Annotated in this window: 55 protein-coding genes and 3 pseudogenes (2 of these 58 only partly in view); 13 read left to right on the top strand and 45 right to left on the bottom strand. The window is 73.5% G+C overall.

Annotated features, from left to right (window positions below):
- Positions 1-684, bottom strand: the beginning of a protein-coding gene (locus ACN9M0_RS33550) for a hypothetical protein (protein ID WP_399697486.1). Its footprint begins 906 nt before the window's first position; the window shows 684 of its 1,590 coding nt (coding positions 1-684); its start codon is at positions 682-684; its stop codon lies off the left edge, out of view.
- A 148-nt stretch (positions 685-832) separates the two neighbouring features.
- On the opposite strand from ACN9M0_RS33550, the gene ACN9M0_RS33545 reads away from it, so the two are divergent.
- Positions 833-1,498, top strand: a complete 666-nt coding sequence (locus tag ACN9M0_RS33545; RefSeq protein WP_426404754.1) for a response regulator — start codon at positions 833-835, stop codon at positions 1,496-1,498.
- A 7-nt stretch (positions 1,499-1,505) separates the two neighbouring features.
- Here the strand turns inward: ACN9M0_RS33545 and ACN9M0_RS33540 are convergent, their stop codons facing one another.
- The 10 genes and pseudogenes from ACN9M0_RS33540 to ACN9M0_RS33495 form a co-directional block, all read right to left on the bottom strand.
- The gene (locus tag ACN9M0_RS33540; RefSeq protein WP_366041606.1) at positions 1,506-2,780 is read right to left on the bottom strand and encodes a sensor histidine kinase; all 1,275 of its coding nucleotides are present in this window, start codon (positions 2,778-2,780) and stop codon (positions 1,506-1,508) included.
- A 127-nt stretch (positions 2,781-2,907) separates the two neighbouring features.
- Positions 2,908-4,275 (bottom strand): FtsX-like permease family protein, encoded by a 1,368-nt coding sequence (locus tag ACN9M0_RS33535; RefSeq protein ID WP_426405363.1) that lies wholly within the window; start codon positions 4,273-4,275, stop codon positions 2,908-2,910.
- Between the two features lie 5 nt (positions 4,276-4,280).
- The gene (locus tag ACN9M0_RS33530) at positions 4,281-5,033 is read right to left on the bottom strand and encodes an ABC transporter ATP-binding protein (RefSeq protein ID WP_426404753.1); all 753 of its coding nucleotides are present in this window, start codon (positions 5,031-5,033) and stop codon (positions 4,281-4,283) included.
- 112 nt (positions 5,034-5,145) lie between these two features.
- Complete coding sequence (locus tag ACN9M0_RS33525) at positions 5,146-5,340, bottom strand: hypothetical protein (protein ID WP_030690730.1); 195 nt, start codon at positions 5,338-5,340, stop codon at positions 5,146-5,148.
- 113 nt (positions 5,341-5,453) lie between these two features.
- Positions 5,454-6,119 carry an ABC transporter ATP-binding protein gene (locus ACN9M0_RS33520; RefSeq protein ID WP_426404752.1) on the bottom strand — a complete coding sequence of 222 codons (666 nt, stop codon included), beginning with the start codon at positions 6,117-6,119 and terminating at the stop codon, positions 5,454-5,456.
- Positions 6,112-6,882 (bottom strand): annotated as a pseudogene (locus ACN9M0_RS33515) (oligopeptide/dipeptide ABC transporter ATP-binding protein); the annotation flags it as partial. The gene ACN9M0_RS33520 and the pseudogene ACN9M0_RS33515, both read right to left, overlap by 8 nt.
- Positions 6,883-7,081: 199 nt before the next feature.
- Positions 7,082-8,176 carry an acyl-CoA dehydrogenase family protein gene (locus ACN9M0_RS33510; RefSeq protein ID WP_426404751.1) on the bottom strand — a complete coding sequence of 365 codons (1,095 nt, stop codon included), beginning with the start codon at positions 8,174-8,176 and terminating at the stop codon, positions 7,082-7,084.
- Positions 8,173-9,354, bottom strand: a complete 1,182-nt coding sequence (locus ACN9M0_RS33505) for an acyl-CoA dehydrogenase family protein (protein ID WP_366041610.1) — start codon at positions 9,352-9,354, stop codon at positions 8,173-8,175. Before ACN9M0_RS33505 ends, ACN9M0_RS33510 begins: the two co-directional genes overlap by 4 nt.
- Complete coding sequence (locus ACN9M0_RS33500) at positions 9,351-10,319, bottom strand: NADPH:quinone oxidoreductase family protein (RefSeq protein WP_426404750.1); 969 nt, start codon at positions 10,317-10,319, stop codon at positions 9,351-9,353. The genes ACN9M0_RS33505 and ACN9M0_RS33500 overlap by 4 nt, the downstream gene beginning before the upstream one ends.
- Before the next feature lie 67 nt (positions 10,320-10,386).
- Entirely contained in the window at positions 10,387-10,974 is a 588-nt protein-coding gene (locus tag ACN9M0_RS33495; RefSeq protein WP_366041612.1) for a helix-turn-helix domain-containing protein, read from the bottom strand.
- Positions 10,975-11,041: 67 nt separating this feature from the next.
- Between ACN9M0_RS33495 and ACN9M0_RS33490 the strand changes: the two genes are divergently transcribed.
- Positions 11,042-11,995, top strand: coding sequence for an NAD(P)/FAD-dependent oxidoreductase (locus ACN9M0_RS33490; protein WP_399697498.1), 954 nt, complete (start codon positions 11,042-11,044; stop codon positions 11,993-11,995).
- Between the two features lie 116 nt (positions 11,996-12,111).
- Positions 12,112-12,888 carry a VOC family protein gene (locus ACN9M0_RS33485; RefSeq protein WP_426404749.1) on the top strand — a complete coding sequence of 259 codons (777 nt, stop codon included), beginning with the start codon at positions 12,112-12,114 and terminating at the stop codon, positions 12,886-12,888.
- 131 nt (positions 12,889-13,019) lie between these two features.
- On the opposite strand, the gene ACN9M0_RS33480 is transcribed toward ACN9M0_RS33485, so the two are convergent.
- The 13 genes from ACN9M0_RS33480 to ACN9M0_RS33420 all read right to left on the bottom strand — a co-directional run bounded on the left by ACN9M0_RS33480 (position 13,020) and on the right by ACN9M0_RS33420 (position 26,744).
- Positions 13,020-13,772, bottom strand: coding sequence for a PIG-L deacetylase family protein (locus ACN9M0_RS33480; RefSeq protein ID WP_366041615.1), 753 nt, complete (start codon positions 13,770-13,772; stop codon positions 13,020-13,022).
- A complete protein-coding gene (locus ACN9M0_RS33475) occupies positions 13,769-14,701 on the bottom strand; it encodes an SIS domain-containing protein (RefSeq protein WP_366041616.1) in 933 nt (310 codons plus the stop codon). The genes ACN9M0_RS33480 and ACN9M0_RS33475 overlap by 4 nt, the downstream gene beginning before the upstream one ends.
- A gap of 89 nt (positions 14,702-14,790) precedes the next feature.
- Complete coding sequence (locus ACN9M0_RS33470; protein WP_426404748.1) at positions 14,791-15,969, bottom strand: GntR family transcriptional regulator; 1,179 nt, start codon at positions 15,967-15,969, stop codon at positions 14,791-14,793.
- Between the two features lie 82 nt (positions 15,970-16,051).
- Entirely contained in the window at positions 16,052-17,359 is a 1,308-nt protein-coding gene (locus tag ACN9M0_RS33465) for an alpha/beta fold hydrolase (protein ID WP_366041618.1), read from the bottom strand.
- A gap of 57 nt (positions 17,360-17,416) precedes the next feature.
- Positions 17,417-18,349: an ABC transporter substrate-binding protein gene (locus tag ACN9M0_RS33460; protein WP_399697565.1), complete on the bottom strand. Its 933-nt coding sequence runs from the start codon at positions 18,347-18,349 to the stop codon at positions 17,417-17,419.
- Between the two features lie 26 nt (positions 18,350-18,375).
- The gene (locus ACN9M0_RS33455) at positions 18,376-19,056 is read right to left on the bottom strand and encodes an ABC transporter permease (RefSeq protein ID WP_399697504.1); all 681 of its coding nucleotides are present in this window, start codon (positions 19,054-19,056) and stop codon (positions 18,376-18,378) included.
- Positions 19,053-19,733 (bottom strand): ABC transporter permease, encoded by a 681-nt coding sequence (locus tag ACN9M0_RS33450; RefSeq protein WP_399697506.1) that lies wholly within the window; start codon positions 19,731-19,733, stop codon positions 19,053-19,055. Before ACN9M0_RS33450 ends, ACN9M0_RS33455 begins: the two co-directional genes overlap by 4 nt.
- Positions 19,734-19,843: 110 nt before the next feature.
- A complete protein-coding gene (locus ACN9M0_RS33445; RefSeq protein ID WP_426404747.1) occupies positions 19,844-21,115 on the bottom strand; it encodes an SGNH/GDSL hydrolase family protein in 1,272 nt (423 codons plus the stop codon).
- A gap of 52 nt (positions 21,116-21,167) precedes the next feature.
- Positions 21,168-21,587 (bottom strand): RDD family protein, encoded by a 420-nt coding sequence (locus ACN9M0_RS33440; protein WP_426405362.1) that lies wholly within the window; start codon positions 21,585-21,587, stop codon positions 21,168-21,170.
- 297 nt (positions 21,588-21,884) lie between these two features.
- The gene (locus ACN9M0_RS33435) at positions 21,885-22,271 is read right to left on the bottom strand and encodes a VOC family protein (protein ID WP_426404746.1); all 387 of its coding nucleotides are present in this window, start codon (positions 22,269-22,271) and stop codon (positions 21,885-21,887) included.
- Between the two features lie 73 nt (positions 22,272-22,344).
- Positions 22,345-23,175 carry an ammonia-dependent NAD(+) synthetase gene (gene nadE, locus ACN9M0_RS33430; protein WP_366041624.1) on the bottom strand — a complete coding sequence of 277 codons (831 nt, stop codon included), beginning with the start codon at positions 23,173-23,175 and terminating at the stop codon, positions 22,345-22,347.
- Positions 23,176-23,323: 148 nt separating this feature from the next.
- Positions 23,324-24,466: a sulfite oxidase gene (locus tag ACN9M0_RS33425; RefSeq protein ID WP_366041625.1), complete on the bottom strand. Its 1,143-nt coding sequence runs from the start codon at positions 24,464-24,466 to the stop codon at positions 23,324-23,326.
- 58 nt (positions 24,467-24,524) lie between these two features.
- Positions 24,525-26,744, bottom strand: coding sequence for an ATP-binding protein (locus tag ACN9M0_RS33420; protein ID WP_426404745.1), 2,220 nt, complete (start codon positions 26,742-26,744; stop codon positions 24,525-24,527).
- A gap of 256 nt (positions 26,745-27,000) precedes the next feature.
- Between ACN9M0_RS33420 and ACN9M0_RS33415 the strand changes: the two genes are divergently transcribed.
- Positions 27,001-28,224 carry a GNAT family N-acetyltransferase gene (locus ACN9M0_RS33415; protein WP_426404744.1) on the top strand — a complete coding sequence of 408 codons (1,224 nt, stop codon included), beginning with the start codon at positions 27,001-27,003 and terminating at the stop codon, positions 28,222-28,224.
- 18 nt (positions 28,225-28,242) lie between these two features.
- Here the strand turns inward: ACN9M0_RS33415 and ACN9M0_RS33410 are convergent, their stop codons facing one another.
- From ACN9M0_RS33410 to ACN9M0_RS33390, 5 genes are read right to left on the bottom strand one after another with little or no spacing between them, the layout of a single operon-like run.
- Positions 28,243-29,832: a molybdopterin-dependent oxidoreductase gene (locus ACN9M0_RS33410; RefSeq protein ID WP_426404743.1), complete on the bottom strand. Its 1,590-nt coding sequence runs from the start codon at positions 29,830-29,832 to the stop codon at positions 28,243-28,245.
- A gap of 56 nt (positions 29,833-29,888) precedes the next feature.
- Positions 29,889-30,791: an amino acid ABC transporter permease gene (locus ACN9M0_RS33405; protein WP_366041629.1), complete on the bottom strand. Its 903-nt coding sequence runs from the start codon at positions 30,789-30,791 to the stop codon at positions 29,889-29,891.
- Positions 30,788-31,453: an amino acid ABC transporter permease gene (locus ACN9M0_RS33400; protein ID WP_426404742.1), complete on the bottom strand. Its 666-nt coding sequence runs from the start codon at positions 31,451-31,453 to the stop codon at positions 30,788-30,790. Before ACN9M0_RS33400 ends, ACN9M0_RS33405 begins: the two co-directional genes overlap by 4 nt.
- Positions 31,454-31,463: 10 nt before the next feature.
- The gene (locus tag ACN9M0_RS33395; protein ID WP_426404741.1) at positions 31,464-32,318 is read right to left on the bottom strand and encodes a glutamate ABC transporter substrate-binding protein; all 855 of its coding nucleotides are present in this window, start codon (positions 32,316-32,318) and stop codon (positions 31,464-31,466) included.
- A 16-nt stretch (positions 32,319-32,334) separates the two neighbouring features.
- Positions 32,335-33,090 (bottom strand): amino acid ABC transporter ATP-binding protein, encoded by a 756-nt coding sequence (locus ACN9M0_RS33390; protein WP_366041632.1) that lies wholly within the window; start codon positions 33,088-33,090, stop codon positions 32,335-32,337.
- Between the two features lie 215 nt (positions 33,091-33,305).
- On the opposite strand from ACN9M0_RS33390, the gene ACN9M0_RS33385 reads away from it, so the two are divergent.
- Entirely contained in the window at positions 33,306-33,764 is a 459-nt protein-coding gene (locus ACN9M0_RS33385) for a Crp/Fnr family transcriptional regulator (RefSeq protein WP_366041633.1), read from the top strand.
- A 129-nt stretch (positions 33,765-33,893) separates the two neighbouring features.
- Positions 33,894-35,249 (top strand): carboxyl transferase domain-containing protein, encoded by a 1,356-nt coding sequence (locus ACN9M0_RS33380; RefSeq protein WP_426404740.1) that lies wholly within the window; start codon positions 33,894-33,896, stop codon positions 35,247-35,249.
- Here ACN9M0_RS33380 and ACN9M0_RS33375 read toward each other — a convergent pair.
- The 3 genes from ACN9M0_RS33375 to ACN9M0_RS33365 form a co-directional block, all read right to left on the bottom strand.
- Positions 35,243-35,566 (bottom strand): plasmid stabilization protein, encoded by a 324-nt coding sequence (locus tag ACN9M0_RS33375; protein ID WP_366041635.1) that lies wholly within the window; start codon positions 35,564-35,566, stop codon positions 35,243-35,245. The genes ACN9M0_RS33380 and ACN9M0_RS33375 overlap by 7 nt on opposite strands.
- Positions 35,567-35,630: 64 nt before the next feature.
- Positions 35,631-36,119, bottom strand: coding sequence for an ATP-binding protein (locus ACN9M0_RS33370; RefSeq protein WP_366041636.1), 489 nt, complete (start codon positions 36,117-36,119; stop codon positions 35,631-35,633).
- A 72-nt stretch (positions 36,120-36,191) separates the two neighbouring features.
- Positions 36,192-36,611 (bottom strand): STAS domain-containing protein, encoded by a 420-nt coding sequence (locus ACN9M0_RS33365; RefSeq protein WP_366041637.1) that lies wholly within the window; start codon positions 36,609-36,611, stop codon positions 36,192-36,194.
- A 214-nt stretch (positions 36,612-36,825) separates the two neighbouring features.
- Here ACN9M0_RS33365 and ACN9M0_RS33360 point away from each other — a divergent pair.
- Positions 36,826-37,164, top strand: a pseudogene (locus ACN9M0_RS33360) (isochorismatase family protein); the annotation flags it as partial.
- A gap of 287 nt (positions 37,165-37,451) precedes the next feature.
- Here ACN9M0_RS33360 and ACN9M0_RS33355 read toward each other — a convergent pair.
- Entirely contained in the window at positions 37,452-38,687 is a 1,236-nt protein-coding gene (locus tag ACN9M0_RS33355) for a serine hydrolase domain-containing protein (protein ID WP_366041638.1), read from the bottom strand.
- 197 nt (positions 38,688-38,884) lie between these two features.
- Between ACN9M0_RS33355 and ACN9M0_RS33350 the strand changes: the two genes are divergently transcribed.
- The 4 genes and pseudogenes from ACN9M0_RS33350 (at position 38,885) to ACN9M0_RS33335 (ending at position 42,644) form a co-directional block, all read left to right on the top strand.
- Positions 38,885-39,277 (top strand): hypothetical protein, encoded by a 393-nt coding sequence (locus ACN9M0_RS33350; RefSeq protein ID WP_366041639.1) that lies wholly within the window; start codon positions 38,885-38,887, stop codon positions 39,275-39,277.
- 126 nt (positions 39,278-39,403) lie between these two features.
- Entirely contained in the window at positions 39,404-40,792 is a 1,389-nt protein-coding gene (locus ACN9M0_RS33345; RefSeq protein ID WP_366041640.1) for an MFS transporter, read from the top strand.
- A 131-nt stretch (positions 40,793-40,923) separates the two neighbouring features.
- Positions 40,924-41,433 (top strand): SgcJ/EcaC family oxidoreductase, encoded by a 510-nt coding sequence (locus ACN9M0_RS33340; protein ID WP_366041641.1) that lies wholly within the window; start codon positions 40,924-40,926, stop codon positions 41,431-41,433.
- 68 nt (positions 41,434-41,501) lie between these two features.
- Positions 41,502-42,644: pseudogene (locus ACN9M0_RS33335) on the top strand (IS630 family transposase).
- A gap of 71 nt (positions 42,645-42,715) precedes the next feature.
- Here the strand turns inward: ACN9M0_RS33335 and ACN9M0_RS33330 are convergent.
- The 7 genes from ACN9M0_RS33330 to ACN9M0_RS33300 form a co-directional block, all read right to left on the bottom strand.
- Positions 42,716-43,093 carry a nuclear transport factor 2 family protein gene (locus ACN9M0_RS33330; protein WP_366042115.1) on the bottom strand — a complete coding sequence of 126 codons (378 nt, stop codon included), beginning with the start codon at positions 43,091-43,093 and terminating at the stop codon, positions 42,716-42,718.
- Between the two features lie 194 nt (positions 43,094-43,287).
- Positions 43,288-43,644 (bottom strand): DUF805 domain-containing protein, encoded by a 357-nt coding sequence (locus tag ACN9M0_RS33325; RefSeq protein ID WP_366042116.1) that lies wholly within the window; start codon positions 43,642-43,644, stop codon positions 43,288-43,290.
- Between the two features lie 115 nt (positions 43,645-43,759).
- Positions 43,760-45,208: a sensor histidine kinase gene (locus ACN9M0_RS33320; RefSeq protein ID WP_399697524.1), complete on the bottom strand. Its 1,449-nt coding sequence runs from the start codon at positions 45,206-45,208 to the stop codon at positions 43,760-43,762.
- Positions 45,205-45,882: a response regulator transcription factor gene (locus ACN9M0_RS33315; RefSeq protein WP_366042118.1), complete on the bottom strand. Its 678-nt coding sequence runs from the start codon at positions 45,880-45,882 to the stop codon at positions 45,205-45,207. Before ACN9M0_RS33315 ends, ACN9M0_RS33320 begins: the two co-directional genes overlap by 4 nt.
- 59 nt (positions 45,883-45,941) lie before the next feature.
- Positions 45,942-46,433, bottom strand: coding sequence for an SAM-dependent methyltransferase (locus ACN9M0_RS33310; RefSeq protein ID WP_399697526.1), 492 nt, complete (start codon positions 46,431-46,433; stop codon positions 45,942-45,944).
- Between the two features lie 80 nt (positions 46,434-46,513).
- On the bottom strand, positions 46,514-46,873 hold the full coding sequence (locus ACN9M0_RS33305) for a hypothetical protein (protein ID WP_426404739.1): 360 nt from the start codon (positions 46,871-46,873) through the stop codon (positions 46,514-46,516).
- A gap of 176 nt (positions 46,874-47,049) precedes the next feature.
- Positions 47,050-47,754 carry a 4'-phosphopantetheinyl transferase family protein gene (locus ACN9M0_RS33300; protein ID WP_426404738.1) on the bottom strand — a complete coding sequence of 235 codons (705 nt, stop codon included), beginning with the start codon at positions 47,752-47,754 and terminating at the stop codon, positions 47,050-47,052.
- A 277-nt stretch (positions 47,755-48,031) separates the two neighbouring features.
- Here ACN9M0_RS33300 and ACN9M0_RS33295 point away from each other — a divergent pair, with 277 nt between their 5' ends.
- Entirely contained in the window at positions 48,032-49,768 is a 1,737-nt protein-coding gene (locus tag ACN9M0_RS33295) for an FAD-dependent monooxygenase (RefSeq protein WP_426404737.1), read from the top strand.
- Here the strand turns inward: ACN9M0_RS33295 and ACN9M0_RS33290 are convergent.
- Together ACN9M0_RS33290 and ACN9M0_RS33285 are read right to left on the bottom strand one after the other, a co-directional pair.
- The gene (locus tag ACN9M0_RS33290; RefSeq protein ID WP_426404736.1) at positions 49,745-51,394 is read right to left on the bottom strand and encodes a glycosyl hydrolase family 8; all 1,650 of its coding nucleotides are present in this window, start codon (positions 51,392-51,394) and stop codon (positions 49,745-49,747) included. The two genes, ACN9M0_RS33295 and ACN9M0_RS33290, sit on opposite strands and share 24 nt — an antisense overlap.
- A 108-nt stretch (positions 51,395-51,502) precedes the next feature.
- Positions 51,503-52,555, bottom strand: a complete 1,053-nt coding sequence (locus tag ACN9M0_RS33285; RefSeq protein WP_366042137.1) for an AI-2E family transporter — start codon at positions 52,553-52,555, stop codon at positions 51,503-51,505.
- Between the two features lie 227 nt (positions 52,556-52,782).
- Between ACN9M0_RS33285 and ACN9M0_RS33280 the strand changes: the two genes are divergently transcribed.
- A complete protein-coding gene (locus tag ACN9M0_RS33280; protein WP_426404735.1) occupies positions 52,783-53,481 on the top strand; it encodes a hypothetical protein in 699 nt (232 codons plus the stop codon).
- Here the strand turns inward: ACN9M0_RS33280 and ACN9M0_RS33275 are convergent.
- The 3 genes in view from ACN9M0_RS33275 to ACN9M0_RS33265 are tightly spaced (at most 31 nt apart) and all read right to left on the bottom strand, a layout consistent with a single transcriptional unit that may run on beyond the window.
- Complete coding sequence (locus ACN9M0_RS33275) at positions 53,441-54,070, bottom strand: 4'-phosphopantetheinyl transferase family protein (protein WP_426405361.1); 630 nt, start codon at positions 54,068-54,070, stop codon at positions 53,441-53,443. The genes ACN9M0_RS33280 and ACN9M0_RS33275 overlap by 41 nt on opposite strands.
- A 31-nt stretch (positions 54,071-54,101) precedes the next feature.
- Positions 54,102-54,332, bottom strand: coding sequence for an acyl carrier protein (locus ACN9M0_RS33270; RefSeq protein WP_366042125.1), 231 nt, complete (start codon positions 54,330-54,332; stop codon positions 54,102-54,104).
- Between the two features lie 30 nt (positions 54,333-54,362).
- On the bottom strand, positions 54,363-54,862 hold the 3' portion of the coding sequence (locus tag ACN9M0_RS33265) for a hypothetical protein (protein ID WP_366042126.1). Its footprint extends 373 nt past the window's final position; only the last 500 of its 873 coding nucleotides appear in the window; its start codon lies beyond the right edge, outside the window; its stop codon occupies positions 54,363-54,365.

The following is a 54,862-nucleotide window of genomic DNA, read 5'->3' as shown; positions in this document are numbered from 1 at the left end:
GCTGACGCAGTCGTGCGGGACGAGGGAGGTGAGGTCCCAGTCGTTCTCTACGACGAACTCCCAGGCACCGTCGGGCTTCTGGCGGTGGACGATGCGCAGGACGTGCTGGCGGGAGTCGGCGAGGACGACCCGGTCCCGGTCGTCGAGGTAGAAGTAGGCGCCTCCGGAGGTGTCCTTGAAGATCTTCTCGAAGTCGAGGCGGGTGACGGCCTCCACGGTGGAGGAGCGCTGCGGCAGCTTGTACTCGGCGAGGGTGCCGAGGGTGCGCGGGTCGAGCAGCTTCAGGAGGAAGCCGCTGAAGGTGCCGCAGACGGTGACGAGGCGGCCGGCGGCGTCGAAGGTGACGGTGGCGCACTCGCCGCCGACGGCCGCGATCTTCTCACTGTGGACCCCGGGGTCGTGCCCGAGCGGCCCGGAGTAGGGGTGGGTGCCGCTGCCGGCGCCGTCGGCGTGCATGCCGCTCCGGCCGTTGGGCGCGAGGTACGGGTGCTGGGCCGGGCCCGCGCCGGGCACGGGCCGCGCGGTGGCGGGCGCGCCCTCGTAGTGGTCGACGAGGCGGTGGCCGGGCGCGAGGGGTATCTCCTCGGCCTGGGCGACGGGCGCGGAGCCCGCCAGAAGGACCGCGGCGAGAGCGGTGACCAGCGCGAACGCGCGTGCTCGGCTGCGGGGCGGTGGGGTGGTCAAGGCGGCTCCTCGGGTCCGTGCGTGCGTCGCGCCGGCGCCCGACGCTAGGCCGGAGCTCTTGAGATGTACATGGAACTCGCCCTGGTTTCATGGTCCGTTCACGAGCGGCGCCCGCGGCCCCCCGGGCGCGGGGGCCGATAATGGCGTGGTGATCGACAGAAGTCTGCGCGTGGTGCTGGCCGAGGACTCCGTCATCCTGCGGGACGGGATGGTCGAACTGCTCGGCGCCCGCGGCTGCCAGGTGGTGGCCACCGCGGGGACGGCGGCCGAGCTGCTCGCCGCGGTGGCCGGGCACCGCCCCGACGTCGCCGTGGTGGACATCCGGATGCCGCCCACCCACACCGACGAGGGCATCCGCGCCGCCGTGGAGATCCGGGCGACCGCGCCGGAGGTCGGCGTCCTCGTCTTCTCCCAGCACATCGAGACGGCCTGGGCCTCCCGGCTCCTCGCGGGCGGGGCGACGGGCGTCGGGTATCTGCTGAAGGAACGCGTCGCCCGCACCGCCGAGTTCGTGGACGCGCTGCGCCGGGTCGCGGCCGGAGGGACGGCGCTGGACCCGGAGGTGGTCGACCGGCTGGTGCACGGCGACCGCACCGGCCGGGTGGACACCCTGACACCGCGCGAGCGGGAGGTCCTGGAGCTGATGGCGCAGGGGCACTCCAACCGTTCCATCGCCGGACGGCTCGTGGTGTCGGAGCGGGCCGTGGAGAAGCACGTCGCCGCCGTCTTCACGAAGTTCGGCCTGCCGGCCACGGAGGCGGACAACCGGCGGGTGAAGGCCGTGCTCGCCTATCTGTCCGAGACCGGCGGGTGACCTGCCCTCACAGCCTCGCGGGCAGGTCGGCGGTGATCTCCGTCGGGCCGCCCGGCGGGCTGTCCACCCGCAGGGTGCCGTCCACCGACGCCAGCCGCTCGGCCAGACCGGCGAGACCCGTGCCGCCTCCGGGTGCCGCGCCGCCACGGCCGTCGTCACGGACCGTCAGGCGCACCCGACCGTCGCGCACGGTGGCCGCGACCGAGGCCGTCCGCGCTCCACTGTGCCGGGCGATGTTGGTGAGCAGCTCCGCCGCGCAGAAGTAGACGGCCCGCTCGATCGCCTCGTGCGGGCGTTCGGCGAGGTCGAGGCGGAGGGTGACGGGAACGGGCGAGGTGGCGGCGAGTCCCGGCAGGGCCTCGCCGAGACCACCGTCGAGGGCGACGGGGTGGATGCCCCGGGTGAGCAGCCGCAGCTCGGAGACGGTCTCCTCGGTCTGGCCGCGGGCCCGGTCCAGCAGGCTCCGCAGCCGGGCGAGGTCCGGGCCGGAGGCCGGATCGAGCGCGTCCTCGGTCAGCGAGAGGGTGATGGCCAGGGCCACGAGGCGGGCCTGGGTGCCGTCGTGCAGGTCACGTTCGAGGCGGCGGAGCCGGTCGCTGTTGTCCGCGAGCAGCACGGATCGGGCCGCCTCGAGCTCGCGAACGCGGCGCTGGGCGCGGGCGGGCCCGAGGAGCAGTCCCGCGAGCCGCCGGTTCGCTCCGCTCACCGCGCGCAGCGCGCCGGGCACCCCGGCCGCCAGGGCGAGGCCCAGCAGCACGGAGAGCACGTTCAGCCGGGCGGCCGGAGGGGAGTCGGGCTCCATCAGGCGGCCCCAGAGCGGAAAGCCGACCAGCCAGCCGCACCCGAGGGGCAGGACCACCGCCGCGACGAAGCCGAGCACGCCGAGCGGCAGCCGCAGGACCAGGTACAGCAGCGTCCGCCAGGCGACCGGGTCGGTCAGGACGGCACGGCCGCGGGCGGGGAGGCGATCGGGGCGGGGCAGTGCGGGCGGCGTCTCGACGTGCTCGCCGAGCAGTCGGCCGACGAGGTGTCGGTGAGGCGTGCCGAGTCCGCGCGCGCCGAGCAGCGCGAGAACCACGAACGGCAGGCCGAGCACGGTGAGCGAGAGCAGCGTCCCGGCATACAGGACGGCCAGTGCGTACGCGCCGCCGACCACGGCGACCGGCAGCCCCACCACGGCGAACGCCCATTCGCCGCCCCGTACGGAGAAGTACCGGCGGCGCACGGCACCGTCCGCCCCGGACGGGGTCCGGGCACCCGCCACGACCGTGCCACGCGTCACCTGTCGGCCCCCCGCAGCGGGCGGAGTCCGGCCACCCCCGGCGACCGTGCCACCCGTCACGCGCGGACCGACCCTCGCGGGCGGACCGTCCGTGGGCCCGGCCGCGGCCGGGCGGTCGTCGTCGGTGTCAGTCACGGCCGCCGCCCGCCAGTTCCGCCGCCGGCCCCTGGATCGCCCGCAGGCCCGCGCCGAGGGTTCCCGGGACGGTCAGTGCCGCCGCGCCCGCCACGATCCATCCGCAGGCCGCCGCCGGGACGTACGGCATCGCCGAGCCGGTCGCCGCCGTGCTGAACGCGACCGTGGCGAGGGCGGCGACCACGGCGCCGAGGAGGACGCCGACCGCGGTGGTCAGCGCGGCCTCGGCGGTCAGCATGCGCAGCAGTTGGCGCCGGGTCGCCCCGACGAGCCGCAGCAGGGCGAACTCGCGGCGCCGCTCCGCGGTGACGGCGACGACCGTGTTGATCGTGGAGACGGCGGCGAAGCAGGTCAGCAGCGCCAGTTCGGCCTGGCGGAGCCAGACGTCGGTGGCGGAGGTGGCGCCGGTCGGACCGGCCGCGTGCTCGGCGGTACGTGTCATGATCATCATGGTCGCCGACAGGCCCACGAGCAGCGCGACCGGCACCACGGCGGACGTCAGGCGCCGGGCGTATCCGCGCAGGTTGGCCTCGGCGAGCCAGCCCGTGCCGGGCACCAGCGCCCGCACCGGCGCGCCGAGGGCGGCCACCAGGGCGCGTGCCGCGAGCGGTCCCGTCAGGCCGACCGCGACCAGCAGCACCAGCGATCCGAACAGCGCCGCCTGCCCGGCCTTGTCCAGCTCGTCCGCCGGCCGTGTCGCGGCCAGCCGCAGCAGCAGGCCGCCGCCCACGAGGGCGCAGACGCCGGCGAGCAGGCGCGGCAGGCCGGTCCGCCCCTGCTCGGTGGCGGTCGCGGTGAGCGCGGCGGCGGGCGCCATCCGGGAGAGCCGGCGGACCGCCACGGCCGATGCGGCGAGCCCGACGGCGAGGGTGACCGCGAGGGCGACGAGGGCGGGCAGCGGTGTCTCCGGCACCCGCATGTCCGGGGCCGCCATCCCCCGCCGTCGCAGTGCGGCGAGGAAGTGGTGGGCGGCGTGCGTCCCGGCGAGCGAGCCGGGCGCGGCCACGAGGAGGGCGGTGACGAGGACCTGGGCGCGGACCAGCCGCCGTACCTGACGGGGCGTGGCCGCGATGGTGCGCAGGAGCGCCAGTTCGCGGTGCTGGCGGCGGAGCGCGAAGCCGATCGCGTTGACGACGACGAAGAAGGCGACCAGGACGGCGATCTCGCCGAAGGCTCCCGCGATCACCATGGGTCCGGGTCCCTCCACCGCCGTACGGCGGGCGGTGTCGGGGGCGGTGGCCTCGGCGGCGAACAGCGAGCCGAAGAGGGTCGTGGTGGCGACGAGGAGGAAGAGCGCGACCGCAAGTCCGGTGAAGGCGGCCGGACGCCGGCGCAGCTGTCCGAGGGCGAGGGAGGGCACGGCGGTCACCCGCCGAGCCGGCCGAGGCGTGCCGAGACCTCGGTGGCGGTGGGGCGGCTCAGCTCGTCCCGTACGAGTCCGTCGGCGAGAAGGAGCACCCGGTCCGCGTATGCGGCGGCGACGGGGTCGTGGGTGACCATCACGCACGTCCGGCCGTCCTGGTCGACGCCGGTGCGCAGCAGGGCGAGGATCTCGTGGCCGGTGGCCCGGTCGAGCGCGCCCGTCGGTTCGTCGGCGAAGAGCAGCTGCGGTCGGGAGACGAGCGCCCGGGCGATGGCCACGCGTTGCTGCTGGCCGCCGGAGAGCTGTCCGGGGCGGTGCCGCTCGCGTCCCGCCAGGCCGACCCGGGCGAGCGCGTCGAGGACGCAGGCGCGGTCCGGCCGGGTGCCGGCCAGGCGGCCGGGCAGCTCGACGTTCTGGGCGACGGTCATCGCGGGCATCAGGTTGAAGGCCTGGAAGACGAAGCCGATCCGGGTGCGCCGCAGTTCCGCGAGCTTCCGTTCCGGCAGTCGGGTCACCTCGGTGTCGCCCCACCGGACGGTGCCGCGGGTGGGGCGGTCCATTCCGGCGAGGCAGTGCAGCAGGGTGGTCTTCCCGGATCCGGACGGGCCCATCACCGCGGTGAAGGTGCCGGGCGCGAGGGCCACCGACACTCCGCGCAGCGCGTGTACGGTGGCGGCGCCGCGTCCGTAGGAGCGGTGCAGGTCCTCGGCGCGGGCGGCGGTCGCAGCCCTCGTGTCCGTCGTCGTCTCAGCCATGCCCTCATCCTCGGCGGGCACGGCGGGGCGGGTCGATCGTGCCCGCCCCCGGATCCGGGGTTCGGGTATCCGCACCCCGGTGGGGCGGGTATCCGCACCCCGGTGGGGCGGATCAGGGTCTGAGGCTGGAGACCACGTTGGCGGTGGCGGCCACGCCGTTGTGGATGGTGGGCGCCATGCTGGTGCCGGCGAGGAAGAAGCCGAGCAGGGCGCAGACGAGGGCGTGCGTGACCTTCAGGCCGCCGTTCCTCAGGAAGATCACGGCCAGCACCAGCAGGAGCACCACCACGGAAATGGAAACGGCCATCGCTCTCACGTCCCTCCGTCGCCGCACGGGAATTGCGGCGTTCGGCGGACAGTGTGGCGGAATGCGCGGTCCGTCCGGGCGTATGGCGGGGCGGCCATACGGGTGAGATTCGGTCAGGGCGCGGCGGGCAGGCAGTCCTTCCACTCGACCGTGCGGTCGCACCAGCGGTTCAGCAGGACGCGGTCGTGGCCCACGGCGAGGAGGCCGGCGCCGGTCTCGGTGCGGTAGGTCTCGACGGCGGCGACGAGGGCCGCGGTGGTGGAGGCGTCGAGCATGGCGGTCATCTCGTCGCAGATCAGCCAGCGGGGGCGGAGGGTCAGGTCGCGGGCCAGGCAGGCGCGTTGGAGCTGACCGTCGCTGACCTCGTGGGGGCGGCGGCCGAGGAGGTCGGGGGTGAGGCCGACGGCCGGGGCGAGGGCGGCGACCCGCTCCGCGGCCTCGGCGCGGCGGCCGGCGGCGAGCAGGGGTTCGGCGATCAGTTCGGTGAGGGTGAGCCGGGGGTCGGCGGCGGTGCGGGGCTGCTGGAAGACGACGCCGACGGAGGTGCGCCGGTCGCGCGGGGCGCGGTGGCGCCCGGCCCGGACCTCGGTGCCGTCGAGGACGAGGCGGCCCGCGTCGGGGCGGTGGAGGAGGGCCGCGACCCGGGCGAGGGTGGACTTGCCGCAGCCGCTGGGGCCGAGCAGCCCGACGGACTCGCCGGGGGCGATCGTGAGGGAGGCGCCCCGGAAGACGGGGGCGCGGCGCTCGTATCCGGCGGTGACGGAGTCGAGTTCAAGCACGGGGCTGCTCCGGGTGGTGGCAGGCCACGCCGGCCGTCGGTTCGGGGCGGGTGGCGCAGCGGGCGGTGGCGCGCGGGCAGCGCGGGGCGAAGGCGCAGCCGTCGGGCAGCGCGGAGAGCTCCGGGGGCATGCCGGGGATCGGGGTGAACGCCCGGTCGGGCAGCGCGTCGAGGAGTCCGCGGGCGTAGGGGTGGCGGGGGCCGGTGGGGCCGAAGAAGCGGTGGGCGGGGGCGACTTCGACGATCCGCCCCGCGTACATGACGGCGACGCGGTCGGCGATGCGTGCGGCGGCTGCCAGGTCGTGGGTGATGAGGAGCAGGGCGCGGCCCTCGTCGGTGTGGCGGCGCAGTTCGTCGACCGTGCGGTCGACGAGGTCGCGGTCGAGGCCGGTGGTGGGTTCGTCGGCGAGCAGCAGGCGGGCGTCGCCGATGAGGGCGAGGGCGGTGGCGGCGCGCTGGGCGAGGCCGCCGGAGAGTTCGTGGGGATACCGGTCGAGGTGCCCGGCCGGGAAGGCGGCCCGGTCGGCGGCTGCCTCGGCGGCCCCGCGCCGTGCCTTCCTGGTGCTCCCGGTGAGGGCGCGGACGGTCCCCTCCAGGTGGGACCGTACGGTGCGGACGGGGGTGAGGTGGGCGGCGGGGCTCTGCGGTACGAGGCCGACGCGCCGGCCTCGTACGGTGCGGGCAAGCGTCTTCTCGTCGGCGGCGAGCAGGTCGGTGGAGCCCTCCGGGCCCGCGAGCATCGCCGTACCGGAGGTCTCGGCGTTGTGATGGGTTGAGTTAGCTCGATCGCGTGGTCCGGTAGCGGGCTTGCGGCGTCCTGGGCTGATCGCGGCGGACGGATCGGGCAGCCATCGCGTCCACACCCCTCTTGCAGACCAACTGTTATTGCGAATAGGTCGCAATCAAACAGTACATAAAGGGGTGTGGACCGAGGGGGCCCCTTACTCGGAGGCCCAGGCTCCGTTACGCGGGCGCCGGGAGGTCCATCAGGGCGGCGATCGCGTCCTGGTGCCGACCCGCCGAACCGAGCGCGATCTGGTCGGACTTGGCCCGCTTCAGCGCCAGGTGCGCGGGGTGCTCCCAGGTCATGCCGATGCCGCCGTGCAGCTGCACGCACTCCTCGGCGGCGCGGACGGCGACCTTGGAGCAGTACGCCTGAGCGACGGCCACGGTGAGCGGGGCGTCCGGGCTGCCGGTGGCGAGGGCGTCGGCGGCGGCGCGGGCCGCGGCCCTGGCTCCGACGACGTCCAGCCAGAGCTGGGCCATCCGGTGCTTCAGGGCCTGGAAGGAGCCGACGGGCCGGTTGAACTGGTGGCGCTCACGGGTGTACCGGACGGTCTCCTCCAGGCACCGTTCGGCGAGGCCGAGCTGCTCGGAGGCGAGCAGCCCCGCCCCCGCGAGCAGTCCGCGCCGGACGGCCGCGCGGGCCGCGTCGCCGTCGGCGAGCCGGACGCCCTCGGCGCCGCCCGCGTCGACGACGGCCAGCGGTCGGGTCAGGTCGAGCGGCGTCAGTGGGGTGACGACGGCGTCGGCGGCCGGGACCGCGTACAGCCCGTCGGGGCGCGGGACGAGGAACACGTCGGCGGCGGCCGCGTCGGCGACCCCGCGCACCGGTCCATCCTGGATGCCCTCGGTTCCGGCGGGGTGGGGCGCGGTCGAGAACGGCACCGCAAGGATCGCGACGCGGTCGCCGGAAGCGAGCGAGGCGAGCAGCTCGGCCGCCGGGCCGGCCTCCCCCGCGAGGCCGAGCAGCGTCTCCGTGGCCACCACCGCACTCGTGAGGTACGGCAGCGGGGTCACCGCGCGGCCCAGCTCCTCCAGGACCACGGCGGTCTCGCGGTGGCTCGCGCCCTGACCGCCGAGTTCCTCGGGGACGAGGAGCCCGGCGGCACCGATGTCGGCCGCGAGGGACTTCCAGAGGCCGGGGACGTACGGGCTGTCCGTCTCGATCCGGTCGAGCAGGGTCTGATGACCGGCCCGGTCGGCGAGCAGGGCCCGGACGGCCGCCCGCAGGTCGTCTTCGGTGTCGGAGTACAGCAGATCGGTCTGTGCTGTCATCGGGCCAGGTCCTTCCAGGCGACGTCCTTGTCGTTGCGGGGCTCAGGGGGCAGGCCGAGGACCCGCTCGGCGACGATGTTCAGGAGCACCTCGCTGGTCCCGCCCTCGATCGAGTTGCCCTTGGAGCGCAGATAGCGGTAGCCGGCGTCCCGTCCGGTGAAGTCGACGAGCTCGGGGCGGCGCATCTCCCACTCGCCGTACAACAGGCCCTCGTCACCGAGGAGTTCGACCTCCAGGCCGCTGATGGCCTGGTTGAGCCGGGCGAAGGCGAGCTTCATCGCGCTGCCCTCGGGGCCGGGCTGTCCGGCGACGAGCTGCTGGCGGAGGCGCTCGCCGGTGAGCCGGGCGACCTCGGCGTCGACCCACAGGTCGAGGACGCGCCGGTGCAGCTCGTGGGTGCGCAGCTCGGGGCGCTCGCGCCAGGTCGTGGCGAGCTTCCCGATCATGCCGCCCTCACGGGGGATGCGGGCGCCGCCGATGGAGACCCGCTCGTTCATGAGGGTGGTCTGGGCGACCCGCCAGCCGTCGCCGACCTCGCCGAGGCGGTGGGCGTCGGGGATGCGGACGCCGGTGAGGAAGACCTCGTTGAACTCGGCCTCGCCGGTGATCTGGCGCAGCGGCCGGACCTCCACCCCGGGGTCGGTCATGTCGCAGACGAAGTAGGTGATGCCCCGGTGCTTGGGCGCGTCCGGGTCGGTGCGGGCGATGAGGATGGCCCAGCGGGCGAGGTGGGCGCTGGACGTCCACACCTTCTGCCCGTCGATCACCCAGTCGTCCCCGTCCCTCACGGCGCGGGTGCCGAGCGCGGCGAGGTCCGAGCCGGCGCCGGGCTCGCTGAAGAGCTGGCACCAGACCTCCTCGCCGACCCAGAGGGGCCGCAGGAAGCGCTTCTTGACCTCTTCGGAGCCGTACGCGAGGAGGGTGGGGGCGGCCATGCCGAGGCCGATGCCGATCCGGCGCGGGTCGTTGTCGGGGGCGTTCGCGGCGGCGAGTTCGGCGTCGACGACGGCCTGGAGCGCGCGGGGTGCGTCGAGTCCGCCGAGGCCCACGGGGTAGTGCACCCAGGCGAGTCCGGCGTCGAACCGGGCCTTCAGGAAGTCGGTGCGGTCGGTGCTCGCGGGCGGGTGCTCCGCGAGCAACTTCCGCGTACGGGAGTGGAGTTCCTCGGCGTCGATCACGCGTCGACTCCTTCCGGGAGGACGACCAGGCGGCCGGTGGTGGTGCCGTCGGCGACGCGCTGGACGGCGTCGGCCGCGCCGGAGAAGGGGACGCGTTCGCCGATGAGGGGCTTGATCAGGCCCTTGGCGGCGTAGGCCGTGAGGGTCTCGTGGCAGCGGCCGATCGAGGCGGGGTCCTTCGCCGCGTACAGGCCCCAGTGGAGGCCGAGGACCGAGTAGTTCTTCACGAGGGCGTGGTTGAGCGCGGGCGCCGGGACGGTGCCGCTCGCGAAGCCGACGATCACGATCCGACCCTCGAAGGCGACGCACTTGGCGGACTGCTGGTAGGCCTCGCCGCCGACGGGGTCGTAGATCACGTCGGCGCCGCGTCCGCCGGTCGCGGCCTTGACGGCGGCGACGACGTCCTCGGAGCGGCGGTCGATCACCACGTCGCAGCCGAGGGCGCGGGCGACGGCCGCCTTCTCCTGGCCGCCGACGACGCCGATGACGGTGGCGCCGGCCGCCTTGCCGAGCTGGACTGCGGCGCTGCCGACGCCACCGGCCGCCGCGTGGACGAGGAGGGTCTCGCCTTCCTGCAGGGCGGCGCGGCGGTGCAGGCCGAACCAGCCGGTCTGGTAGCCGATGTGCAGCGCGGCGGCCTCGGCGTCGTCGAGCGACTCCGGGGCGGGCAGGAGCCCGGCGGCGTCGGCGAGGGCGTACTCGGCGAAGCCTCCGTGCGGGAGGGCGGCGGTGGTGATGACCCGGCGCCCGTCCTCGGTCTCGGCGCAGACCTCGACGCCGGGGGTGAAGGGCAGCGGGGGCCGCACCTGGTAGTGGCCGCGGCAGAGCAGCGCGTCGGGGAAGTTGACGTTCGCGGCGCGGACCTTCAGGAGGACCTGGCCGTCGCCTGGCGTGGGTGGTTCCACCTCCTCGCGGCGCATCACCGCGCCCGGTTCGCCGTTCTCGTACACACGCCATGCCTGCATCCGGAAGCCTCCTCCGTACCGAGCGGTCGGTGCATACTAAGCGGTCGCTTGCCCCGGTGGGAACGGCTCAGCCGGACTTCTTGGGGCGCGCCCTGACGTGCATGCGCTCCCCCTGCGGCCCGTACAGGCTCAGGAACTCCACCGGGCCGTCGGCCGCCGGCCCGAACCAGTGCGGGACGCGCGTGTCGAACTCGGCCGCCTCACCGGCGGCCAGGACGACATCGTGCTCGCCCAGGACGAGCCGGAGCCTTCCGGAGAGCACGTACAGCCACTCGTACCCCTCGTGCACCCGGGGCTCGGGGGCCTCGTGCGCCGTCTCCTGGATCACCTTGTACGCCTGGAGCCCGCCGGGCTGCCGGGTCAGCGGGTACATCGTCCGGCCGTTGCGCACGATGGGCTTCGCCTTGACCCGGGGGTCGCCCACCGGCGGGGCGCCGACCAGCTCGTCCAGCGCGACCTGATGGGCGCGGGCGAGCGGCAGGAGCAGTTCGAGACTGGGCTTGCGCTGCCCGGACTCCAGCCGGGACAGGGTGCTCACGGAGATGCCGGTGGCGGCGGAGAGCTCGGCCAGGGTCACCCCGCGGTCGCGGCGGACGCGGCGGAGCCGGGGGCCGACCTCGGTCAGGACGGCGTCGATGCGGTCGTCTTCGGTCATGCGTCCAGTCTTGCAGAATCGGCAAGATTCTTTGCACCCACGGCTGGGTCCGGCCGACGCTCGGGGCATGAACGCACAGATGGACAACACATACGACGCGGCGGTCGTGGGCGGTGGCGCGGCCGGGCTCAGCGCGGCGCTGATCATGGGCCGCTCGCGGCTGCGCACCCTGGTCGTCGACGCGGGCGAGCCCCGCAACGCGCCGGCGGCCCACATGCACGGGGTCCTCTCCCGGGACGGCATGAGCCCGGCCGCGTACCTGGCGGCCGGCCGGCGCGAGCTCGCCGCGTACGGCGTGGAGCTGCGGGACGGCCGGGTGACCGGCGCGGCGCCCGACGGAGACGGCTTCCTCCTCTCCCTGGCGGACGGCACGCGCGCGCGTGCGCGACGACTCGTGGTGACGACCGGACTCGTCGACGAGCTCCCGGAGCTCGACGGGGTCGCCGAGCGCTGGGGCCGGGACGTGCTGCACTGCCCGTACTGCCACGGCTGGGAGGTCCGCGACCAGCCCTTCGGGGTGATCGCCCACCCCACGATGCCCGCGCACCAGGCCCTGATGGTCTCGCGCTGGTCGAAGGACGTGACGCTCTTCCTGCACACGGCCGGCGAGCTCTCCGCCAGGGACGCGGCACTGCTCGACGCGGCCGGGGTCGAGGTCGTGGCCGGCGAGGTCGCCGGGCTCGCCGTCGAGGACGACCGGCTGACCGGGGTCCGGCTCGCCGACGGGCGGTTCGTCCCGCGCGCGGTGGTCTTCGTCGGGGCGCGGCGCCTCGCGGCACGGGACGGGGTGCTGAGGGAGCTGGGCGCCGAGCTGCGCGAGACCCCGTTCGGGGAGTTCGTCGCGGTCGACGAGACGGGCCGGACGAGCGTCCCCGGCGTCTGGGCGGCCGGGAACGTGACGGGCCCGCAGGAACAGGTGGTCAACGCGGTGAGCCGGGGATACCGGGCGGGCGTGGCCATCAGCAACGAGCTGCTGCTCGCGGACCTGGAGGCGAGGGCGGCCGGTCGGCCGGTCGGATGAACCCGGCCGACTGGGGCTGCGTCGCCCGGACGGAGGGGTGAGGATCGGCCATGGTGGCCGGAAGGACGACGGTCACGCACGGCGTTCACGGATCGTGGAAGGACGGAACAGCACCCATGCTCGGTACGCAGTTCACCACCGGTTCCCCCAGTTGGATCGACCTCGGCAGTCCCGACACCAAAGCCGCCGCGGCGTTCTACGGCTCCGTCTTCGGCTGGGATTTCCAGTCGCTGGGCCCCGAGGCCGGCGGCTACGGCTTCTTCCAGCAGGACGGCCGCACGGTCGGAGCGGTCGGCCCGCTCACCGAGGAGGGCGCGCAGAGCGCCTGGACGGTCTACTTCCAGACCCCGGACGCCGACAACACCCAACAGGCCGCCGAGGCCGCGGGCGGCACCGTGCGCAGCCCGGCCTTCGACGTCATGGACGCCGGCCGGATGGCCAACCTCACGGACCCGGGCGGCGCGCGGTTCGCCGTGTGGCAGCCGGCCGCGGTGCGGGGCCTGGAACGGACCTCGGAAACCAACACCCTGCTCTGGGTGGAGCTGCACGTCGCGGACCCCGAGGCCGTCCTCGGCTTCTACCAGCAGCTCTTCGGCTGGCGCTGGTCGGAGATGAAGGCCCCCGGCATGACCTACCGGGTGATCTCCACCGCCGAGGGCGACCAGCAGGACGCCTCGTTCGGCGGCGCCGCCGAGGTCCAGGAAGGGATGAAGCCGAGCTGGGTCCCGTACTTCGCGGTCGAGGACGCCGACGCGATCGCCCGGTCGACACAGGGCAACGGCGGCTCGGTCCTGATGCCCGCCGCCGACGTCCCGGACGTCGGCCGCATCGCCTGGCTCGCCGACCCCGCGGGCGCGGTCTTCGCGGTCCTGAAGCCCGCGCCCATGCCGTGAGGCCGAGGGCAGAGGGCTGAGGGGCTGAGGAGTCCCGCAATCGGTAGACGCCCTCGGCTGCGTCCAGACGGTCGAAGACCCTCTGCCGCAGTCCCGCCGCGAGGTTCGCGGGCACGCCCCCCAGGCCCGTGTCAGCGGGCGAAGAGTTCGAACGTCACCGCCGGCCGGTCGGCGAAGCGGGAGGAGGCTCGGGTCGTCGCCGTGGTCAGGAAGGTACGGACGTACTCCTCCGGGTTCTCGTCCGTCAGCGCCTCGATGTAGGCGCGGTGGCAGAGCAGGGAGCGGATCGCGCGGTCCAGGCCCGGGGTCGCGTCGACCGCGTGCGTGGGGGTGCTGGAGGCGGCGACCGCGACCCAGCGGACGCCGTTCCAGGGCTCCAGGCCCTGCTCGGTCAGTTCGGGGAAGATCCAGCGGTTCCCCGCGTCGGCCGCCGCGTCGAGCGTGGCGCGGCCGACGGCCAGGTGGTCGGGGGTGTTCCAGGGGGCGCCGGGGCCCCCGCCCCAGGTGTCGCGGTGGTTGAGGGTGATCACGAGTTCCGGGCGGTGGCGGCGGATCGCGGCGGCGATGTCGCGGCGCAGCCCGAGTCCGTACTCGATCACGCCGTCGCGGTGGTCGAGGAACTCGACCGTGTCCACGCCGACGACGGCGGCGCTGTCCCGCTGCTCCCGCTCGCGCAGCGGGCCGCAGACGTCGGGGGCGAGGGAGTCGATCCCGGCCTCGCCGCGCGTGGCGAGGACGTACGTGACCTCCTTCCCCTGGTCCGTCCAGGCGGCGACCGCCGCCGCGCAGCCGTACTCCAGGTCGTCGGGGTGGGCGACGACGCACAGCGCGCGCGTCCAGTCGCCGGGCATCTCCAGAAGGTCCGTGGCATCCGTGTCGATCATGACCGCAGGATACGGGTCGCCTCCGACACGGTCGGGCGGAACGCTCCGGCGAGGATCACCGAGCGTGAAATGTGGCGCGGGCGGTCGGGGTTGAGGCCGCGCCGGTCCGCGAGCGCGACGGCGAGCCGCTGGGCGCGGACGAGGGCCGCGACCGGGTCGATCGCGTCGGCGGCGAACAGGGCGCCCGTGGACTCCACTTCCTCCCGGAGGCCGGACGGTGCCGGGCCGAGGCAGCACACCAGGCTCGTCCGGTCGCTGATGCTGATGGGGCCGTGGCGGTACTCCATCGCCGCGTACGACTCCGTCCAGGCGCGGGCCACTTCGCGGAGTTTGAGCGCCGCCTCGTCGGCGAGCCCGACGGTCCATCCGGTGCCGAGGAAGGTGAACTGGCCGCTCCGCTCCCAGGCGGCGGGCAGCTGCTCGTACAGGACGAGTTCGGCGTCCGCGATCGCGGGCCCGAGGTCCACCCCGAGTCCGGCGCGCAGGAGTTGGAGGGCGGTGGTGGCGAACCGGGTCTGGACGACGGAGCGTTCGTCGGCGAAACCGAGGTCGACGACCCGGTCGGCGAGCCGTCCGGCGGGGCTGCCGGGGACCCCGGTGACGACGAGCGTCGGGACACGGCCGGCGGCGTGGGCGAGCAGGTCCACGACCTCGGTGGTGGTGCCGGAGCGGGTGAGGGCGACGATCCGGTCGTAGCCCCGGCCGAGCGGGGTCGTGTCGGAGGCGGGGAACGCGTCGGTCTCGCCCGCGCCGAGGGACTCCCGCAGGGCCGCGTAGGCGCGGGCGATGAAGTACGAGGTGCCGCAGCCGACGACCGCGACGCGCTCGCCGCGCGCCGGCAGCAGGCCGGTGTCGCGGCCCGCGATCTCGGCGGCGCGGCGCCAGCAGTCGGGCTGGCCGGCGATCTCCGCGCTGACGTGGGTGCTCATGGTCCGGGTCCTCTCCTCACAGGGTCCCTCGCGGGTCCGGACCGAGTTGTATCCGTGCGCGACCAGAGCACACCATGAGCAATTCGTACTCACTGCTTGGACTTTTGCGCTCCTGGCCCTCCGGCGTCTTCCCCCGTCGCGTCTCCCCCCGTCGCGTCTCCCCGCGCCCGTCCCCCGCAGGAGGCGCGGATCACCAGGCGCGGCCTCAGCTGCACCTGGTGGAGCGGGGCGGCGTCCCCCTCGGCGAGCCGTCGGAGCAGGAGCTGCGCGGCGAGTCGGCCGAGCTGGTACTTGGGGGGCGAGACGGCCGTCAGCGGGGTCTCCGCGACGTCGGCGAACTCGTTGTCGTAGCTGATCAGGGCGAGGTCCTCGGGCACCCGCAGCCCGGCGCGGCGGACCGCTCCGAGCATCAGGGCGGCCTCGCGGTCGCCGAAGCAGAGCGCGGCCGTGACACCGGCGGCGCGCAGCGCGGCGAGGGCCCGGTCGGCACGGTCCGGGTCCCAGCGGGCCATCACGTCCCGCTCGTAGGGCGGGGCCTCGGGCAGTCCGAGGTCGGCGAGGGCACGGGCGAAGCCGGACTCGATGGGCGCGGTGGTGGGCGCGTCGGTGCGGGCGACGAGGCCGAGCCGCTCGTGACCGAGGGCCCGCAGGTGGCGCACGGCGTCGTAGGCACCGCCCTCGTGGTCGGTGCAGACGTGTTCGGTGGGGTCGCCGGGGCCGTGGGCGGCCAGCCGGCGTTCGACGAGGACGGCGGGGACGGGCAGGGCGAGGAGCTCCTCGGCGCGCCGGCCCGGGTCGGTCGCGGTGTGCAGGCTGGGGACGAGGAGGAGGCCGTGGACGCCGTCGGAGAGGAGCCGCTCGACGGCGGCGTCCTCCTCTGCGGGGTCGTAGTGCGAGCAGGCGAGGACGAGCCGGGCGCCGGCCGCCGCGAGTTCCTTCTCGATGCCCTGGAGGACGCGCGGGTAGTAGAAGGCGGTGTCGGGGACGAGGACGCCGATGATGCGACGGTCGGCCCGGTCCCGCTCGGGGCGGTGGGCGGAGAAGGTGCCCGCGCCCTGGCGCCGTTCGACGAGGCCGAGGGCGACGAGGTCCTCGTAGGCGCGGCGGACGGTGGTGACGGACAGGCCCGTCTCGGTGGCGAGGGCGCGTTCGGTGGGGAGCTTGCTGCCGGGAGGCCAGGTGCCGTCGAGGATGCCGCGCCGCAGCTCCGCCATGAGGGCCCGGAACTTCAGCTCCCGGCCGGAAGCCGGTGTCTCGCGTGCCGCCATCCGGGCCCCCTCGTGCGCGCGCCGGGGCTCACGCACCGGTGTCATTGCTGGTCGATTGCGCGCCGAATCCTATGCCGTGCCGTCAGACCTCGTCCCGGGCGAGGGCGAGGAGCCGGTCGAGGACGCGCGGCCCGCCGGCCCGCACCCCGTCGTGCTCGAACTCGTCGGTCACCCAGGTCCGCAGGCCGCGCACGGCACGGGCGGTCTCCAGGGAGTGGTCGGTGTCGACGTACATGTCGTCGTGGTAGACGGCGGCGGCCACCGGGACCTGGTTGGCGGCGAGGCGCTCGGGGTCGTACAGCGGGGCCCAGTCGGTGCGCGCGGCGAGCAGGTCGGCGGTCTCTCGGAGCGGGCGCAGGGCGGGGTCGGTGATGAAGTGCCAGGGGTGGACGGTCTCGCCGGTGAAGAGCAGCGGCGCGCCCTCGGCGAGCGCCGTGCGCGCGTCGAACTCGGGGTACTCGGCGCGGACGCGCTCGGCGGCCCAGTCGGTGGGGCCCTCCCCCTGGGCGTAGATGGCCTCGTGGAGTACGGCGTACAGCGGGTGTCCGGCGTACGAGAGGTGCGTCTGGACCTGCTCCAGGAAGGCGTCGGAGAGCGCGGGCCCGCCCGGGGTGGGCACGAAGGCGCCTTCCAGGAGGAGGTGGAGCTGGTGGGTGCCGTCGCCGGAACCGAGAAGGATGCCGAGGGACTGGAAGGCCTCGACGGTCAGGAGGCCGCCGCCGGGGAGGACGACCTCGCGGTCGAGGAGGTGGGCGGCGATCGCCCGGGCCCGTTCGGCGTCCTGGGGGTGGCGGGCGAAATGGGCCTCGTTCTTCCGCCGGATGCGGGGGTACGCGGCGCGGTAGACCTCGTCGGCGGTGGCGTCCAGGGAGGGCAGGCCGCCGGTGACCAGGACGGTGTCCAGGCCTTCGGGTGCGGTGGAGAGGTAGTGGGTGGCGCAGAAGCCGCCGAAGCTCTGGCCGAGGACGGTCCAGGGCGCGCCGCCGGTGAGCCGGCGCCGGATCAGCTCGCAGTCCTCGACGATGGAGTCGGCGCGGAAGTGGGCCAGGTAGTCGGCCTGCTCGGCCGGACCGCCGCGCAGCGGCAGGGTCTGCCGGTTGGCGGGGGTGGAGCGGCCGGTGCCGCGCTGGTCGAGGAGGAGGACGCGGAACTCCCGCACGGCGCGGCCGAGCCAGGCCTGCGGGCCGATGAAGCGGCGGGCGCCGAAACCGGGCCCGCCCTCCAGGTAGACCAGCCAGGGAAGCTTCTCGCGGCCCTGTCCGGCGTTCCCGCTCGCGACGACCTCACGGCCGAAGACCTCGATGCGCTCGCCGTCGGGGCAGGCGTGGTCGAGGGGGACGGGGAAACGGTGGTCGGTGAGGACGAGGCCCGGCTGGCGGTAGGTGGTCAACGCTGCTCCTGCTCCTGTTCGGTACGGCCCTAGGACAGTGGATCACAGCACCGGAGGTCAGGGCGGGACCAGTCCCTTCTGTGTGAGGTAGTTCCGCGCCACGTCCTCCGGAAGCCGCCGCCAGCTGTCCACCTGTTCGTTGAGATGCGCCAGATCGGACGTGGTCAGGACCGTGTTCAGACGGGCGAGCGCGCGCGTGACGCCCTCGTTCCCGGCGCGGGCGCGGTTGACGACGGGGACGATGAAGTCGGCGTGCTGCAGGTGCTTGTCGTCGGCGAGCAGGACGAGGCCGAACTCGTCGAGGGTGGCGTCGGTGGTCGTGGTGAGCACCAGCTGGTCCTGGCCGCTCTGCACCGCCTGTTTGGCCTGGGTGGTGCCGACGCCCTTGGGGTCGACGGCCGTCACGTCGATGCCGTACACCTCCTTCAGGCCGGGGGCGCAGTACGGCCGCCGGACGCACTCGTCACCGGCCGCGAGGCGGACGGGGAGACGGGCGGCGCCGAGGTCGCTCAGGGACTTCAGGCGGTGTTCGGCGGCGTAGGCGGCGGTGACGGCGAAGGCGTTCTGGTCGACGGCACGGCCGGCGTCGAGGACCGTGAGCCCGCGCGGTCCCGCGAGCGCGCGGAGGGCCGTCATGGTCGCGGTCAGGTCGGGCGAGCCGACGGTCGGCGCGTCCGCCCCGTGGACCTTGGCGTTCAGCCAGTCGGCGAAGGTCGCCGCGTACTCCGGAACGACGTCGATCTGACCGCTCTCCAGGGCGGGCTCGTACAGCTCGCGGTTGGTGACGGAGAGGATCTTGATGCGGTAGCCGGCCTCCTGGAGCAGCAGCGCGTACATCTGGGCCAGGAGGTCGCTCTCGGTGAACCCGGCCGAGCCGACGACCAGCCGGTGACTGCCGCCGGGCTGCCCCGTGACCGCGCGCTGGTCCTCCAGGGCCGGACCGGCGGCGCAGCCGGCGAGACCGCCGCAGGCCAGCAGCGCGATGCTCAGGGCGACGGCGCCCGCTCCCGGCCCTCTCACCCGCCGCTCCCCCGCGCCCGTGTCCGCGCCGGGCCGACGCGCAGAGCGCCCTCGAAGGCCGCCTCGACCAGGAGGGCGAGCACGGCGACGAGGAAGGCTCCGGCGACGACCTGCGGGGTGGAGGCGAGGTTGAAGCCGGCGGTGATGATCCGGCCGAGGCCGCCGCCGCCGGCGAGCGCGGCCACGGTCGCGGTCGCGACGAGCTGGACGGCGGCGATCCGTACGCCGGTGAGGATCATCGGGAGGGCCAGCGGCAGTTCGACCCGGGCCAGGGTCTGGCGGCCGGTCATGCCCATGCCCCGGGCGGCCCGTACGACGTCGGCGTCGACGCCCCGCATCCCGACGTACGCGTTGGTGAGGAGCGGGGGCACGGCGAACAGCACCAGGGCGATGATCGTCGGCCACTGCCCGTACGGGCCGAGCGGACTGAGCAGGAGCAGCACGAGGACGGCGAAGGTGGGCACGGCCCGCCCGGCGTTGGCGAGGTTCACGGCGAGCGCGCCGCCCTTGCCGAGGTGCCCGAGGACGAGCGCGACGGGCAGGGTGAGCAGACAGCTGAGGGCGAGGCAGACGCCGGTGAGGAAGAGGTGCTCGCCGAGCCGGTGCCAGACGCCGTTCTCGCCGGACCAGTTGGCGGCGGTGGTGAGCCAGGACCAGGCGTCGGCGAGGGTGGTCACGCGGCCTGGCCCCGGGTCCAGGGGGTGAGGAGCCGCTGCACTCCGAGGAGCAGGAGGTCGGCGGCGACGGCGATGACGACGCAGAGCACGGAGGCGGTGAGGACCTGGGCCTTGAAGTACGTGTTCATGCCCGCGTAGATGAGGTTGCCGAGGCCGCCGTGGCCGACGATCGCACCGATGGTGACGAGGGAGACGGCGGACACGGTGGCGATGCGGAGGCCGGCCATGGCGGCGGGCAGGGCGAGGGGCAGTTCGACGGTGAGGAGCAGCCGGATCGGCCCGTAACCGAGGCCGCGCGCGGCCTGCCGGGTCTCCTCGGGGACGGCTCGCAGCCCGGCGAGGACGTTCCGTACGAGGAGGGTGAGGGAGTACAGGACGAGTCCGGCCACGACGAGGGCGGCGGAGAGCCCGTACAGGGGCAGGAGCAGCGAGAACATCGCGAGCGCCGGGATCGTGTACAGGAGCGTGGTGACCCCGAGGACGGGTCCGGCCGCCCAGCGCCACCGGCGGGCGGCGACGGCGAGGGGCAGGGCGAGCAGCAGCGCGAGCGCGAGGGACGCGCCGGTCAGCTGGAGGTGCTGGACGACGGCGTCGCCGAGGATCTCGCGCCGGGTGGAGAGGTAGTCGCCGCAGATCCACTCGTTGCGGGCGAGGCAGTCGTCGGGCGGCGCGGTCACCCTCCCATTCGAGGCGGTAGGTGGCCCCCGCGCACGCCGGCCGGGCCGTTCGGGGGCCAGGGGGGCGGCTTGTCGATCAGCCCGGCCTGATCGACAAGCCGCCCCCCTGGCTAGAGGGAGTTCAGGTCGACCGCGTCGGCCATCGCCTTGTAGCCGGCGTCCTTCATGTGGATCAGATCGGTGGAGACGTACTCCGCCGCGATCCGCTCGGGGTGCACCGGGTCGGCCACCACGCGGTCGAAGTCCACGACGCCGTCGTACGCGCCGCTGGTGCGGATCCAGTGGTTGACCTCGTTGCGAACACGGTCGCCGCGCTCGGTCCAGTACGCGTACCCCTGGTACGGCGGGAGGGTGGCACCGACGACCTTCACGCCGCGGGCGTGGGCCTCGCGGATGAGCTGCTGGTGACCGGCGACGATCTCGGCGGACGTGACGAAGGGGCTGGGGACGGTGCAGCGGTCCTGGGGGTTGTCGGGCAGGACGATGTCGTTGGTGCCCTGCAGGACGATGACCGTGCGCACGTCGGGGCGGCCGAGTACGTCGCGCCGGAATCGGGAGAGGGCGCTCTCGCCGAAGCACGGGGAGTCGTTGAGGACCTTGTTGCCGCCGATGCCCAGGTTGAGCACCGGCCGCGTACGGCCGTCGGCGACGAGTCGGTCGGCCAGCGCGTCGGGGTAGCGGCGGTCGGCGCCGAAGGTCGAGCCGACGCCGTCGGTGAGGGAGTCACCGAAGGCGACGACCGCGTCACGGCCGCGGCCGGGCGACTCCGGCGGCTTCACGTCCACCCCGGCCAGGTAGTACCAGGACAGGCTCGGCGGCTCCGCGAACGCCTCGCCCGCCGCGTCACGCAGGTGGTCCCCCGACGCCCGGTACGTAAGGGTGTCGGCGAAGTTGTGGAAGGTCGCCGAGCCGGTACGCCCCCGGAAGTGCAGGGTCACGGTGAGCTGTTCCAGGGCCCGTACGGGCAGGGCCACCGCGTCGCTCGACAGCTGCCCGCCCGCCGGGACGGTCGCCCCGTCCGCCCCGCCGAACCGCACCGTCCGCACCGAGTCGGCCCGCACGGCCGCGCCGCCGGCACTGCGGGCGACGGTCGCGCCGGTCAGGCGGAGCGGGGCCGTCCCGTACACATTGGAGAGCCGGATGCGCAGCTCGGAGCCCTCCGCGCCGACGCGGATCACCTGCCGCACGGACTGGTTGTCGAACCCCACCTCGGACCAGTTGGGGTACCAGTCGGTGTGGGTGGGGGCCTGCGGGGCGGTGGCCCAGGCACTGCGCCAGGGGGTGAACGCGGACGAGTCGGTGGCCGTGGCGCCGGCGGGCGCGGCGGCGGTCATGAGGACGGCGGCCAGCGGGACGGAGACGAAAAGCTTCTTTGCAGTCATGCCGCTATGACGCCCCGCGTCGCGTGCATGTGACACGACGTCGGCCGAACCCTCACCTGCGGTGGATCACCTGACTGCCGACCCTCTTGTCATGGACACCCTGACGGTTCGGGCTGAGGGTGATCGAGGACACGTTGGCGACGAGGAGCACGGGCACGGCGTTGGCCACCAGATTCGTGACATGTCTGACCACTGCGGCGCCGTAGCCGAGCCGTGCGCCGTCACTCGCGCGGATGACTTCCATCCCCATGACGCGCTTGCCCGGAGTGCCGCCCCAGCGTGAGACGCACACCGGTGAATAGCTCAGAACGAAGACGAGGAGCCACGCGAAGGCCGCAGCACGCCAGGCGGTTCGCGCCGGGTCTCCCGTGACAGCGAGGGCCTCGAGTATCGGGTCCAGCGTGAGAAGTGGGCCCAGAACGACGGCCACGGCGATGGGAAGGTCAACGGCGACCGCGGCACAGCGACGCATGAGGCCGGCCGGAGCACCCGGAGTCGGACGGAGTTCTGGGGCTGCCCCCAGCGACGGCAGAGGGCCCAGGTCACTCCCTGAGGTCATCGTCACCCGGTTCTCCTGGCTGTGGGTCCGATCGGATCGGCGAGCACTGTAACCCGAAGGTCGGTACAGCGGTGCGAGCGAGTCGACCTCTGCGGATGAGCCCCTGTCCAGCACGAACCGCCGCCGTCACCCTCGCCGGCACGCTCATCCGGCTCGACACATGATCGACAGGACACCTCCAGGGGCGGCGGGTCTCCCGCAGCGGGGCGGTCAGCCGTTCGAGAGGACGGCCAGGACGTTGCGGGCCGGGTCCGTGAACCAGGCGATCGCGGGCCCGTGCCCGGAGCGCACGACGCCCTTCTCGTCCGCCTCGAAGCCGGGGTAGCGCTCGAACGTCACCCCGCGCCCCACCAGATCGTCCACGGCCCGGTCGATGTCGTCGACCTCGAAGTTGAGGATCGTGAAGGTCGCCGGGGTGTGGTTCTCCTTGGGGTAGACGAAGACGCGCGCCCCGCCCGGCAGGGTGAGGTTCAGCATCCGCATCCCCTCCATGCCGGTCTCCTCCACCGTCAGGCCGAGGACATCGCCGTAGAAGCCGCGTGCGGCGTCGAGGTCGTCGACCGAGAAGCCGCTGTACGCCGTGGTCTCGCCGAACATGTCGTGCTCCCTTCCGGGGGCCTGGCGCCCAGGCACCCCTTCCAGGATCCTCCGACTCCGCCCCGCCGTCCGCTCAGGGAGCGATCGGCAGCTGTCGCTTGTGCTCGGTGAGCTCGTAGCGGCGGACGATCGTGGCGAAGGCGGCCTCCGCGACCGGCTTGCCCTCCAGGAAGTCGTCGATGTCGTCGTACGTGACGCCGAGCGCGTCCTCGTCGGCCTTGCCCGGGTCCAGGGTCTCCAGGTCGGCGGTGGGGGTCTTCCACACGAGCTCGGCCGGGGCGCCCAGCTCGTCGGCGATCGCGCGGACGCGTCGCTTGGTCAGGCCGGTCAGCGGGACGACGTCGGCGGCGCCGTCGCCGAACTTGGTGAAGAAGCCGGAGACGGCCTCGGCGGCGTGGTCGGTGCCGACGACGAGACCGTCGTGGGCGCCGGCGACGGCGTACTGGGCGATCATCCGCTGCCGGGCCTTGATGTTGCCCTGGACGAAGTCCTGGTGGTGGGCGTCGCGGAAGGTGACCCCGCCGGCGAGGCAGGCGTCCAGGGCCGCGTCGCTGGCCGCCTTGACGTCCACGGTGAGGACCCGGTCGGCGCGGATGAAGCCGAGGGCGGTCTGCGCGTCGTGCTCGTCGGCCTGGACGCCGTACGGCAGGCGCATCGCGTAGAAGGTGGCGTCGTGACCGGCGGCGCGGGCCCGCTCCACGGCCAGCTGGCAGAGCCGTCCGGCGGTCGTGGAGTCGACGCCGCCGCTGATGCCGAGGACCAGGGAGCGAAGACCGGTGGAGGTCAGCCGCTCGGTGAGGAAGGCCACCCGGCGCTCGATCTCCGTCTTCGGGTCGAAGGCCTCGGCGACCAGGAGGTCCCGGGCGATCTGCTGCTGGAGGGCGGTGGACGCCGGGTCGGTCACGAAAGTCTCCTCGTCAGGGTCGGTCGACGGTGTACCCGCTGGTACGGGGTGCACAGGGGTCGACTCTACGCGCCGCCCCCGGGGGCGACCGACGCGTCCGGGGCCGACCGGGCCTGGGCGGGGCCGACGCGTCCGGGGCGGACCGGGCCTAGGGAGACGGGGCCGACGCGTCCGGGGTGCAGAGCACCTCGACCCGCTGGACGAGGTTGTTGGCGAAGCCGCCGCGGTTCCACGGTTCGGTGAGCGGCTGGACGTTCCCCTCGGCGTCGGTGGCCCGCACGGTCAGGTGGCGCAGTCCCGGCGTCGCGGTCCAGGTGGTGTGCCAGGCGGACCAGGCCCAGGGGTGTGCGGGGTCCCGGTCGAGTGCGGCGTCGGTCCAGGCCGCCCCGCCGTCCTCGCTGACCTCGACGCGGGTGACCGGACCGTGCCCCGACCAGGCGCGTCCGGTGAGCGGCACGGGGCCGGGGCGTACGACGCGGGTGCGGGACATGAAGTCGGGGAAGCCCGGGGGCACCATCAGGGCCCGGGGCGCGATCAGGGTGACGGGCTCCCCCGGGTCGGTCGCCTCGCGGCGCAGGCGGTAGGCGACGCTCTGCTGGAAGCCGGTGTACGGGCTGTCGCTGAGCGTGATGTCGTGGAGCCACTTCACGTGCGCCATGCCGTACCAGCCGGGGACGACGAGCCGGAGCGGGCTGCCGTGCTGCGGCGGCAGGGGCGCCCCGTTCATCGCGTACGCGACGAGGACGTCCCGGGCGGGGTCGGCGGCCGTGGCCAGGGGCAGGCTGCGGCGGTAGTCCTGTTCGACGCCGCGCTCCACCCCGTGGTCGGCGCCGGTGAACACCGCCTCGGCTGCGTCCTCGGCGATGCCCGCCTCCGCGAGGAGGGCGGCCAGCGGGACGCCGGTCCAGTCGGCGGTCCCGACGGCCTCGACCAGCCAGGGCTGGCTGACGGGGCGGGGTGTGAGCAGCGCCCGGCCGTTCCCTGCGCATTCCAGGGTGACGCGGCGGGTGACGGCGGGCCGGGCGCGGAGCTCCGCGAGGTCCAGGGCGAGGGGCCGGAGGACCCGGCCGCCGACGGTGAGCCGCCAGCCGTCCGCGTCGGTGGCGGGGATGTCGTAGTGCACGAGGACGTAGTGGAGTCCGGGCGGGGTGACGTCGTACCGCAGGGCCTCCAGGGGCAGTCCGTGGTTGCGGGCGGCGAGGGCGAGCTCGTGCGCGGTGACGCCCTCCTCGGAGCCGGCCACGCGTCCTGGTGTGCTGATGTCGCTCAGACCACTCAGGGATCCGTCCATGCCCTCATGGTGCGCCGGAGCGGGGGGCCCGGCACGTCGGAAGGCCCGGGTGGTCCCCTCAGTCCCGCCGGGGTCCGCGCAGGGCCCGGTCGAGGCCGTCCTGGGGAGGGCCGGTGAGGGCGCGGACGAAGATCTCCTCGTAGGCGGGTTCGCCGATCGTCGCGCGGGCGGTGTCGGTGTACTTCTCGCGCAGGGCCCGCAGGCCGGGCAGGCCGCGGCGGGGCTGGCCGGTGGAGCGCCAGTACGCCTCGCCCGTGCCGGACACGTCGGCCGCGCGCTCGCCGTCCCCGGCCGCCGCGAGGGCGGTGGCGAGGACGTCGAGGCCGAGGGCGACGCCGAGGCTCGCGCCGAGGCTGCGGGTGCCTTCGAGCATGGCGCGGGCGTGGCCGGAGGCGGCCGCCGGGTCGCCCTCCAGGAGGCCGGTGAGGGCGAGCTGGTACTCGAGGGCGGTGCGGGTCCAGTGTTCGTCGAGCTCCTCGCACAGGGCGCGGAGGTGGAGCGCCCGCTCGCGGGCCTCGGCGAGCCGGCCGAGGCCCGTGAGGGCGAAGACCCGCACGAGGTGGCAGCGGAGCCGGGCCGCGGAGTCGGCGGGGCCGCCCCGGGCGGCGTCGAGGACGTGGCCCACGACGACGTACGCGGCCATCGGGCGGCCGGTGGTCAGGGCGAGGAGCCCGGCGAGGGCGGCGGCGTCGAGGGTGAGGTCGCCGGGCCGGGCGCGGTGACCGCCGGGCGCCGGGCCTCCTCCGTCGTGCTCCGTGAGGTCGCCGGGCCGGCCGGGCGCCGGGCCCCCTCTGCCGTGCTCCGTGAGGTCGCCGGGCCGGCCGGGCGCCGGGCCTCCTCCGTCGTGCTCCGTGAGGTCGCCGGGCCGGCCGGGCGTCGCGACTCCCCCACCGTGCTCCGTGAGGTCGCCGGGCCGGTCGCGGTCGTCGCGAGGAGCCTCCTCGTACGGCGAGGGCTCGGTGTGCTCCGTGTACCTGGCCTCGCGGGCGCAGCGCTCGCTCACCTCCTGGGCGGGGCCGGACTCGCCCTGGAGGACCAGGGTGACGCCGAGGGCCCACAGGGCGCGGGCCCGGGTGCGGCCGCGGGCCTCGCTGAGGAGCAGGGCCTGTTCGAGGCCGTCGCGGGCCTCGCGGAGGCGGCCGCGGCAGGACCAGGCGAAGGCGACGGAGCCGACGAGGTCGAGGGCGGCGTCGGGATCGGTGCGCAGCAGCCGGTCGAGGGCGGTGCGCAGGTCGGTGTGGTGCGCGTCGGCGGTCCGGTACCAGTGGAGCTGGCGGGCGCCGTGCCATTCGGTCTCGGCCCGGCGGGCCAGACCGCGGAAGTGGGCGGCGTGCCGGTCGGCGACCGTTCCGGTCTCGCCGGTCCGGTCGAGCCAGGTCGCGCCGTACTCGCGGATGGTGTCGAGCATGCGGAATCGGCCGGCGCCGTCCGGCGGGCGGACCACGGAGGAGCGGACGAGTCCGTCGAGCGCGCCGGGCAGGGTCGCGCGGTTCAGGGGGCCGCCGGCGCACACGGCGGTCGCGGACGCGAGGTCGAAGGGGCCGCGGAAGACGGAGAGCCGGGCCCAGAGGAGCCGTTCGAGGGGGGTGCTCAGCTCGTGGCTCCAGCCGATGGCGGCGCGCAGGGTCTGGTGGCGCGTCGGCCACACCCGTTCGGTGTGCGCGAGGAGGTCGAAGCGGGCGCCCGGCGGGGCGTCGAGGCGGGTGCCGAGCTGGTCGCGTACGGCTTCGGCGCCCTGGAGGCGGATCTGGGCGGCCGCCAGTTCCAGGGCGAGCGGGATGCCCTCCAGGCGTACGCAGATCTCCCCGGCGGGCCCGGCGGCGGGAAAGTCCTCCCCGGCGGCCCGGCGGAGCAGCTCCAGGGCATCGCGTCCGGCGGGCGGCAGCGGGTCGAGGCCGACGACCCGCTCCCCCGCGACGCCGAGGGGGCGGCGGCTGGTGGCGAGGACGGTGAGTCCGGGGGCGGCGGCGAGGAGTTCGGTCACGAGCCGGGCGCAGGGCTCGGCGAGGTGCTCGCAGGAGTCGAGGACCAGCAGCAGCCGGTCGTCGGCGAGCCGGCGGCAGAGCCCGGTGGTGGCCGTGCCGGGGGTGTGGTCGGCGAGGTCGACGGAGTCGGCGACGAGCGCGACGAGGAGCCGCTCGCCGTCGAGCTGGGCGAGGTCGGTCCACCAGGCGCCGTCCGGACAGCCGGCGGCGGCGCGGTGCGCGGCGCGCAGCGCGAGCCGGGTCTTCCCCACGCCGCCGACGCCGGTCACGGTGACGAGGCGGTGCTCCGCCAACGCGGCGGAGACCCGCTCGAGTTACGTGCGGCGTCCCACGAAACCGGGGTTCTCGTCCGGCAGATGTCCACGCACGGGAGCAGTGTCCCTCATGCGCGCCCCGAACGGACCTGTGGAACCGGTTCGTTACGTGCGCCGTGGAGCCGTGCTGTGTCGCGGCCGACCGTAATTCGTTTGACCTGGTCACGGGGCGAGGCTGCACTGTGCGGGGCACCGCGCGTGGTGGTGCCGGTGTTCCCGGGAGGCTGCAGTACCGATGAAGATCCGTCCCACGACCGACCAGGACCACGAGGTCTTCGTCGACACGATGCACACCGCGTTCGGGCTCTTCCCCGAGACGCCGGCCGAGGACGGTGGAGGGGTCTGGTGGTCGGCGTTGGAGATGGACCGTGGTCTGCTCGCCCTGGGGCAGGACGGGCGGCCTGTCGGCACCGCCGCTTCGTACTCCTTCGAGCTCACCCTGCCCGGTGGGGCCCTCGTCCCGGTCGGCGGGGTGACCGCCGTCGGCGTGCTGCCCTCGCACCGGCGCCGTGGCGTCCTCAGCGCGATGATGCGGCATCAGCTCACCGAGCTGCGGGCCCGGGGGGATCTCCTCTCTGTGCTCCTGGCCTCCGAGGCCACGATCTACGGCAGGTTCGGCTACGCTCCCGCGACCTACACGGGGCGGCTGACCGTGCCGCGCCGGCAGGCCGCGCTCGCCGTTCCCCGGGTCTCCGGGAAGGCGGCCGACGCGGGCGCCGGCTCGGTCGAGGTGCTGCGGCGTGCCGAATGCGCGGAGATCCTCGAAGAGGTCTACGACCGGTACCGCCGCGCGCAGCCCGGCGCGCTGTCCCGGCCGCCCCGCTGGTGGGCCCGGCGGGCGGGGCAGCCCCCGATCGCTCCGGCGCCGCGTTACGTCGCCGTCCACCGGGACGCCGACGGGAACCCGGACGGATACGCCAGTTACACCGTCGGCGACGACCGCACTCTGACCGTCGACGAGACGATCGCCGTCGACGACGCCGTCTTCACGGCCCTGGCCCGGTTCGTGCTCGAACACGACCTGGTCGGTTCGGTCGTGTTCAAGCACGTCCCGCCCGAGCATCCGCTGCGCTGGCAGCTGGCGGACTTCCGTGCCGGCGAGGTGGGCAACCCCACCGACTGGCTCTGGGTGCGGCTCCTCGACGTCCCGGGGGCGCTGACCGCGCGCGGCTGGTTCACGGACGGCGAGCTGGTCCTCGACGTGGACGACCCGTTCCTCGGCGAGCACGGCCGCTTCCTGCTGGCTGTCCGGGACGGCAAGGCCGTGTGCGAGCAGACGGACCGGGAGCCGGACCTGTCCCTGGACGTGCGGGACCTGGGAGCGGTCTATCTCGGCGGCACCGCGCCGAGCACCCTCGTGCGCGCCGGGCACATCCGGGCCCACCGCCCGGGCGCGGCCGCGCTCGCCGACGCGCTGTTCCGCGGCGAGCGCTCCCCGCACTGCCTCCACTGGTTCTGACCGTGGACGGAAAGGGGGTCATCCTCCCTTGACCGTCACCTCGACCGAGTGCCACCCCTGGGCCCCGTCCGGCATGGTGCCGGTGCGGTGTTCCGGCTGGGTGGTGCCGGTGCCGTCGGTCGCGCGGACGGTGAGGGTGTGGTGGCCGGGGGTGGCGGCCCAGGGGTGGACCCACTGGCGCCAGGTGTCGGTGGTGTCCTGCGCCGCGAGCCGGGCGTCCTGCCAGGGGCCGTCGTCGATCCGTACCTCGACGCGCCGGATGCCGCGGTGCTGGGCCCAGGCGACCCCGGCGACCATGACGGTGCCGGCGGCGGTGCGGGCGGAGGGGCGTGGGGTGTCGATGCGGGACTGGGTCTTGACGGGGGCCTGCGCCGCCCAGCCGCGCGGGACCCAGTAGGCGTCGTACGCGTCGAAGGTGGTGAGTTCGATCGACTCGATCCACTTGCAGGCGGAGACGTAGCCGTACAGGCCGGGGACGACCATGCGGACGGGGAAGCCGTGGGTGAAGGGCAGGGGTTCGCCGTTCATCCCGAAGGCGAGGAGGGCGTCGCGGCCGTCCATGACGGCTTCGACGGGGGTGCCGATGGTCATGCCGTCGACGGACCGGGCGACGAGCTGGTCGGCGGGGCCGCCCTCGGAGGGCGGGCGGACGCCGGCCTCGCGGAGCAGGGGGGCGAGGGGGACGCCGAGCCAGCGGGCGTTGCCGACGAGCGTGCCGCCGACCTCGTTGGAGACGCAGCACAGGGTGATGTCCCGTTCGACCGTCGGCCGTGCCATGAGCTGCCGCAGGGTGAGGGTGCGTTCCTCGCGGACGCCGCTGCCGTGGATGCGCAGCCGCCAGTCGTCGGCGTTGACCTTGGGGACGACGAGCGCCGTGTCGACGCGGTAGAAGTCGCGGTTCGGGGTGACGAAGGGGCCGAGGCCGGGGACGTCCAGCCGCGCTCCGACGGGCACGCCCGGCGCGGGGGAATCGGGTCGGGGCAGGACGAGGGCCGCGCGGGAGGAGGCGGCGTTCTCCTGTACGGGGCTGCCGGCGGCGCGGGCGATGGCGGCGGCGGCGGTCGCGGCGAGGCCGGTGGATGCGGCGACGATCAGGAAGCCGCGCCGGTCGGGGTTCGCGGTGCCGGGCCTCGGGGTGAGGAGGCGGCTGATCAGGACGTACAGCAGGAGCGCGCCGGCGGCGGCTCCGACCAGGGAGGGCACGGCGTCCAGGGCGGAGTCGGAGTCGGGGCGGGTGACGGCGGCGACGGCCCCGAGGACGCCGAAGGCGGCGACGGCCGCCGAGCCGAGCAGGGGGTGGCCGAGCGCGAGCAGCCCGACGCCGAGGGCGAGAACGGTGAGGAGGAGCAGGATCCCGAGCTGGAGGACGGTCTTGTCGTTCTCGCCGAAGGAGCGGATCGCCCACTCCTTGAGGGCTGCCGGGGTCCGGTCGACGACGGTGCCGCCGACAGCCACGACGGGGCCTGCCTCGGGCCGTACCCAGAAGGAGGCGAGGTCCGCGACCGCCAGGGAGACGTACGCCGAGACCACGCCGCCGAGCGCGGCGAGGAGACGGTCGGTGCGGGTGGGTTCGAGGCGCGGCTCGGACGCGGTCCTGGTGGCGTTCATGGTGGGTATTACGGCACGTCCGGCGGCGCGGCGGGGCCTCCTCACCCGAATGGGTCTCAGCGCGTGTCCGGGTGCTCACCCGGCGCCGCAAGTTCCTCCACCGCCCCGACACCGACGACCGCGCCGGTGGACTTCTTGCCGCGGCGGAGCCGGCCTTCGAGCCAGGAGGCGAAGGTGGTGAGCGCGAAGTTGAGGGCGACGAAGATCACGGCGACGACGGTGAAGCAGGCGATGGTGTTGGCGCCGTAGTTGGCGCTCATCGGGCGTACGGAGGCGAGGAGTTCGGAGAAGCCGAGCATCGCGCCGCCGAGGGCGGTGTCCTTGACGATGACGACGAGCTGGCTGACGAGGGCGGGCAGCATGGCGGTGACGGACTGCGGCAGGAGGACGTACGTCATGGTCTGGCCCTTGCGCATGCCGATGGCCTTGGCCGCGTCGGTCTGGCCTGCGGGGAGGGCGAGGATGCCGGCGCGGACGATCTCGGCGAGGACGGAGGCGTTGTAGAGGACGAGGCCGGTGACGACGGCGTACAGGGGGCGGGTGTCCGGGCTGATGTCGGTGAACTCGGAGTAGGTGGCGTTCGCGAAGAGCATCAGGATCAGGACGGGGATGGCCCGGAAGAACTCGACGACGGTGCCGGCGGCGGCGCGTACGGCGCGGTGGTCGGAGAGCCGGAGGATGCCGAGGAGCGCGCCGAGGGGCAGGGCGATGACCATGGCGAGCGCGGCGGCGATCACGGTGTTCTTGAGGGCGGGCAGGATGTACGTCTCCCAGACGCGGGCGTCGGTGAAGAAGGGCGCCCACTTGGCCCATTCGAGCTGGTTCTTGTCGGCGAGGCTCGCCACGACCCACCACACCACGGCGGCGAGACCGATCAGGAACAGCAGGCTCCACAGGAGGTTGCGCCGCCGGGCGCGCGGGCCGGGGACGTCGTAGAGGACGGTGGGCTGGTCCTTCACCGCTTCACCGCCACCTTCTTGGCCACCCAGCCGAGGAACAGGCCGGTGGGGAGTGTGAGGCAGAGGAATCCGAAGGCGAAGATCGCGGAGATGAGGATGAGCTGGGCCTCGTTCTCGATCATCTCGCGCATCAGCAGGGCCGCTTCGGCGACGCCGATGGCGGCGGCCACGGTGGTGTTCTTGGTGAGGGCGATGAGGACGTTGGCGAGCGGGCCGACGACGGAGCGGAAGGCCTGCGGGAGCACGATCAGGCGCAGGACCTGGGGGAAGTTGAGGCCGATGGCGCGGGCGGCCTCGACCTGTCCGAGGGGGACGGTGTTGATGCCGGAGCGGAGGGCCTCGCAGACGAAGGCGCTGGTGTAGGCGGTGAGGCCGAGGACGGCGAGCCGGAAGTTGATGGTGGTGAAGCGTTCGGCGCCGAGGCTGACTCCGAGGGTCTGGAAGAGGCCGAGCGAGGTGAAGACGATGATGACGGTCAGGGGGATGTTGCGGACGATGTTGATGTAGACGGTGCCGAAGCCCCGCATGAGGGGGACGGGGCTGACGCGCATCGCGGCCAGCAGCGTCCCCCAGACGAGGGAGCCGATCGCGGAGTAGATGGTGAGCTGCACCGTCACCCAGAAGGCTCCGAGCAGGTCGTACCCCTGAAGGAAGTCGAACACGACGGCCTGCTCACTTGACGATGACGCCGATCTTCGGGGCGGGCTCGTTCTGGTAGCCGGCGGGGCCGAAGTTCTTCTTGACCGCCGCGTCCCAGGAACCGTCGGCGACCATCTTCTCCAGGGCCTTGTTGATCTTGCCCTTGAGCTCGCTGCCCTTCTGGACGCCGATGCCGTAGTTCTCGTTGCTCATCTTGAAGCCGCCGAGCTTGAACTTGCCCTTGAACTCGGGCTGCGCGGCGTAGCCGGCGAGGATCGAGTCGTCGGTGGTGACGGCGTCGATGACCCCGTTCTCCAGACCGGTCAGGCACTCGGAGTAGCCGCCGTACTCCTGGAGTTGGGCGTTGGGCGCGATCTTGTCCTTGACGTTCTGCGCGGAGGTCGAGCCGGTGACCGAGCAGAGCTTCTTGTTGTTCAGGTCGGACGGCTTCTTGATCGAGTCGTCGTCGGCCCGGATCAGGACGTCCTGGTGGGCGAGGAGGTAGGGGCCCGCGAAGTCGACCTTCTCGGCCCGCTTGTCGTTGATCGAGTACGAGGCCGCGATGAAGTCCACGTCGCCGCGCTGGAGCAGGGTCTCCCGGTCGGCGCTCTTGGCCTCCTTCCACACGATGTCCTTCGGGTCGTGGCCGAGCTGCTTGGCGACGTACGTCGCCACGTCGACGTCGAAGCCGGTGTAGGTGCCGTCGGGGGTCTTCAGGCCGATGCCGGGCTGGTCGAACTTGATGCCGACGGTGATCTTGTCGCCGTTGTCGCGGAGCGCACCGCCGGCCGCGCCGTTCGCGAATCCGGCGGAGGTGAAGGAGAGGACGACGGCCGCGGCGGCTGCGACGGTGGCCCTGCTGGTCCTGAGCGGGTTCATGAGGATCACCTCTGGGCTGAACAGGTCAGTGGTGGAGGATCTTGGACAGGAAGTCCTTGGCGCGCTCGCTGCGCGGGTTGCTGAAGAACTCGTCGGGGGAGGTCTCCTCGACGATCCGGCCGTCGGCCATGAAGACCACGCGGTTGGCGGCGGATCGGGCGAAGCCCATCTCGTGGGTGACGACCACCATCGTCATGCCGTCCCGGGCCAGCTGCTGCATGACCTCCAGGACCTCGTTGATCATCTCGGGGTCGAGCGCGGAGGTCGGCTCGTCGAAGAGCATCACCTTCGGATCCATGGCGAGGGCGCGGGCGATCGCCACGCGCTGCTGCTGGCCCCCGGAGAGCTGGGCCGGGTACTTGTCGGCCTGGGAGGCGACGCCGACCCGGTCGAGGAGGGCGCGGGCCCTTTCCTCGGCCTTCTTCCGCTCCTTCTTTCGGACCTTGATCTGCCCGAGCGTCACGTTGTCGAGGACGGTCTTGTGCGCGAAGAGGTTGAAGGACTGGAAGACCATCCCCACATCGGCCCGCAGGGCCGCCAGTTCACGTCCTTCGGCAGGCAGCGGCCGCCCGTCGACGACGATCTCGCCCGCGTCGATGGTCTCCAGGCGGTTGATCGCCCGGCACAGTGTCGACTTCCCCGAGCCGGAGGGCCCGATGACGACGACGACCTCGCCGCGGTGGATCGTGAGGTCGATGGACTGGAGGACGTGCAGGGGCCCGAAGTGCTTGTCGACCCCACGCAACACGACGAGCTCGTCGCCGCCGTCCGGGACGGGCATGGCACCCTCCTGGGTCACGCCCCCGCTTGCCGCTCCCTCCTCAGGTTCATGCTCCGCCCTCGGCCCGGCGCGCGCACTCCGGACGAAGGGTGTACGGAGGGTGGCCGCGGGACCACCCTGCGCGTCGGCACCCGGTCGGCCGGTCCGAACCCTGCGTACGGGGGCGGGCGGGCCCACACTGGGGGTGGGAGCCGAGTGTGCGAGGAGGGTCCGCCATGAGCAGTGCCGCGCCCAAGGTCAGCACGTTGCCGCCGGAGCACCGGGAGCGCCTGATGGCCTTCGCCGAGGACGTGTACTTCGATTCCGGCCACCGCCTGTTCGAGGAGCAGCAGCACGCCGACCGCTTCTGGATCGTGAAGACGGGCGCGGTGACGCTCGACGCGAAGGTGCCGGGCCGCGGGGCGCCCGTGATCGAGACCCTGCGCCACGGCGAGCTGGTCGGTCTCTCCTGGCTGTTCCCGCCGTATCTGTGCCAGTCGGGGGCCGAGGCGATGACGCCGGTACGGGCGTACGAGTTCGATGCCCCGGCCGTCCGGTCGATGTGCCGCTCGGACACGGAGTTCGGCGCCTCGGTCATGTTCTGGGTCGGGGCGATCCTCGCCCACCGCCTCCATGTGACCCGGGTCCGGCTCCTCGACCTGTACGCCCCGCACGGGAGCGGCATCCTGGCCTGACGGCAGCGGAAGGGGGCACGGTGCCGGGCGGAACCCCGGCGGTACGGTGGCCGTACGGCGCCGCACGACTCCGTGCGCACCCGAGCACCATCCCGTACGCACCTTCCGGCGACGAGCGGCGAGGCCCGCATGAGCGACCCGACGACGGCACGCGAGGCGATCGCCCTCGTCACCGACGACTTCAGCGACCTCCCCTTCGCGGAAGGGCCCTTGACCGGTGACGGGCCGATCGCCTGGCCCGGGTACTCCGCCGCGCACGCCCGCGCCGCCGACCGCACCGGCGAGACCGAGTCGGTGGTCTGCGGCACGGGTGTGGTGGGCGGGGTGACGGCGGTACTGATCTCCTTCGAGTTCCGGTTCCTCGGCGGGTCCCTCGGGGAGCGGACGGGCGCGCGGGCCGCCGCCGCCCACGCCCTGGCGCGGGCGCGCCGGCTGCCCGTGGTCGTTCTGCCCGCCACCGGCGGCAGCCGGATGCACGAGGGCATGCGGGCCCTCCTCCAACTCCAGTACCTGGCCCGCGAGTCGGAGCTCACCCGCGCCGCGGGGCTGCCGCAGATCGCCGTCCTGCGGGATCCGACGACGGGCGGCGGCTGGGCCACGCTCGGCGCCGGCTCCGATGTCGTCCTCGCCCTGCCCGGCGCCCAGGTCGGCTTCGCGGGGTCCCGCGTCCGGCCGCCGGACGCGGACCCGGCCGCGTACACCGCCGAGGCGCAGCTCGCCCACGGTCACATCGACGCGATCGTGCGGCCGGACGCGCTGCGCGAGACCCTCGGGCGCTGGCTCTCCCTGCTCGTCCGCCCCGCCGAGGGCCCGGTCTCGCCGCCCCTCGCACTCGGCGCCCCCGACACGCCGCCCGCCGCGAGCGGCCGGGAGGCCGTGGCGCGCGCCCGGCACCCGGACCGGCCCCGGGCCGCCGCGTACCTCGACGCCCACTTCACCCTGCGCGAGGAGATCTCCGGAGACCGCTGCGGGGGCGTCGATCCGGGCATGCGGTGCGGCTTCGGGCGGCTCCGCGACGGCCGTACCGCGGCCTACGCCGCGCAGTGCGGCACCGCGACCCGCCCGGCCGGCTTCCGCACGGCGGCCCGGCTCGTGCGCCTGGCCGACCGGCTGGGGATCCCGGTGCTCACCCTCGTCGACACACCGGGCGCCGCGAACGACGCCGCGGCGGAGCGCGCGGGCGCGGGGACCGCGATCGCCGATCTGTTCGCCGCCGTCGCCTCCGCCCGCACCCCACTGACCTCGCTGCTCATCGGCGAGGGAGGTTCGGGCGGCGCCCTCGCCCTCGCCGCCCCGGGCAACACCTGGGCCACGCCGGACAGTTACTTCTCCGTCATCGCGCCCGAGTCGGCCGCCGCCATCCTCAAGCGCGCCCCGGACGAGGCCGCGACCACCGCCGACCAGCTCCGCCTGCGTCCCCGGGACCTGGTGGACCTCGGCGTCGTCCGGGGTGTCGTGGAGGGCGCGGTCCCGGGTTCTCAGTGACCCAGGGCCCGTTTCAGTTCGGCCTTGTCCATCGAGGAACGGCCGTGGATGTTGCGGCGCTGGGCCTCGGCGTAGAGCTGGTCGTACGTCGGACCCTGCGAGCCGCTGTGCGAGCGCTTGCCGCCACGGCGCGAGGACGACATGTCCTGCGTCGAGCTCTTGCTCGCGGTCTTCGACTCACCGGACCGCGCCCGCTCCTTGTTCACCGTGCGGGCGGCGATCTCCTCCGCGCGCTTCCTGCTCTCGCCCCGCTCCAGGGCGCTCTCCTTGATGTGCTCGTACTGCCGCTCCCTCTTGGCGTTCGATCCGCGCGGCATGATCCGCTCCTCTCCTTCCGGAGGTGACTGTCCCCCGTGCGGCGCCTGCCCGTCCCCGACCGGTCTAATCCGGTTCGCCCGGCTTCCTCCGGGGCGGGCGGCTGACCTCCAGCCACACCACCTTGCCCACGGCTCCCGGCCCCTTGTCCCGGCTGCCCCAGGCCCCGGCCAGCCGGTCCAGGACCATCAGGCCGTGCCCGCCGGGCAGCGCTGCGGACCGGGGCACCCGCATCCGCGGATGCTCCGGTCCGGCATCGGACACCTCCACGCGCAGCCGCCCCTCCCCGTACCGCAGGACGAACTCCTCGGGGCCGCCGGCGTGCAGACAGGCGTTGGTGACGACCTCCGACACGAGCAGCAGGACGTCCTCGGCCCGCTCCGCCGCCTCCTCGCTGTCCGCCGGGATCCACCCCCAGTCGGCCAGCGCCTCCGCCGTGAAGTCCCGGCAGCGCGAGACGACCCCGCGCGTCCCGTGCAGCACCAGCCGGCGGACCTGGTGCGGGGGGCCGCCGCCGGCTCCGCCCTCTCCGGCTCCGCCTTCGCCCTCAGCCATGCGCTTCTCCACCGTCTCCCGGCCGAGCGTCGTCAGCCATCGGCCTCTCCACCGCCTCCCGGCCCGACACCGTCAGCCATCTGCCCCTCCACCCTCTCCCGGCCGCTCCGCGTCATCGGCCAGTGCCTCGGCCACGTCCCCGTACACCCGGAAGACCGTCCGCGCCCCGGTGATCGCGAACATCCGGTCCACCGGCGGGCGCAGTCCCGCGAGATCCAGGCATCCGCCCGTCTCCCGCAGCCTCAGGCGCGCCCGCAACAGCTCGTTCAGGCCGGTCGAGTCGCAGAACGACAGGCCGGCGCAGTCGACGACGACCCGACGTGCCCCGGCGTGCTCGTCCAGTGCCCGGCGCAGCGGGGCGACCGTGTCGTGGTCGAGCTCACCGCCCAGACCGAGGACCGCCACCGCCTCGGACGTCCCGGGCCGGACCCGGACGACGAACCGTGCGTCGCTGAGCGGCGGCCGTCCGCCCGTACCGCCTTCGGCATCCATGGGCACCCGCCCACCTCCTCTCCCACCCAGTTTCGGACAGGTGGCCGCGATTGACCTCCGCTGGGCCGTGACCAGGGCGGACACCGTCCCGATCGGGTGAACGGCGGGCGCGTGCCCTGCCCGGCGAGCGCCCGGGACGGGCATATGGAGGACATTCTCCCCCGAGGAAAGGCCGCTGCCGTGCGCCGTGCCCTGATCGTCGTCGACGTGCAGAACGGAAGGAGGCGAGTTCCACCCGGAGTTCGCGCCCGTCGTCGACTCCGGCGAGGTCCACGAGGTGTTCTGCAAGGGCGCCCACTCGGCCTCGAAGAGCGGCTTCGAAGGAGCCACGGACGGCGGTACGGCGCTCGGCGACTGGCTGCGGGAGCGCGAGGTCGGCGGGGTCGACGTCGTCGGGATCGCGACGGACCACTGCGTGAAGGCGACCGTGCTGGACGGGGTGCGGGCGGGGTTCGACGTGCACGTCCTGCTCGACTACACGGCGGGGGTGGCCGCCGCGACGACGGCGGACGCCCTCACCGAACTCCGCACGGCGGGCGTCCACCTCCACGGGCACGCCGGTAGTCCTCCCCCTGACCGCCCCGGTCGGGACCGCTTGACCGCGCCGCCGGGCCCGCCGAGCGGCACCCCAGCCCACCCGCGTGGCCCGGCGGCGCGCGGGACGGCGCCCCTTGCCGGGCCCAGGCTTCCGGGCCTGGACCCGCGCCCGGCGTGCGGCGCCGTCGTGCGTTGTGCCCACCCTCCCCCAAGCTCTCGGCTTCGCTTGAGCAGGGGGAACCCCCATCGCCCCTTGCGGAACGCCTGCCCACAACCCGGTGCGGGGTGGGTGTGGGTCCGCCGCTACTTCGGTTCGACCGCGCCCGCGTACACGTGGTCCGGCGTCACGATCTCCGTGATCGCGCGGGCCACCAACGTCGACGGCTCCTGGCCGTCGCTCGAGACGTCCGTGTTGAGCATGAGGACGAGTGTCGCGTCGTGCTCGGGCAGGTAGACCGTCACCGTCTCGTACCCCGGCAGCGAGCCGTTGTGTCCGATCCAGCCGTTGGTCTCCAGGATGCCGAGGCCGTAGGTGGTGCCGGGGAAGCCCGTCGGGAGCGTCATGAGCCGCTGCTCCTGGGTCTCGGGGCTGAGCAGTTCGCCGGTGGCGACGACCTTCGCCCAGCGCCGCAGGTCGTGCATGTCGGAGATCATCGCTCCGGCCGCCCAGGCCCAGCTGGGGTTCCAGTCCGTGGCGTCCACGATCGTGCCGTCGAGCGCCTGGAGGGTGTAGCCGTGGGGGTGCGGCTCGGGGAACTCGGGCCCGGTCGGGAGGAGCGTGTGCCGCAGGTGGGCCGGGCGGAGCACCCGGTTGCGGATGAACTCGGGGAGGGGCTGGCGACTGACCTTCTCGACGACCAGGCCCAGCAGGATGAGGTTGGTGTTCGAGTACTCGAACTTCGCGCCCGGCTGGAAGGTGTTCTTGTGCTTGAAGCCGTACGCGAGCAGTTCCTCCGGGGTGAAGGGGCGCTGCGGGTCGCTGAACAGGTCGTGGATGAAGCCCTCGTCGGAGGTGTACGGGAAGAGGCCGCTGCGCATCTCGGCGAGGTGGCGCAGGGTGATCCGGTGCCCGTTCGGCACTCCGTGGATGTAGCGGGAGATGGGGTCGTCCAGACCGATCCGGTGGTCGTCGACGAGCTTCAGGAGCGCGGTGACGGTGAAGGTCTTGGTCTCGCTGCCGATGCGAATGTAGCCGTCGGTGCTCATCGGTTCGCGGGTGGCCTTGTCGGCGACGCCGGTCGCGCGGACGTAGCTGCCCTTGCCCGGCATCCACAGGCCGACGGCGAGGCCGGGGATGCCGGCCCGCTTGCGGACGTCCTCGATGGTCTTGTCGAGCCGGGCGGTCAGTTCGGGGCCGAGTCCGCCGGGCGGGCAGTCGTCCTCGCCGTGCCGGCCGGCGGCGACCGCACCGACGGCGCCGGCGGTGCCGACGGCGGTCTCGGCGTGGACGGCGGTGGCGGGCACCGCCGTCATCGGGGCCAGCACAGACGCCACGAGCAGTGCGGTGGCGAACAGCCGTCGGGAGGGGGTACGTCGCATGTGGGGGGCGCCTCTTCCGGGTCACGGGCTTCGGGTCACGGGCTTCGGGAGGGCATCATCACCACCGGGAGCCGAGGCGGAGGCGTTCCCGTCCCGCGCGTGCGCGGCGAGTCCACCCGTACGGGGCCACGCGGGTAACCGGGACGGCCGCAGCGACCGGATAATGGCACCCCCGACAACCTGGAGACGAAGGACCGATGACGCTGAAAGAGGGCCGGCGGGTGAAGCTGGCGGTGGACCTCAGGCTGTCCGGGCAGGTCGTCCCGGCCGGTGAACCCCCCGCGGAGGAGGGTGCCGGGGCCGGGTTCCTGGCTCTGGCAGCGGGTATCGAGGGAACCGTCGAGCGGCTGGACGAGGACCGGCCGCAGAGCCAGGAGGTCCGTGAGTACGAGCGGCTCAAGTCCCTGCTCGACGACTTCGGTCACCAGATGCCCCCGGGCAGCAGGGGGCAGTTGGAGGAGCAGGTCGGCTCGCTCGAGCCCGCGTGGACCGCGTACCAGGAACGGAAGCTCCGCCTGACGGTCCGCGTCCGCTTCGACAACGGTTTCGTCCTCGACGACGCCCCCGGAGACCTCTTCCTCGCCCTTTGACGGGCGACCGCCCTTTGACGGGCGCCCCCCGACGGCCGATTTGCGGTCTCGGCAACATTCTTTGCGGCATCCCCTCCCCCGGTCCGAGTCTGGACGTCGTCCGGTCTCGTCGAAGGGGGAACTCACGTGCACACGACATCCCTGGCCGCTCCACCCGCCCCGCTCAGCTCGCGCCGCCGCTGGACGGTGCTCGCGGTCTGCGCGCTGAGCATGTTCCTGGTCGGCGTCGACGCCACCATCGTCAACGTGGGGCTGCCCGAGATCGGGCGTGGGCTCGGCGTCGGCACCCGCGGTCTCGAATGGGTCGTCGACGCCTACACCGTGGTCATGGCCAGTCTGCTCATCGTCTCCGGCGCCCTCGCCGACCGCCTCGGGCGCCGCCGGGTCTTCCGGATCGGACTGCTCGTCTTCGGCCTGGCGTCCCTCGCGTGCGCCCTCGCCCCGTCCCTCGGGGTACTGGTCGCGGCCCGGGCCGTCCAGGGGATCGGGGCCTCGATGCTGAGTCCGGTGGCCCTGGCGATCGTGGTGAACGCGATGCCCGATCCCCGTGAACGGGCCCGCGCGATCGGGGTGTGGGCCTCGGTCTTCGGGCTGAGCATGGCGACGGGTCCGGTCACGGGCGGGGCGCTCATCGCCGCGTTCGGCTGGCGTTCGGTGTTCTGGATCAACGCGCCGGTGGTGGTGGTCGCCCTCCTCCTGGTCACCGTGTTCGTGCCCGAGTCCCGTGGCGAGCGCGCCCGTCGCCTCGATCTGCCGGGTCAGGTGCTCCTCACCGTGGTGCTCTGCCTCACGGTCGGCCTCCTCATCGAAGGTCCCCGCATCGGCTGGACGTCAGCCGCGGCCCTCTCCGGTTACGTGCTGACCGCGGCGGCCGCGGCCGGTTTCGTCCGGGTCGAACTGCGGCGCGACGAGCCCCTGATGGACCTCGGTCTGTTCCGCCGGCCGCCGTTCGTCACGGCGGTGCTCGGCGCGACGGCGGTCTTCGTCGCCCTCAACGTGACCCTGCTGCTCAGCACCCTCTACCTCCAGCAGGCCCGTGGCTGGACGCCGCTGGCGGCCGGCGCCGCGACGCTGCCCATGGCGCTGGGGGCCACGCTGTGCGCGCCCTGGTCCGGCGCTCTGGTGGGCCGTGTCGGGCCCAGGCGTCCGCTGGTCCTGGCGGGCGGGTTCACCGCCGCCGGCGGCCTGTGCCTGGTGGGCCTGGACGGGGACACGAGCGTGTCGCTGATCCTCCTCGCCTTCCTGCTCGTCGGCATCGGGTTCGGCTTCGCCAACGCCCCCCTGACGAACACCGCGGTCGGCGGCCTGCCGCCGTCGCGGGCCGGAGTGGCGGGCGCGATCACCTCCACCTCGCGCCAGGTGGGCGTGGCGGTCGGCATCGCCGTCGCCGGCGGTCTGGTCGCGGGCGCAGCCCCGGCCGGCCTCGCCGCCGCGACCCGCCCGGGCTGGCTGATCGTGTCGGCGTGCGGACTGTTCCTCCTGGTGGTGGCGCGCGCCGCGCGGCCGAAGCGGTAGGGGGGTCTTTCCCGAGACTTGGACGGGCGCTGCACGTCCGCTGTACGGGGGCTGCATCACGCGCGGCGAGAGTGGCAGCACCCGAACGCAGCGGCGTTCGGGGCCCGTTCACTCGACGCAGGAGTCCGAAGATGAAGCGCATGTCCCGTACCCGTGCCGTCCTCACCGGCGGTGTCGCCGTGGCCGCCGTCGGCACGCTCGTCGCCGGGGTCGGTGTGGCACAGGCCGGCGAGAAGGGCGACCGGCGCGGCAAGGTCGGTGAGCGGGAGATCGCCGCCCTGTTCGACCGGTGGAACGCGGCGCTGCGCTCCGGCGACCCGGAGCGGGTCACCGACCTGTACGCCGAGGACGCGGTCCTGCTGCCGACCGCCTCCCCGCGGATCCGTACCGACCACGCGGAGATAGCCGACTACTTCGCGCACTTCCTGCAGAAGAAGCCGAGGGGCGAGAAGATCCGCTCGGAGATCAACGTCCTCGACGCGGACTCGGCGATCGACGCCGGCCTCTACCGCTTCCACCTCACCGACCCGAAGACCGGTGTCACCGAGCCGGTCGACGCCCGCTACACCTACGTGTACGAGAAGCGCGACGGCCGGTGGCTGATCGTCAACCACCACTCCTCGGTGCTCCCGGCTGCCTAGTGCTCTGCCCGGGAGGGTTCGCCGGGTTGGTGGTCGCGACGGCTGGATGTGCGGTGACGTCCGATCCGATCGCTGGAGGCGCGGAGGCTGAGCCTGTCCGTGTACGCGGACTGACCGACCAGGAGGGGCAGAAGCTGCAGCAGATCGTGCGCCGGGGCAGCACGAGTTCGGTGCGCTACCGGCGCGCGATGATGCTGCTCGCCTCGGCAGGCGGGAACCGGATGCCGGTGATCGCCCAGCTGGTCCAGGCCGACGAGGACACCGTGCGCGATTGATCCACCGGTTCAACGAGATCGGCCCGACCTGCCTGGACCCTCAGTGGGCGGGAGGCCGTCCCCGCCTACTCAGTCGTGACGGCGAGGACTTCGTCATCCGGACGGCCACCGCCCGCCCCAGCAAGCTCGGCCAGCCCTTCACCCGCTGGTCGATCCGCAAACTCGCCGCCTACCTGCGGAGAGTGCACGGACGTGTCATCCGCATCGGCCGTGAAGCCTTACGGTGCCCGCTCCGGCGCCGCGGCATCACCTTCCAGCGCACCAAGACCTGGAAGGAGTCACCCGACCCTGATCGCGACGCCGAGCTCGACCGGATCGAGCCGGTGCTGGAACGCTTCCCGGACCGGGTCTTCGCCTTCGACGAGTTCGGGCCCCTGGGGATCCGGCCCACCGCAGGCTCCTGCTGGGCGAAGCAAGGCAAGCCCGACCGGCTGCCGGCGACCTACCGCCGCACCCACGGCGTCACCTACTTCCACGGCTACTACTCCGTGGGCGACGACCGCTTGTGGGGGGTCAACCGCCGCCGCAAGGGCACCGCCAGCACCCTGGCCGCGCTCAGGTCGATCCGCGCCGCCCGACCCGACGGCGCCCCGACCTCCATCGTCCTGGACAGCCTCTCCGCCACACCGGCGCGGACATCCGCCGCTGGGCGAAGAAGAACAAGGTCGAGTCGAGCTGTGCTTCACCCCGACCCACGCTTCCTGGGCCAACCCGATCGAGGCCCGCTTCGGCCTGCTGCGGCAGTTGACCCTGGCCAACTCCCACCACCGCAGCCACCCCGCGGGCAAACCCAGTCACTGCACCGCTACCTGCGCCGGCGCAACACCAACGCCCGCCACCCCGGACGTACTCGCCGCCCAACGCAAGGAACGCGCCCGCATCCGCAGCGAAAAGGGCATCCGCTGGGGCGGACGCCCCCTCAACACCGCAGCCTGACCAACCGCGAACAGCAGCCCCCGAACGCCGACGGGGCGAGTTCAGGAGAAGGACAGCGACAGAAGGATGACTCAGGAGGCGGACGGCTCGATCTCCCCCGCGAAGACGATGACCTGGTCGATGAGGCTCCGTCGCAGATGGACGACGTCCGTTCCCGCCAGGCGGGGGCCTCCATCAGGCGTGGTGAAGACCCACTGGTACCGGGCCCATTCGTGAGGCATGTCCACCCCTGAGCAGCGCACCATCGTGCCGGTCCCCGCCGGGTGGCGCCGGATGTCCAGCACGAACCGCTCGACCGCCGCGATTCCTTCGCTGCGACCCAACGGTCCCCAGAAGACCACGTCTGAGGTCAGGGCCTGGGAGAGCAGGGCAGTCACATAGCTGTCGTCCGAGGCGTTGAACGCGGAGATGAACGTGTCGATCGCGGAGCGTGCGGTCTCTTCCTGCATGCCCCAGTAATACCAGCCGTTTCGCGCGCGCTCGTCCCACGAGCCGCCTTCCGATCACGGTGAACCATCCCGGTCACAGCACTAGGGTCGTGTCCGGAAGCGCGGCGGACGCGACCGCCGCGCCGGCTCCCTGCACGCGCGAAACCCCTGGAGGTGGACCTTCCAGGGGTTTCGGCGCAAGGGGACGCGGACCGTCAGTAGGCCACGGCCGCCTTCGGGTTCGGACCGTAGGCGTTCTGGGCCTGCTCGCCCTCGGTGGCGAGGAAGACGATCAGGATGATGCAGCCGACCGCCGGAATCAGGCTGATGAGGACCCACCAGCCGGAGCGGCCGGTGTCGTGCAGGCGGCGGACCATCACGCCCAGGTGCGGCAGGAGCACGGCCAGGAAGTAGATCGGGTACAGCAGCGGGAAGGTGCCGATCGCGAGGTCGACCGCCAGGACGACGACCACCGCGATGATGTTGAAAAGCAGGAACATCCAGTGTTCCTTGCGGCGCGCACGTCCACTGAACACCACGTACTTCTTGAGGACTTCGAGGTACCAGTTCACATTTTCCCCCAATGGTCAGATATCGCGAGCGGGAGCCTGTCCCCGCGGAGCAAGCTTTGCGCAAGATCGATCGGATTGCTTTCGCTTCGGGGAATCCATGGCCTGGCCGACGTGATCAGCGGTCGAATCCGCCGCGGCGAGGCGTCACGGTCCTCAGTCCGATCCGTACGCACAGTCCGCCGCCCGGCGCGTCCCGCAGGGCGACCCCGCCGCCGTCGTCCGTGACCAGCTGCTTGACGATGGCGAGGCCCAGGCCGGAACCCGAGCGGCCGGTCAGTCCCTGGCCGCGCCAGAACCGGTCGAAGGCGCGGGCCTGTTCGGCGGCGGACATGCCGGGGCCCTGGTCGAGGACCTCCAGGACCGCCTCCTCCGGGCCGCCCGTCTCCACCCGTACCGTGATCGTCCCCCGGTCCGGGGAGACCGCCAGTGCGTTGGAGAGCACGTTGTCGAGGACCTGGTCGAGGTTGCCGGGCCCGGCCAGCACCCGCGGCAGGTCCTCGGCGTCGCCGGTGAGGACGATGGCCACCCCGCGTTCGTCGGCGGCCGGGCGCCAGACCTTCAGCCGCTCCTCGACCAGTTCGCGCAGCGCCAGCGGTTCGGGCGCGGACACCTTCGCCTCGGCGCGGGCGAGTACGAGCAGGCCGCTGACCAGGCGGCTCATCCGTACGACCTCGGAAGTGGCCTGCTCGACGTCCTCGCGGACGAACTCGTCGTCGACGCCGTCCGCGATGTTGTCGAGGGAGAGCCGCAGCGCCGTCAGCGGGGTCCGCAGTTGGTGCGAGGCGTCGGCGACGAAGATGCGCTGCGAGGCGACGAGGGTGTCGAGGCGCTCGGCACCCTGGTTGAGGGTGCGGGCCAGGGTCTGGGTCTCCCGCGGGCCCGTGACCGGCGAGCGGGCGGTGAGATCGCCGTCGCCGAACCGGCTGGCCATGTCGTTCAGCTGGCGCAGCGGCTTGGTGAGCAGCCGCGCCACGATCGCGCCGAGACCGGCGGCGACCGCGAGCACGCCGACCGCGAGGACGGCCCGGAAGCCCCAGATCCGCCACAGCCGGTCGCTCAGGTCGGCGGTCGCGTACCGGACGCGCACCGCGCCGACGATCCGGTCCGCCGGGGCGGGCCCCGCCACGGACTCTTCGTCGGCGTCTCCCCCTGCCGCTCCCCCGCGCGCGTACACGGGCACGGTGACGACCAGTTCCGGTCCCCAGACGAGTCGGGACCCCCAGTCGACGGTGGTCCTGCCGTGGTCGAGGGCCGCGCCGAACGCCGGGTCGTCCGGGTGCGCCGGCAGGGGCAGCGGCGGCAGGGCGCTCCTGCCGTCGGCGGCCACCACCTCCACCGTCCCGGGCGTCTCGTCCGCGTACGCCCCCGCCATCCGGGCCAGTGCCTGCCGGGCGGGCTCGTCGCCGTCCCCGAGGAGCAGCGCCATGGTGGTGGCCTCGCGGCGTACGGACTCCTCGGTGTCGCCGCGCAGTTGGGCGGTGAGGGTGAACGCGACCGGTACGGTGAAGGCGGCGAGCGCCACGGCGACGAGGGCCACGTAGCTGACGATGAGGCGCCTGATCACGGGCGGCCCACGGGCTCCACGACCAGGCGGAAGCCGACACCGCGGACCGCCTCGACGGTCACCGCCCCGGCGAGCTTGCGCCGCAGCGCCGCGACATGGACGTCGAGCGTCTTGGTCGGCCCGAACCAGTTGGCGTCCCAGACGGCCTCCATGATCTGTTCGCGGGACATCAGCGCGCCGGGCTCCTCCGTGAGGAACGCGAGCAGGTCGTACTCCTTGGGCGTGAGCGCCACTTCCGCGTCGTCCACCCACACCCGCGCCGCCTTGCGGTCGACGCCCAGCCGGGCCCCGTACCGCTGGGGTCCCGTGGGCTGGTCCGCCGGCCGCACCCGCCGCATCACGGCCCGGATGCGGGCGATGACCTCGCGCACCCCGAAGGGCTTCGATACGTAGTCGTCGGCGCCGATCTCCAGGCCGACGACCCGGTCGGTCTCGTCGCTGCGGGCGCTGATCACGATGATCGGTACGTCACCGCGCTTCCGCAGGGCCCGGCACACGTCGAGCCCGTCGGTGTCGGGCAGGCCGAGATCGAGGAGGACCAGGTCGTACGGCGTGGTGACGGCGAGCCCCGCCGTCCCCGTGGTGACCCACTCCACCTCGAACCCGTAGCGCAGCAGCCCGCGTCGCAGGGACTCCGCGACCGGCTCGTCGTCTTCCACAAGGAGTACACGCACGGAGCAACCCTAGTTCGGGCTCCGTACGCCTGTTCACCACCGGAGACCGCGCTCCAGGGTCAGTAGTAGCGGCGCATGATCTCGTCGGCCCAGGCGGGCTGCGTGGTCGGTCCCTGGGGGCCGAACTCCGTCATGTACGGCTTGATGTCGAGGACCGGTGTGCCGTCGACGGCGTCCAGGCCCCGGACGTGGAGGTCCAGCCCGTCCGTGCGGACCAGGCGGCAGCGCGAGACGCCGAGGCGGTTCGGGCGGTTCTTGCCGCGCTGGGCGAAGATCCCGACCAGCGGCCACTCCTCGTTGCCGCGCGGGTGCCGGGCGCCGGTCTCGACGGCGTCGGGCCGCACCCGGTCGAAGTGGTAGACGACCTCCAGGTGCGAGAAGGCGTCCAGACCGGCCAGCGCCTCGGGGCCGAAGGCCTCCGCGTCGATGCGGACGATCGACTCGACGTCCCCCCACTCGTCGTCCCGTACCTCGCCACGCCCGCCCACGACGTGACCCACCGGGTGCGTGACGATCGCGACCGGGGTCTGCCGCGGGTGCTCCTGTGCCATGGGTTCCTCGTTCCCTCGTGGTCGTGGCCGCGCCTCCGGCGAGGCGGGCCCGGGGCACGCTACCCCTCGACGAGGGACCGTCAGATGCCGGGCCCGTACCCCGGGTCGGGGTTCTGCCGTGGATGCCACCAGGCCGCGAGACCCCACAACGCGAGGCCGGCGACGGCGACACAGACGAGCGCCGCGGCCCACGGCCGGAGCCACCGGTTGGCCGCCGCCCAGGTCAGCGGGGGGACGACGAGGCCGGCGAAGAGGATCAGCGGCAGATCGACGAGGATCACGCCCCAGTCCCGGGCGTGCGCCTCGAAGCCTCCGTCGATGCTGAACGCGGCCCGGGGCAGCGCGAAGGCGCCCGCGACCGCGACGCCGACGACGGCGAGCAGGCAGCCGACGGCGCTCTCCGCCCGGTCCCGCGCTTCCTGTGACGGCTTCTCACTCATGCCCGGGACGGACGCGGGACGGCGCCGCCCGGTTCCGTACACCACGCGGTTCCGTACGCCGCCCGGTTCCGCACGCCGCCCGGTTCCGCACGCCGCCCGGTTCCGTACGCCGCAGAGCTCCGTGCGCCGGTACGGCCCCGCTCCCCCGGACCCCGCGTGACGCTCCCGGCTTCCGGCTACCGGGACAGGACGATCGCGGTGAGCACCAGTCCCTCGCGCACGAGCCAGCGCCCGGTGAAGTGGTCGTGCCGGGTCTGTCCGGTCACGGGGCCGGGGACGAGGAGCCGAGCGGTGAACGTTCCCGTATGCGCCGGCCCGTCCGTGCCCACGCCGCCAGGGCCCGCGCCGGCCGGGGCCGGCTCGAAGTGGACCGTCGCCTCGTCGAAGTCGAGTTCGCTCCTGGTCAGCGGGTACCAGGTCTTGAAGACGCTCTCCTTGGCGCTGAACAGCAGCCGGTCCCAGGGGACGCCCGGCGCTTGGTCGGCGAGCGCCTCCAGGTGGCGGCGTTCGCCGGACAGGGACACGCCTTCGAGGACCCCTTCGGGGACGGGTTCGGCCGGTTCCGCGTCGATGCCGATCGACAGGACGTCCTCGGTCCTGGCCAGGGCGGCGGCCCGGTATCCCGCGCAGTGCGTCATGCTTCCGGCGACCCCGTGCGGCCAGCGCGGCTCCCCGCGCGCCCCCGGGGTGAGGGGGGTCTCGGGCAGGCCGAGGCGGCGCAGCGCGAGCCGTGCGCAGAGCCGTACCGTCGCGAACTCGCGCTGTCGCTTGACGACGGCGCGCGCGACGGAGGCGGCCTCCTCGGGGAAGAGCGTGACGGGTTCCGTGTCGTCGCGCCGCCAGGCCGAGGCGACGACGTCCGGCAGCAGGTCCGCGATCACGCGCCGCGCTCCTCGGCCTTCGTCCGCGCGGAGCCGGCGTCGCCGGGCCACTCGTCGTGCACCTCTTGCCAGGGGGTGTGCAGACGGGTGGTGGGAGTGATCAGTTCGAGCATGTCCGCGACAGTACCGGTCCCGGGCGTCCCGCCCGCCGGACGGCCCCGTGCCTGGCCCGCCGTACCGCTCGCCGAAGCCCTCACGCCCGGACGGCCGTACACCGCCCGAGGCCCCCGCGCCCGGACGGCCGTACCGCTCGCCGACCCGGTGGCCGCGGGTGACCATGGGACACGGGATCCTGTCGGGGGGCGAGCCAGTGCTGGAGGCACGCGTGGCGCACCACCGCACCACCACCGACGTCCTGATCGTGGGCGCGGGCCCCGTCGGCCTGAGCGCGGCCGCCGAGCTGCGCCGGCAGGGCGTGCACTGCCGGCTCGTCGACCGGCTGCAGACTCGTCTCCCGTACGCCAAGGCGGTCGGGATCCAGCCGCGGACCCTGGAACTCTGGGACCGGATGGGCCTGGTCCGGGCCGTCCTGGAGGCCGCCGTGCCGCTGCGCGGCCAGCTGGCCTACGTCGACGGCCGCGAGCAGGGCCGCATCGAGCTCGCGATGCCGTCCGAGGTGGCCTACGGCTTCGCCGCGCTTCCGCAGTACGAGACGGAGCGGCTCCTGGAGCAGTACGTCGCCCGCCTGGGGACGGTCATCGAGCGGGGTACGGAGCTGGTGTCGTTCACCCAGGACCGGGACGGGGTCACCGCGCGGCTGCGCACGGCCTCCGGTGCCGACGAGGAGCTGCGGGTCCCGTACCTGATCGGCTGCGACGGCGCGCACAGCGTCGTCCGGAAGGGGCTGGGGCTGTCCTTCGAGGGCGGCGCGTTCCAGGAGGAGTACATGCTCGGCGACGTCGTGGCCGACTGGGACCTCCCCCACGACTACGCCATCCGTTCGACCCGCCTGGCCGCAGACGGCTCCACCGGTGACGGGCTTGTCTGCATCCCGCTGCCGGGGGCGGGGCGCTACCGGATGTCGATGAAGCTCCCGCCGGGCCTCGCCGCTTCCCTGGGGGCGGCGCCTGCCGCGCCGGACGGTGTGGCGCACGGCCTGGAGGGTGGCCGGGTCCCTTCGCTCGCCGACCTCCAGGCCGTCGTCGACCGGCTCGCGCCGCGCCCGGCCCGGCTGTCCGGACTGCGCTGGTCCTCGGTCTTCCGCATCAGCCACCGCATCGTCGACCGTTACGGCCGGGGCCGGGTCTTCGTGGCGGGCGACGCGGCGCACATCCATCCGCCGACCGGCGCCCAAGGCATGAACACCGGTGTGCAGGACGCCTGCAACCTGGCCTGGAAGCTCGCCCTCGTGGTGCGGGGCGAGGCGGGGCCCGCACTGCTCGACACGTACGACGCCGAGCGCCGCCCGGTCGGCGAGGAGGTCGTGGGCCGGACCGTTCGGCACGCCGTACGCGGGATCGAGGCCGATCCGGAGGACCGGCGGACGCTGCTCCTGCGCGAGGCGCAGCTGCTCGTCGGCTATCGGGGCGGTCCGCTCTCCGGCGCTTCGTACGGTCCGGAGGGCGCGCCGCAGCCAGGGGACCGGGCGCCGGACTGCGCGGGCCTGAGGACCCCGGTCGCCGGCTATCCGCTGCGGCTCCTCGATGTGCTGCGGGGCCGAGCGGGGCACGTGGTGCTCCTGTACGGGTCGGGCGGGGCCGAACTGGCCGGGGCCGCCGCCGCGGCGTGGACCGTCGGCGGCCTCCCGGCCGTCGCGATCCTGGCGGCCGACGCGGAGGGCTCGGCCGGGCCCTCCGCCTGGCCCGAGGATCCGTCCGTGCCCGTGTACCGCGACGCCGCCGGGGAGTTCGGGCGCCTCTATCTCCCCGACGGCGCCACCGGTTTCGTCATCCGCCCCGACGGGCAGCTCGGCGCCCGCTTCCCGCTCGCGGGTACCGCCGCCGCCCTGAGCGGATATCTCAGGGCCCTGTCCGTGCGGCGGGACACCCCGCTACGGGACCCAGTGGTTGCCTGAGGCCGTGATCATGACCTGGAGCTGGATGCTGGCCGAGAAGTAGCTGCTCGTGTCGACCGGCGTCGCCACCATCTTGTTCCACAGGGCGTCCAGCCAGGCCTGGCTGCCGGAGTCGGTCATCGCCGCCACCGCGAACGGGGCGAAGAAGGCGGCCTCGCTGCCCGAGGAGATCTGGGTGCCGTTGAGCTTGTAGCCGACGGCGATCTTGTTCGGGTCGCCGCCGGTCTTCGTCCTGATCCAGCCGTTGAGCTTCCGGGCGGCGGCGAGGGAGCCGGCGTCACCGCTGGTCACCGCGTCGTCGGCGATGCGCCAGGGGGTGCGGCAGGCGTTCCACCAGTAGGCGCCGTCGTTGGGGTCCTCCAGGACCTGTCCCGGGGCCGGCTTGGGCGTGGCGTCGGTGTCGACCACGAAGTCGGGCAGGAGTCCGGTGCCGGAGGCGTAGGTGGACTGGAGCCGGGAGATCTGGGTCTGGTGCGCGGTGCGCACGGCGTCCCAGGTCGTGTCGCCGGAGGCCGTACGGAAGGCGCGGAAGTGGTCGACCATCCAGTCCGAGGTGCGGGTGATCCAGTAGTACTGGTCGCCGGAGCTGCTCCAGTCGCCGAGCTTCAGGAGTCTGGTCGTGGGGTTGACCTCGTCCTTCTTGATGGCGGCGATGTGCTTGAGCGCGAGGTCCTTGTAGTTGTACGTGCCCGTGCTGCCCCACTGCTTGTCGGCGAGGAGCAGGCCGTAGGCCACGTCCATGTCGCCGTCGGTGGCGCCGTCCCCGCCGTTGACGCTCTTGCAGGCGGTGTCCTGCTCGGCGGCGAGGAGGTTGGGGTTCACCGAGGACGGGTGGTCGATCTTCCACTTGACGAGGCCGTCGAAGATCTTCTTGGCGTCGGGGTCGGCGCCCGCCATGGTGGCGGTGACGACCATGCCGTAGCCCTGCGCCTCGGCGACGTAGGGGTGGTCGGCGTCGGGCGAGATGACCTGGTACCAGCCGTTGCCGCAGTTCTGCCGGACGAAGGCGGCCTTCCACTTGTTGTAGTAGTCGACCACCTTCTGGTCGAGTGCCGCCTGTGTGCCGGAGGGCTTGAGCATGCCGGCCGCGTAGGGCTTGAGGTGGCTGCCGAAGGGGACGGCCGGTCCGCCGGTTCCTCCGCCGCCGGTGGTGGGCGCGCCGTACACCTCGAACTCCCAGAGGGAGTAGCCGTACGGCGTGCCGCGCCCGGTGCCGTACATGCGCACGTACCGGCCGCTGCCGGAGACCGTCAGGTCGTCGGTCGCCCCGTCGCCCGCGGTGGTGGAGTAGACATCGGTCCAGGTCGACCCGTCGGTGGAGGTCTGGATCCGGTACGTCTTGCCGTACGCGTCCTCCCAGTTGAGCCTCACCCGGGAGATCGTGTGGTTCGCCCCGAGGTCGATCCGTATCCACTGCGGGTCGACCCCTTCGAGGCTCGCCCAGCGGGTGGCCGTGTTGCCGTCCACCGCGAGGCCGGGCCCGAAGGCCGAGGTCTCGACGGACGAGGCCGTCACCGCCTTTCCGCCGGACACCAGGCCGTCGGCGGCCTGCGCCTGCGGCAGGACCGTCAGGGGCAATGCCAGCAGACCCGCGAGCCCGAGAAGCGAGGCGCTTCGTCGACGCATGTCAACTCCCTTTCCCTCCATGGCCAATGGTTAGGAAGTATTCCTAACCATTGGCCGGGAGAGTAGAGAGGCCGCAAGTCCGGCGCAAGACCCCGTGCACGGCGGAACTCAGCGGCGCGCGGCCCGGAGCGCCGTGTGGACCGACCAGAACACCGAGACCAGCGGCACCGCCACCACCGCGCCCACGACACCGGCGGCGATCGAGCCCGCGACCACCGAGATGGCCACCACCAGCGGGTGGAGCCGGACCGCCCAGCTCATCACCAGCGGGTGCAGCAGATGCCCCTCGATCTGGCCGATGATCACGATCAGGGCGATGACGATCCCCGCCACCAGCGGGCCCTTCGAGGCGAGCGCCACGACGGCGGCGATCCCGAGGGCGATCGGCGAGCCGATCAGCGGGACGAAGGCGGCGAGGAATTCGAGGAGGGCGAGCGGCACCGCCAGCGGGACGCCGAGGGCCCAGAGGGCGATGCCGACGAGCACGGCGTTCGTCGCGGCCACCAGGACGATGCCGTGCGTGTAGCCGGTGAAGGTGCGCCAGGCCGCGCGCCCGCCGATGCCGACCCGGCCGCGCACCGACCTCGGCAGCTGTTCCTGGAACCAGGACCAGTGCCGGTCCCCCGAGTGGATGAAGAACACCGAGGAGAAGAGGCCGAGGACCAGCGTGGCGACAACGGCGACGACGTGGCCGGCTCCGCTCACCGCCGTACTGAGCAGGGCGGACCGGTGGCTGGAGAGGTAGTCCCCGATCTTGGACTGGAGCTCGGAGAGGGTGCCGGGGTCGAGGCGGAACGGCGGCCGCTCCAGCCAGTCCTCGATCCGGCCGACGCCCACCCGGAACTCGCGCACGAGCGTCACCCGCTCGCCCGCGACCGCCTCGCCGACCAGCACGAGCACCCCGAGGACGAGCGCGATGCTGCCGAGCAGGGTGACGGCGACGGCCAGCGGGCGGGGCAGCGGCCGGGCTACCAGGTCGGCGACCGGCCGGAGCAGCGCGGTGATCACCAGGCCGAGGAAGAGGGCCACACCGATCTCGTGGAAACGCCCGAGCACCGCGAACAGGCTGTAGACGAGGAGGCCGACGGCGAGCAGCCGCCACGCGTAGGCGGCGGCCGTACGGAGGAAGGGGGAGACCGTCGGGGGTGTGCCTGGCTGCATGGCCATCGACGTACCACCCCCGGCTCACCGGGCCACGCCCGAGGCCACGGATTCGCCCGACCTGGGCGCGGCATTCGCCCGTCCGGTGCCCGAAAGGCCCCCCCGGGGAGATCTCGGACCTGTCGTCAGGATCACAGCGCCTCTGCGGGAAAGCCCGCATGACCGGGCGCCGGCCGCGTGCAGAATGGGCCCCGAATCCGGCGTCTTCACTCTCGGGGGAACGTGACGTGCCCAGACTGAACCGGTGGTGCCTCGTCCTGGCCGTGGCCGCACCCTTCGCTCTCGCGGGCTGCAGCAGCGCCCCGCCCCCGCTGGAGTTCGGCGCGGCGCAGCCGTCGGGCCCGAAGCTGGCCGCGCAGCCCGCTCAGAACGGCTCGCTGCCGCTCGCTCAGTGGCCGAACGCCTGCGAGGTGCTGAGCGATACGGAGATCCGGGCGATCCTCCCGCAGGCGACCGACTTCCAGCGGGACCCGGTGAAGGTCACGATCATCAACTTCAACCCGCTGTCCGAGGCACCCGCCGACACGACCGGTGACGTCCCGGCGGGCGGCTGCGAGTTCAAGTTCGGGCTGCCCTCCGAGTACGAGAGCGAGCACAACAGCAGCGTCAAGGTCACCTTCACCGCCATCGCCGATCCGGCGCTCGTGCGGCAGAACTACGCCGAGGACCTCAAGGACGCGCGCGAGCGGGCGGCCAAGGGCACGTACAAGAAGGAGTTCCGGGACCTCGGCTCCTCGCTCGGCACCGAGGGCTGCTTCCTGCCGGACGTCTCCGACGGGCCCACCTGCCACCAGGGCGCCTACCAGTTCGAGGTGAGCGGCCTGTCCACGGCGGACGGCGTCGGCGAGTACCCGCAGTCGGAGCGGAACTGGAGCGAGAAGGTCCTCACCCAGGTCGTCCGGACGCTGGGCCCCCGCATGCGATGACCGTGACCGGGCCGGCGCCGGCGACCGCCGCGACGGCCGACCGGTCGTGGTCGGTCCATTCCAGGACCCGCGTGCCCTCCTGACCGCCCGCCTTGAACCGGGCCTCGCCGCGCACCCAGAGACGGAGCAGCGCCGCCGCCGGGTCCGGTCCGGCCGCCGCCTCCCGCAGTTCCGCCTCGGGCAGGAGCCGCCGCAGTACGGGAAGGGGGCCGGGCCTGCGCCCCGCGGGCTCGACGTCGACGCCGACCGGACCGGGGCCGACGGCCGCCGCTGCCAGACCGTCGGCGTGACTGAGGCTGACGCCGACCCCGGGCCGGCGGCTCAGGTGGGGGCGCCCGTGCCCGTACCGCCGGCAGCCCTCGCAGAACTGGTCCGGACCCGACTCCGCCGGGGGAAGTCCGGTGAACCGGGCGACGCACAGCCGGACGAGGAGACGCGCCGCCAGCACGTCGTCGCGGCGGCTCGGCACCCGTGTCCGGTCGAGCCGCTCCCGCTCCCAGGGGGCGAGCAGGCCCTCGTGCAGTTCGGGGTGGTCGAGGACCTCCCCGGTGGTCGCCACGACGGCCAGGGCCGTCACCGGCGGGGGCATCGCGAGGCGGATCTCCGTCAGGGGCGAGGGGTCACTTGGCGCCACTCAGGAACTGCTCCTGGACGCGGCCGATGGTGCGGAAGTCGTCGATGGTGACTTCCTGGAGGTCGATGGAGCTGCCCGAGAGCTCCTCCAGGAGGTCGATGAACTCCAGGAAGTCCATGGAGTCGATGAGCCGGGCCTCGATGAGGTCCTCGTCGGCGTCGATGGGTCCGTCGAGGCCGGGGTTCTTCTCGTGGAGCCACGCGGTGATGGGGTCCATGGGGTGCTCCTTGCTGTGCCGGGGTTCGTCTTACGCGGGGAGGTGCGGGGCGCGGGCGTCGCGCAGCCGGTCGAGCGCCTGCTCGGGGGTGCCGTGGGCGAGGATCATCGCGTGCACCCAGCGTTCGACGCCGAAGGCGACGCAGGCGCTGTACGCGGGGCCGTGGGAGCCGGCGCGGATGTCGAGGCGCTCGCCGAAGAAGTTGCGGTGCCGGTTCACGGAGGCGATGGCCGTGCCGTCGGGGGCGCTGAACTCGTGCTTGACGGGGTCGAGCGCCATCAGCCGGGCGCGGGAGCCGCCCTTGTCGTAGAAGGGGTCGTCGGCGACGGCCCGGTCGAGCGAGAGGCCGAGGCGTCCGGCCAGATCCTGGATGAACTCGGCGCCCTGTTCCAGGTGTTCGAGCGAGCCCTGCTTGGTGCCGAGGTAGAGGACCTCGCGCATGTGGAAGCCCCACAGGCGCCGCAGGCCGTCGTAGTGGGTCTCGTTCCGGAAGCAGCGGCCGGCCGCGGAGAGCCGCAGTCCGCTCTCGC

Origin of the sequence: Streptomyces sp. R-07, from assembly GCF_049913175.1 — a bacterium.
In the GTDB taxonomy this organism is placed as follows: domain Bacteria; phylum Actinomycetota; class Actinomycetes; order Streptomycetales; family Streptomycetaceae; genus Streptomyces.
Note: the sequence above shows the minus strand (reverse complement) of the source record. Positions and strands in the feature narration are given on the sequence as shown.

Excerpts from the sequence above, each read along its gene's own strand:
- ACN9M0_RS33285 (WP_366042137.1), bottom strand. The coding sequence starts at position 52,555 with ATGCAGCCAGGCACACCCCCGACGGTCTCCCCCTTCCTCCGTACGGCC.
- ACN9M0_RS33485 (WP_426404749.1), top strand. The coding sequence starts at position 12,112 with ATGCTCGGTACGCAGTTCACCACCGGTTCCCCCAGTTGGATCGACCTC.
- ACN9M0_RS33290 (WP_426404736.1), bottom strand. The coding sequence starts at position 51,394 with ATGCGTCGACGAAGCGCCTCGCTTCTCGGGCTCGCGGGTCTGCTGGCA.
- ACN9M0_RS33370 (WP_366041636.1), bottom strand. The coding sequence starts at position 36,119 with ATGGCTGAGGGCGAAGGCGGAGCCGGAGAGGGCGGAGCCGGCGGCGGC.
- ACN9M0_RS33435 (WP_426404746.1), bottom strand. The coding sequence starts at position 22,271 with ATGTTCGGCGAGACCACGGCGTACAGCGGCTTCTCGGTCGACGACCTC.
- ACN9M0_RS33410 (WP_426404743.1), bottom strand. The coding sequence starts at position 29,832 with ATGAACGCCACCAGGACCGCGTCCGAGCCGCGCCTCGAACCCACCCGC.
- ACN9M0_RS33390 (WP_366041632.1), bottom strand. The coding sequence starts at position 33,090 with ATGCCCGTCCCGGACGGCGGCGACGAGCTCGTCGTGTTGCGTGGGGTC.
- ACN9M0_RS33500 (WP_426404750.1), bottom strand. The coding sequence starts at position 10,319 with ATGCAGGCATGGCGTGTGTACGAGAACGGCGAACCGGGCGCGGTGATG.
- ACN9M0_RS33270 (WP_366042125.1), bottom strand. The coding sequence starts at position 54,332 with ATGGACCCCATCACCGCGTGGCTCCACGAGAAGAACCCCGGCCTCGAC.
- ACN9M0_RS33490 (WP_399697498.1), top strand. The coding sequence starts at position 11,042 with ATGAACGCACAGATGGACAACACATACGACGCGGCGGTCGTGGGCGGT.
- ACN9M0_RS33385 (WP_366041633.1), top strand. The coding sequence starts at position 33,306 with ATGAGCAGTGCCGCGCCCAAGGTCAGCACGTTGCCGCCGGAGCACCGG.
- ACN9M0_RS33480 (WP_366041615.1), bottom strand. The coding sequence starts at position 13,772 with ATGATCGACACGGATGCCACGGACCTTCTGGAGATGCCCGGCGACTGG.
- ACN9M0_RS33415 (WP_426404744.1), top strand. The coding sequence starts at position 27,001 with ATGAAGATCCGTCCCACGACCGACCAGGACCACGAGGTCTTCGTCGAC.
- ACN9M0_RS33475 (WP_366041616.1), bottom strand. The coding sequence starts at position 14,701 with ATGAGCACCCACGTCAGCGCGGAGATCGCCGGCCAGCCCGACTGCTGG.
- ACN9M0_RS33355 (WP_366041638.1), bottom strand. The coding sequence starts at position 38,687 with ATGCGACGTACCCCCTCCCGACGGCTGTTCGCCACCGCACTGCTCGTG.
- ACN9M0_RS33525 (WP_030690730.1), bottom strand. The coding sequence starts at position 5,340 with ATGGCCGTTTCCATTTCCGTGGTGGTGCTCCTGCTGGTGCTGGCCGTG.
- ACN9M0_RS33440 (WP_426405362.1), bottom strand. The coding sequence starts at position 21,587 with ATGCGTCGCTGTGCCGCGGTCGCCGTTGACCTTCCCATCGCCGTGGCC.
- ACN9M0_RS33330 (WP_366042115.1), bottom strand. The coding sequence starts at position 43,093 with ATGCAGGAAGAGACCGCACGCTCCGCGATCGACACGTTCATCTCCGCG.
- ACN9M0_RS33350 (WP_366041639.1), top strand. The coding sequence starts at position 38,885 with ATGACGCTGAAAGAGGGCCGGCGGGTGAAGCTGGCGGTGGACCTCAGG.
- ACN9M0_RS33365 (WP_366041637.1), bottom strand. The coding sequence starts at position 36,611 with ATGGATGCCGAAGGCGGTACGGGCGGACGGCCGCCGCTCAGCGACGCA.
- ACN9M0_RS33375 (WP_366041635.1), bottom strand. The coding sequence starts at position 35,566 with ATGCCGCGCGGATCGAACGCCAAGAGGGAGCGGCAGTACGAGCACATC.
- ACN9M0_RS33425 (WP_366041625.1), bottom strand. The coding sequence starts at position 24,466 with ATGGACGGATCCCTGAGTGGTCTGAGCGACATCAGCACACCAGGACGC.
- ACN9M0_RS33445 (WP_426404747.1), bottom strand. The coding sequence starts at position 21,115 with ATGACTGCAAAGAAGCTTTTCGTCTCCGTCCCGCTGGCCGCCGTCCTC.
- ACN9M0_RS33310 (WP_399697526.1), bottom strand. The coding sequence starts at position 46,433 with ATGGCACAGGAGCACCCGCGGCAGACCCCGGTCGCGATCGTCACGCAC.
- ACN9M0_RS33470 (WP_426404748.1), bottom strand. The coding sequence starts at position 15,969 with ATGGCGGCACGCGAGACACCGGCTTCCGGCCGGGAGCTGAAGTTCCGG.
- ACN9M0_RS33510 (WP_426404751.1), bottom strand. The coding sequence starts at position 8,176 with ATGACAGCACAGACCGATCTGCTGTACTCCGACACCGAAGACGACCTG.
- ACN9M0_RS33340 (WP_366041641.1), top strand. The coding sequence starts at position 40,924 with ATGAAGCGCATGTCCCGTACCCGTGCCGTCCTCACCGGCGGTGTCGCC.
- ACN9M0_RS33380 (WP_426404740.1), top strand. The coding sequence starts at position 33,894 with ATGAGCGACCCGACGACGGCACGCGAGGCGATCGCCCTCGTCACCGAC.
- ACN9M0_RS33530 (WP_426404753.1), bottom strand. The coding sequence starts at position 5,033 with ATGGCTGAGACGACGACGGACACGAGGGCTGCGACCGCCGCCCGCGCC.
- ACN9M0_RS33305 (WP_426404739.1), bottom strand. The coding sequence starts at position 46,873 with ATGAGTGAGAAGCCGTCACAGGAAGCGCGGGACCGGGCGGAGAGCGCC.
- ACN9M0_RS33275 (WP_426405361.1), bottom strand. The coding sequence starts at position 54,070 with ATGCCCCCGCCGGTGACGGCCCTGGCCGTCGTGGCGACCACCGGGGAG.
- ACN9M0_RS33295 (WP_426404737.1), top strand. The coding sequence starts at position 48,032 with ATGGGACACGGGATCCTGTCGGGGGGCGAGCCAGTGCTGGAGGCACGC.
- ACN9M0_RS33495 (WP_366041612.1), bottom strand. The coding sequence starts at position 10,974 with ATGACCGAAGACGACCGCATCGACGCCGTCCTGACCGAGGTCGGCCCC.